The organism is uncultured Phascolarctobacterium sp., assembly GCF_937920985.1.
Lineage (GTDB): Bacteria > Bacillota > Negativicutes > Acidaminococcales > Acidaminococcaceae > Phascolarctobacterium_A.
This window is the reverse complement of sequence record NZ_CALDXR010000027.1, coordinates 1-57671: the sequence shown is the minus strand read 5'-3', so window position 1 is coordinate 57671 and position 57671 is coordinate 1. Positions and strand designations below refer to the sequence as shown.

General features: G+C 48.0%; 56 protein-coding genes and 1 riboswitch (1 of these 57 running past the window's edge). Of the genes, 12 read left to right on the top strand and 44 right to left on the bottom strand.

Annotated features, from left to right (window positions below; all coding sequences use genetic code 11):
• The 14 genes from Q0612_RS04710 to miaB all read right to left on the bottom strand — a co-directional run.
• Window positions 1-1200 carry the 5' portion of a sodium:alanine symporter family protein gene (locus tag Q0612_RS04710; protein WP_298881370.1) on the bottom strand. 195 nt of this gene lie to the left of the window's left edge, so only the first 1200 of its 1395 coding nucleotides appear in the window; it begins with the start codon at window positions 1198-1200; the stop codon falls past the left edge of the window.
• Between the two features lie 245 nt (window positions 1201-1445).
• Window positions 1446-1958, bottom strand: a complete 513-nt coding sequence (locus tag Q0612_RS04705; RefSeq protein WP_298881366.1) for a cob(I)yrinic acid a,c-diamide adenosyltransferase — start codon at window positions 1956-1958, stop codon at window positions 1446-1448.
• 72 nt (window positions 1959-2030) lie between these two features.
• On the bottom strand, window positions 2031-2444 hold the full coding sequence (gene ndk / locus Q0612_RS04700) for a nucleoside-diphosphate kinase (protein ID WP_009145907.1): 414 nt from the start codon (window positions 2442-2444) through the stop codon (window positions 2031-2033).
• A gap of 80 nt (window positions 2445-2524) precedes the next feature.
• The gene (gene htpX / locus Q0612_RS04695; protein ID WP_298881363.1) at window positions 2525-3367 is read right to left on the bottom strand and encodes a zinc metalloprotease HtpX; all 843 of its coding nucleotides are present in this window, start codon (window positions 3365-3367) and stop codon (window positions 2525-2527) included.
• 96 nt (window positions 3368-3463) lie between these two features.
• The gene (locus Q0612_RS04690) at window positions 3464-3898 is read right to left on the bottom strand and encodes a type II toxin-antitoxin system RatA family toxin (RefSeq protein WP_009145909.1); all 435 of its coding nucleotides are present in this window, start codon (window positions 3896-3898) and stop codon (window positions 3464-3466) included.
• A 14-nt stretch (window positions 3899-3912) separates the two neighbouring features.
• Entirely contained in the window at window positions 3913-5160 is a 1248-nt protein-coding gene (locus Q0612_RS04685) for an aminotransferase class III-fold pyridoxal phosphate-dependent enzyme (protein WP_298881359.1), read from the bottom strand.
• Between the two features lie 530 nt (window positions 5161-5690).
• A complete protein-coding gene (locus tag Q0612_RS04680) occupies window positions 5691-6962 on the bottom strand; it encodes a divergent polysaccharide deacetylase family protein (RefSeq protein WP_298881356.1) in 1272 nt (423 codons plus the stop codon).
• A gap of 14 nt (window positions 6963-6976) precedes the next feature.
• A complete protein-coding gene (gene xerD, locus Q0612_RS04675; protein WP_298881353.1) occupies window positions 6977-7870 on the bottom strand; it encodes a site-specific tyrosine recombinase XerD in 894 nt (297 codons plus the stop codon).
• A 112-nt stretch (window positions 7871-7982) separates the two neighbouring features.
• Window positions 7983-8234, bottom strand: a complete 252-nt coding sequence (gene hfq / locus Q0612_RS04670) for an RNA chaperone Hfq (protein ID WP_210684039.1) — start codon at window positions 8232-8234, stop codon at window positions 7983-7985.
• 79 nt (window positions 8235-8313) lie between these two features.
• A complete protein-coding gene (gene miaA / locus Q0612_RS04665; protein ID WP_298881349.1) occupies window positions 8314-9249 on the bottom strand; it encodes a tRNA (adenosine(37)-N6)-dimethylallyltransferase MiaA in 936 nt (311 codons plus the stop codon).
• Between the two features lie 3 nt (window positions 9250-9252).
• Window positions 9253-10041, bottom strand: a complete 789-nt coding sequence (locus Q0612_RS04660) for a class I SAM-dependent methyltransferase (RefSeq protein ID WP_298881346.1) — start codon at window positions 10039-10041, stop codon at window positions 9253-9255.
• Window positions 10041-12140 (bottom strand): DNA mismatch repair endonuclease MutL, encoded by a 2100-nt coding sequence (gene mutL, locus Q0612_RS04655; RefSeq protein WP_298881343.1) that lies wholly within the window; start codon window positions 12138-12140, stop codon window positions 10041-10043. Before mutL ends, Q0612_RS04660 begins: the two co-directional genes overlap by 1 nt.
• A complete protein-coding gene (gene mutS, locus Q0612_RS04650) occupies window positions 12140-14725 on the bottom strand; it encodes a DNA mismatch repair protein MutS (protein WP_298881340.1) in 2586 nt (861 codons plus the stop codon). The genes mutL and mutS overlap by 1 nt, the downstream gene beginning before the upstream one ends.
• Complete coding sequence (gene miaB, locus Q0612_RS04645) at window positions 14725-16053, bottom strand: tRNA (N6-isopentenyl adenosine(37)-C2)-methylthiotransferase MiaB (protein ID WP_021720027.1); 1329 nt, start codon at window positions 16051-16053, stop codon at window positions 14725-14727. The genes mutS and miaB overlap by 1 nt, the downstream gene beginning before the upstream one ends.
• Before the next feature lie 208 nt (window positions 16054-16261).
• Between miaB and Q0612_RS04640 the strand changes: the two genes are divergently transcribed.
• Window positions 16262-17296, top strand: a complete 1035-nt coding sequence (locus Q0612_RS04640) for a DUF2939 domain-containing protein (protein WP_298881335.1) — start codon at window positions 16262-16264, stop codon at window positions 17294-17296.
• 74 nt (window positions 17297-17370) lie between these two features.
• On the opposite strand, the gene Q0612_RS04635 is transcribed toward Q0612_RS04640, so the two are convergent.
• The 3 genes from Q0612_RS04635 to Q0612_RS04625 all read right to left on the bottom strand — a co-directional run bounded on the left by Q0612_RS04635 (window position 17371) and on the right by Q0612_RS04625 (window position 20352).
• Window positions 17371-18276, bottom strand: coding sequence for an exonuclease domain-containing protein (locus tag Q0612_RS04635; RefSeq protein WP_298881332.1), 906 nt, complete (start codon window positions 18274-18276; stop codon window positions 17371-17373).
• 48 nt (window positions 18277-18324) lie between these two features.
• Window positions 18325-18948, bottom strand: a complete 624-nt coding sequence (locus Q0612_RS04630) for a hypothetical protein (RefSeq protein WP_298881330.1) — start codon at window positions 18946-18948, stop codon at window positions 18325-18327.
• A 225-nt stretch (window positions 18949-19173) separates the two neighbouring features.
• Window positions 19174-20352, bottom strand: coding sequence for a phosphoribosylaminoimidazolecarboxamide formyltransferase (locus Q0612_RS04625; protein WP_040564796.1), 1179 nt, complete (start codon window positions 20350-20352; stop codon window positions 19174-19176).
• Window positions 20353-20422: 70 nt separating this feature from the next.
• Window positions 20423-20501, bottom strand: a riboswitch (ZMP/ZTP riboswitch).
• A 279-nt stretch (window positions 20502-20780) separates the two neighbouring features.
• Between Q0612_RS04625 and Q0612_RS04620 the strand changes: the two genes are divergently transcribed.
• Window positions 20781-21677 (top strand): radical SAM protein, encoded by an 897-nt coding sequence (locus Q0612_RS04620; RefSeq protein WP_210684029.1) that lies wholly within the window; start codon window positions 20781-20783, stop codon window positions 21675-21677.
• Between the two features lie 123 nt (window positions 21678-21800).
• Here Q0612_RS04620 and Q0612_RS04615 read toward each other — a convergent pair whose 3' ends face one another.
• A complete protein-coding gene (locus Q0612_RS04615; protein ID WP_298881319.1) occupies window positions 21801-23030 on the bottom strand; it encodes a M20 family metallo-hydrolase in 1230 nt (409 codons plus the stop codon).
• Window positions 23031-23248: 218 nt separating this feature from the next.
• Between Q0612_RS04615 and uraA the strand changes: the two genes are divergently transcribed.
• The gene (uraA, locus tag Q0612_RS04610) at window positions 23249-24496 is read left to right on the top strand and encodes a uracil permease (RefSeq protein WP_298881317.1); all 1248 of its coding nucleotides are present in this window, start codon (window positions 23249-23251) and stop codon (window positions 24494-24496) included.
• A gap of 93 nt (window positions 24497-24589) precedes the next feature.
• Here uraA and hydG read toward each other — a convergent pair whose 3' ends face one another.
• On the bottom strand, window positions 24590-26005 hold the full coding sequence (gene hydG / locus Q0612_RS04605; protein ID WP_298881314.1) for a [FeFe] hydrogenase H-cluster radical SAM maturase HydG: 1416 nt from the start codon (window positions 26003-26005) through the stop codon (window positions 24590-24592).
• 61 nt (window positions 26006-26066) lie between these two features.
• Window positions 26067-26324 carry a TM1266 family iron-only hydrogenase system putative regulator gene (locus Q0612_RS04600; protein WP_293827540.1) on the bottom strand — a complete coding sequence of 86 codons (258 nt, stop codon included), beginning with the start codon at window positions 26322-26324 and terminating at the stop codon, window positions 26067-26069.
• 160 nt (window positions 26325-26484) lie between these two features.
• Between Q0612_RS04600 and Q0612_RS04595 the strand changes: the two genes are divergently transcribed.
• Complete coding sequence (locus Q0612_RS04595; RefSeq protein WP_009144888.1) at window positions 26485-26685, top strand: hypothetical protein; 201 nt, start codon at window positions 26485-26487, stop codon at window positions 26683-26685.
• A 188-nt stretch (window positions 26686-26873) separates the two neighbouring features.
• Here the strand turns inward: Q0612_RS04595 and rbr are convergent, their stop codons facing one another.
• From rbr to Q0612_RS04560, 7 genes are all read right to left on the bottom strand, one after another.
• A complete protein-coding gene (gene rbr / locus Q0612_RS04590) occupies window positions 26874-27413 on the bottom strand; it encodes a rubrerythrin (protein ID WP_293827543.1) in 540 nt (179 codons plus the stop codon).
• A gap of 66 nt (window positions 27414-27479) precedes the next feature.
• Window positions 27480-27914, bottom strand: a complete 435-nt coding sequence (locus Q0612_RS04585) for a Fur family transcriptional regulator (RefSeq protein WP_246869331.1) — start codon at window positions 27912-27914, stop codon at window positions 27480-27482.
• A gap of 281 nt (window positions 27915-28195) precedes the next feature.
• Window positions 28196-29260, bottom strand: coding sequence for a hypothetical protein (locus tag Q0612_RS04580; protein ID WP_298881303.1), 1065 nt, complete (start codon window positions 29258-29260; stop codon window positions 28196-28198).
• A gap of 94 nt (window positions 29261-29354) precedes the next feature.
• Window positions 29355-29999 (bottom strand): fructose-6-phosphate aldolase, encoded by a 645-nt coding sequence (gene fsa / locus Q0612_RS04575; protein ID WP_293827545.1) that lies wholly within the window; start codon window positions 29997-29999, stop codon window positions 29355-29357.
• Between the two features lie 344 nt (window positions 30000-30343).
• Window positions 30344-30961 (bottom strand): hypothetical protein, encoded by a 618-nt coding sequence (locus Q0612_RS04570; protein WP_298881298.1) that lies wholly within the window; start codon window positions 30959-30961, stop codon window positions 30344-30346.
• A gap of 89 nt (window positions 30962-31050) precedes the next feature.
• Window positions 31051-32352, bottom strand: a complete 1302-nt coding sequence (locus tag Q0612_RS04565; RefSeq protein ID WP_298881294.1) for an amidohydrolase — start codon at window positions 32350-32352, stop codon at window positions 31051-31053.
• A gap of 13 nt (window positions 32353-32365) precedes the next feature.
• Window positions 32366-32560, bottom strand: coding sequence for a hypothetical protein (locus Q0612_RS04560; protein ID WP_298881291.1), 195 nt, complete (start codon window positions 32558-32560; stop codon window positions 32366-32368).
• Between the two features lie 226 nt (window positions 32561-32786).
• Between Q0612_RS04560 and Q0612_RS04555 the strand changes: the two genes are divergently transcribed.
• Window positions 32787-33500, top strand: coding sequence for an SIMPL domain-containing protein (locus tag Q0612_RS04555; protein WP_298881290.1), 714 nt, complete (start codon window positions 32787-32789; stop codon window positions 33498-33500).
• A gap of 89 nt (window positions 33501-33589) precedes the next feature.
• Here Q0612_RS04555 and Q0612_RS04550 read toward each other — a convergent pair whose 3' ends face one another.
• Window positions 33590-33892 carry a hypothetical protein gene (locus Q0612_RS04550; protein WP_298881288.1) on the bottom strand — a complete coding sequence of 101 codons (303 nt, stop codon included), beginning with the start codon at window positions 33890-33892 and terminating at the stop codon, window positions 33590-33592.
• Between the two features lie 368 nt (window positions 33893-34260).
• Between Q0612_RS04550 and Q0612_RS04545 the strand changes: the two genes are divergently transcribed.
• From Q0612_RS04545 to trpS, 4 genes are all read left to right on the top strand, one after another.
• Window positions 34261-34623 carry a helix-turn-helix transcriptional regulator gene (locus tag Q0612_RS04545; protein ID WP_298881286.1) on the top strand — a complete coding sequence of 121 codons (363 nt, stop codon included), beginning with the start codon at window positions 34261-34263 and terminating at the stop codon, window positions 34621-34623.
• A gap of 273 nt (window positions 34624-34896) precedes the next feature.
• Window positions 34897-35331 carry a DUF3887 domain-containing protein gene (locus tag Q0612_RS04540; protein ID WP_298881284.1) on the top strand — a complete coding sequence of 145 codons (435 nt, stop codon included), beginning with the start codon at window positions 34897-34899 and terminating at the stop codon, window positions 35329-35331.
• Window positions 35332-35450: 119 nt separating this feature from the next.
• Window positions 35451-36821: a sodium-dependent transporter gene (locus Q0612_RS04535; RefSeq protein ID WP_298881282.1), complete on the top strand. Its 1371-nt coding sequence runs from the start codon at window positions 35451-35453 to the stop codon at window positions 36819-36821.
• 75 nt (window positions 36822-36896) lie between these two features.
• Window positions 36897-37979 carry a tryptophan--tRNA ligase gene (gene trpS, locus Q0612_RS04530; RefSeq protein ID WP_298881280.1) on the top strand — a complete coding sequence of 361 codons (1083 nt, stop codon included), beginning with the start codon at window positions 36897-36899 and terminating at the stop codon, window positions 37977-37979.
• Window positions 37980-38111: 132 nt separating this feature from the next.
• Here trpS and rnc read toward each other — a convergent pair whose 3' ends face one another.
• The 12 genes from rnc to Q0612_RS04470 form a co-directional block, all read right to left on the bottom strand.
• Complete coding sequence (gene rnc, locus Q0612_RS04525; RefSeq protein WP_293821641.1) at window positions 38112-38831, bottom strand: ribonuclease III; 720 nt, start codon at window positions 38829-38831, stop codon at window positions 38112-38114.
• An 18-nt stretch (window positions 38832-38849) separates the two neighbouring features.
• Window positions 38850-40109 carry a beta-ketoacyl-ACP synthase II gene (gene fabF, locus Q0612_RS04520; protein WP_293390382.1) on the bottom strand — a complete coding sequence of 420 codons (1260 nt, stop codon included), beginning with the start codon at window positions 40107-40109 and terminating at the stop codon, window positions 38850-38852.
• 17 nt (window positions 40110-40126) lie between these two features.
• A complete protein-coding gene (locus Q0612_RS04515) occupies window positions 40127-41077 on the bottom strand; it encodes a nitronate monooxygenase family protein (protein ID WP_021720056.1) in 951 nt (316 codons plus the stop codon).
• An 86-nt stretch (window positions 41078-41163) separates the two neighbouring features.
• Window positions 41164-41394 (bottom strand): acyl carrier protein, encoded by a 231-nt coding sequence (locus tag Q0612_RS04510; RefSeq protein WP_021720057.1) that lies wholly within the window; start codon window positions 41392-41394, stop codon window positions 41164-41166.
• Between the two features lie 56 nt (window positions 41395-41450).
• A complete protein-coding gene (gene fabG, locus Q0612_RS04505) occupies window positions 41451-42194 on the bottom strand; it encodes a 3-oxoacyl-[acyl-carrier-protein] reductase (RefSeq protein ID WP_021720058.1) in 744 nt (247 codons plus the stop codon).
• A gap of 108 nt (window positions 42195-42302) precedes the next feature.
• Entirely contained in the window at window positions 42303-43244 is a 942-nt protein-coding gene (fabD, locus tag Q0612_RS04500; RefSeq protein ID WP_293827576.1) for an ACP S-malonyltransferase, read from the bottom strand.
• A gap of 64 nt (window positions 43245-43308) precedes the next feature.
• Window positions 43309-44298: a beta-ketoacyl-ACP synthase III gene (locus Q0612_RS04495; RefSeq protein WP_249747838.1), complete on the bottom strand. Its 990-nt coding sequence runs from the start codon at window positions 44296-44298 to the stop codon at window positions 43309-43311.
• Window positions 44299-44302: 4 nt separating this feature from the next.
• Window positions 44303-45316 (bottom strand): phosphate acyltransferase PlsX, encoded by a 1014-nt coding sequence (plsX, locus tag Q0612_RS04490; protein WP_210684008.1) that lies wholly within the window; start codon window positions 45314-45316, stop codon window positions 44303-44305.
• Window positions 45313-45900 (bottom strand): transcription factor FapR, encoded by a 588-nt coding sequence (gene fapR / locus Q0612_RS04485; protein WP_210684007.1) that lies wholly within the window; start codon window positions 45898-45900, stop codon window positions 45313-45315. The genes plsX and fapR overlap by 4 nt, the downstream gene beginning before the upstream one ends.
• Window positions 45901-46120: 220 nt before the next feature.
• Window positions 46121-46300, bottom strand: coding sequence for a 50S ribosomal protein L32 (rpmF, locus tag Q0612_RS04480; RefSeq protein WP_021720064.1), 180 nt, complete (start codon window positions 46298-46300; stop codon window positions 46121-46123).
• A gap of 35 nt (window positions 46301-46335) precedes the next feature.
• Window positions 46336-46839: a DUF177 domain-containing protein gene (locus Q0612_RS04475; protein WP_293827586.1), complete on the bottom strand. Its 504-nt coding sequence runs from the start codon at window positions 46837-46839 to the stop codon at window positions 46336-46338.
• Window positions 46840-46936: 97 nt separating this feature from the next.
• On the bottom strand, window positions 46937-48145 hold the full coding sequence (locus tag Q0612_RS04470) for an acetate/propionate family kinase (protein ID WP_021720066.1): 1209 nt from the start codon (window positions 48143-48145) through the stop codon (window positions 46937-46939).
• A gap of 159 nt (window positions 48146-48304) precedes the next feature.
• Between Q0612_RS04470 and Q0612_RS04465 the strand changes: the two genes are divergently transcribed.
• On the top strand, window positions 48305-49483 hold the full coding sequence (locus tag Q0612_RS04465; RefSeq protein WP_298881258.1) for a nucleotidyltransferase family protein: 1179 nt from the start codon (window positions 48305-48307) through the stop codon (window positions 49481-49483).
• Window positions 49484-49587: 104 nt separating this feature from the next.
• On the opposite strand, the gene Q0612_RS04460 is transcribed toward Q0612_RS04465, so the two are convergent.
• From Q0612_RS04460 to rsmD, 3 genes are all read right to left on the bottom strand, one after another.
• Window positions 49588-50187, bottom strand: a complete 600-nt coding sequence (locus tag Q0612_RS04460; protein WP_298881255.1) for a hypothetical protein — start codon at window positions 50185-50187, stop codon at window positions 49588-49590.
• Between the two features lie 20 nt (window positions 50188-50207).
• Window positions 50208-50699: a pantetheine-phosphate adenylyltransferase gene (gene coaD, locus Q0612_RS04455; RefSeq protein WP_298881252.1), complete on the bottom strand. Its 492-nt coding sequence runs from the start codon at window positions 50697-50699 to the stop codon at window positions 50208-50210.
• A gap of 119 nt (window positions 50700-50818) precedes the next feature.
• Complete coding sequence (gene rsmD, locus Q0612_RS04450; protein ID WP_298881250.1) at window positions 50819-51376, bottom strand: 16S rRNA (guanine(966)-N(2))-methyltransferase RsmD; 558 nt, start codon at window positions 51374-51376, stop codon at window positions 50819-50821.
• A 168-nt stretch (window positions 51377-51544) separates the two neighbouring features.
• Here rsmD and Q0612_RS04445 point away from each other — a divergent pair, with 168 nt between their 5' ends.
• Window positions 51545-53203 (top strand): DUF4127 family protein, encoded by a 1659-nt coding sequence (locus tag Q0612_RS04445; protein WP_298881246.1) that lies wholly within the window; start codon window positions 51545-51547, stop codon window positions 53201-53203.
• Between the two features lie 92 nt (window positions 53204-53295).
• On the opposite strand, the gene thrS is transcribed toward Q0612_RS04445, so the two are convergent.
• Entirely contained in the window at window positions 53296-55206 is a 1911-nt protein-coding gene (gene thrS / locus Q0612_RS04440) for a threonine--tRNA ligase (RefSeq protein ID WP_293808027.1), read from the bottom strand.
• A 535-nt stretch (window positions 55207-55741) separates the two neighbouring features.
• Between thrS and Q0612_RS04435 the strand changes: the two genes are divergently transcribed.
• Complete coding sequence (locus Q0612_RS04435) at window positions 55742-57316, top strand: DUF4127 family protein (protein ID WP_298881239.1); 1575 nt, start codon at window positions 55742-55744, stop codon at window positions 57314-57316.
• Window positions 57317-57671 lie beyond the last annotated feature (355 nt).

The following is a 57671-nucleotide window of genomic DNA, read 5'->3' as shown; positions in this document are numbered from 1 at the left end:
CAGGAATACGCCCAGGCCTACCAGAATGATGTAACCGATACGGTAAGGCATGATGCATTTTACGCCGAAGAGATATTCTGCGCAACGCTCGCCGTAATAGCTCCAGCCGATAATAGTGGTGAAAGCGAAGAGCACAAGACCGCCGGTCAGGACATACTTGGCAACAGCCGGGAAAGCAGAAGCAAAAGCAGCCTCAGTCAGTGCAGCACCGTTCAGGTCGCCGGTCCAGGCACCGCTGACGATAATGGACAGGCCGGTCATGGTGCAGATGATGATGGTATCGATAAAGGTACCGGTCATAGAAACAAGGCCCTGTTCTGCAGGCCATTTGGTTTTTGCTGCAGCTGCTACGATAGGAGCAGAACCCAGACCGGATTCATTGGAATAAATGCCGCGGGCGATACCGCTGCGCATTGCCAGCATAATTCCGGCACCGGCAAAGCCGCCTGCTGCCGCAGTACCGTTGAAGGCACCGTCGATAACCAGCTTAATTGCAGCCGGCAGAGCATCAGCATAAAAGACCAGCACGGAAACGGTTGCGATAACATAAACAGCAGCCATGAAAGGAACAATCTTACTTGCTACGTTAGCAATGGATTGCAGACCGCCGATAATAACAACAGCTACAAGAACAGTCAGAACTGCTGCTACAACATATTCGGAAACACCGAAGGATACATTAACAATAGAGGTGATTGCATTTACCTGAGTAAAGGTACCGCTGCCCAGGCAGGCAGTCATAACACCGAAGATAGAGAACATTACAGCCAACGGCTTGAATTTTTTGCCTAAGCCCTGTTCAATGTAGTACATCGGACCGCCGGAGGCATTGCCGTTTTCGTCATAGGTACGATACTTAACAGCCAGTACGCCTTCAGAATATTTGGTTGCCATACCGAAGAAAGCAGCCAACCACATCCACAGCAGAGCACCGGGACCACCGAGCTTAATTGCCGTTGCTACGCCAACGATATTACCGGTGCCGACAGTTGCAGCCAAAGCAGTGCACAAAGCCTGAAAGCTGCTTACATCACCTTCGCCCTTGCTGCGGGCGGTAAAAATCAGCTGCAAGGCTTTAGGCAGCTTCATAACCTGAAGCAGGCCAAGACGGACGCTCATTAAAATGCCTGTGCCAATAAGCAGCAGCATCAAAGGCGGGCCCCAAATGAAGCCATCAATAGAATTCAAAATCTCCAACATAAAAAATTCCCCCCAGTAAAAATTTAAAACACGTTTACAATTTAAGGCTTTTTCCCGAAGCCCATGTATAGTATTGTAGCACATCAATATATAGTGTACAATACTTCGCACGATTGTATACACGTATTCTTCTTACCATGAGCGAATTATGTGACAATTCATCATTTGTCATAGCATAAAGCAAAAAGCCTCCGTCTGCGGCCAAAGGCCACAGGCAGAGGCTTCTATTCCTTAATCAGCAATGCTTATTTTACTTCGCATTCTACACGAGCCAGGATAAAGCACAAATCAGACAAACGGTTCAGGCAAACCAGAACATTGGAGTTAACCGGTTCGTTTTCAGCCAAACGCAGCAGGCAACGCTCGGCACGACGGGTAGTAGTGCGTGCGATGTCTAGGGCGGCAGCACCTACAGTATCGCCGGGGATAATGAAATGGCCCAGCGGCTGCAGCAGAGAATCAAACTTGTCGATTGTATCTTCAAACAGCTTAACGTGTTCTTCTTTGATGTAAGGTTCGGGCAGGTTGAGGCTGGCAATATCAGCCATCACAGACATGAGCAGCTTTTGTACATTGAAAATGGTTTCACGCACATCCTCACGCGTAACCTGAGCACGTGCCAAACCTAATGCCGAGGAAATTTCATCCACAGTACCATAGGCTTCTACACGCAGGCTTTGCTTGGGAACACGTTCTCCGGTGTACAAACCGGTAGTTCCTTTGTCACCGGTTCTGGTATAAACAGCAGCTTTCTTCATTTCTGCACCATCCTTTCCGTGAGAGTGTAACCCCTCTCAGTCAGCTCATGGCCGCCGAAAGGCTAAAGTTAATTAGTAAATTTCTTCCGGAGCGAAGAAGTTGTTGATTTCGCGTTCTGCAGCTTCCGGGCTGTCGGAACCGTGAACAATGTTTTCACCGATGCTCAGAGCGAAGTCGCCGCGGATAGAACCGGGAACTGCTTCAATCGGGTTGGTAGCACCGTTCAGTTGACGAACAGCTTTGATAGCGTTTTCGCCGCGGATTACAGCGCAAACCAGCGGAGCGGAGGTGATGAAGTCAACCAGTTCGCCGAAGAAGGGTTTGCCTTCATGCTCAGCATAGTGGAATTTAGCTTGAGCTTCGGTAACTTTAACCAGTTTCAGAGCTGCAACTTGCAGGCCTTTGTGTTCGAAACGAGCGATGATATCGCCAATCAGATTTTTCTTAACTCCATCGGGTTTTACGAGTACGAGTGTTTGTTCCATGTGTGAATCTCTCCTTAAAGTTTAATTAATTTTTTATACTAACCCAGTCACCGATGTGACTTAGAGGTATAGTTGAATTGTTAACGGATACCCATTTTTCTTGCCTGCTCACGCAGCAGCTGAACTCTTTCCTCGGTTGCGGGGTGAGTGCTGAAAAGCTGCTTGGCATCAACACCGGCAAAGGGGTTGATAATAAACATATGCGCAGTTGCTTCTGTAGCACCGGGCATTACGCGACGCTCCGCATAAGCTTCAATCTTCAGCAGGGCATCAGCCAGAGCGTTCGGATTGCCGCAAAGCTCACCGCCGGATTTATCAGCCATATATTCGCGGGAACGGGATACTGCCATCTGAATCAGCATGGCTGCCAGAGGCGCCAAAATTATAACCAGAATAGAAGCGATAGGATTACGGCTTTCGCCATCCTCATCACGAGCGCCGCCAAAGAACATACCCAATTGGGCAATCGTGGAAATAGCACCTGCCATAGAAGCGGCAATAGTGCTTACCAAAATATCACGATGCATAATGTGGCTCAGCTCATGACCTAAAACACCGGCCAGCTCTTCCTTGGTCAGCATATCTGCCAGCGCAGTATTTACCGCAACGGCAGCATGCTCCGGATTTCTGCCGGTAGCAAAAGCATTCGGCACAGGGCTGTCGATAATATAAACCTTCGGCATAGGAATATTGGCTTTTTTAGCCAGTTTTTCTACTATTCCGTACAGCTCCGGCGCACTGTTGCGGTCAACCTGTTGTGCATCGTAATGTGCCAGAAGCATCTTATCGCTGTTCCAATAAGCAAAGAAGTTCATTGCCACGCCTACAAAAAGCATTACGGTCATGCCGCGCAGACCACCGAAGAAGTCGCCCAGGAGCATCAGCAGCGCTGTCATTAACGCCATTAAAAACGCTGTTTTCATCTAAGTAATTTCCTCCTCATAAAAGACCTGCACTGTAAACAGGTACAGGCATTAATAGAATACATTTTCAACATATCTATTATAACAAGTAATTACTTATTTTTCAATTTGGGCCTTGATAGAGTTTAACATATTTTCACTGTTTTCACGAACTTTTTTCTTAAGAATAGGATTCAGGAGGCCGGCAATCATCGGAATACCGAACTCAAAATCAACTGCCAGCGTTACCTCGCAACCGTCAGCCTGCGGTGTAATAAGCCAGGAGCCTTCCATTTTCTTTAAATCACCCTCGGTCTGAGCGTAGGTAATTTTCAGCTCCTCAGGATAGAAGGTATCGCGCTCGGTCCAGACAATTTTGCGTCCGTCAACATTACTTACCCAGTGAGAAACAGTGTAATTCTCACCGCGCTCCAAGATTTCTACGCTTACCAGGTCATGCATAAAATTAGGGTAAGCAGCCATATCCTTGATAATATCATAAATTTTTGCACCATCGCCCTTGATGGTGGTTTTGCTCTCTACATAAGGCATAATCTTATCTCCTCTTATAAATCTTCAATAACATCCGCGGTTTCCTTAACAGCGCCTCTGAAGGCCTCTAGAACATGGTCGATAACCTCTTTAGGCATAATCAGCGGCGGCTCCATGCGGATAACCTTCGGATTGTTCAGTGTATAAGCAACAATAACGTGCTGGTTAATCATCAGGCTCATCAGCATACCGCCAGCGCCCTCTTTAGTCAGCTCAATACCGATCATCATACCACGACCGCGTACTTCCTTGATAACGGAAGGATATTCTGCAGCGATAGACTCCAGACCAGCCTTCAGATATGCACCAGCCTCACGACCGCGACGCAGCATATCCTCTTCCTTGATAGTCTTTATGGCTGCTACACCGGCAGCGCAGGCCAGCTGGTTGCCACCAAAGGTAGAGGTGTGCAGGAACGGTGCTTCAATCAGACCGGCCCAGGCACGAGGAGTACCGATAATCGCACCTATAGGCATTACGCCGCCGCCCAAAGCCTTAGCGCAGGCCATCAGGTCGGGAGTAACGCCGTCATGGTTAACGCCAAACCATTCGCCTGTACGACCAATACCGGTCTGTACCTCATCGGCAATCAGCAGAGCACCCTTCTTCTCGCAGATTTTCTTCACCTCGCGCAGGTAACCTGCCGGCGGAACAATAATGCCCCCCTCGCCCTGAACAGGCTCCAGGATAACAGCAGCAGTATCCTCATCAACAGCTGCCTCAACAGCTGCAGCGTTGCCGTATTCTACATGGGTAAAGCCATCCAGCAGCGGTTTAAACGGCTCGCGATACATATCACGTCCGGTAGCAGTTAAGCTGCCAAAGGTTTTGCCGTGAAAAGCATTCTTGGCAGCAACGAACTTTTTGCGTTTTGTTGCCAGACGTGCTACCTTCAGGCAGCCTTCAACGGATTCGGTACCGCTGTTGACAAAAAAGCTGTACTGCAGCTCACCGGGGGTAATCTCTGCCAGTGCCTCCGCCAAATCAGCCATCGGACGGTTGAACAGCACCTTGCCGCACATCGGCATAGCATGCAGCTCCTTTTCTACGGCCTCAACAACCTTCGGATGACGATGGCCTAAAGCAAACATACCGTAACCGCCCAGGCAGTCAATAAACTCCTGACCTTCGCTGTCGGTAATCGTCCAGCCCTCAGCATGACCTTCAATGCTTGCCAGGCCCATGAAGCGGAACAGCTTTGCCTGAGCAGGATTGATATACTTTTCATATTTACCGATTGTTTCTTCTACATAATTAGACATTTCCTTACCTCGATTCAGTTTATGTAAATTAGAGTTTTGCAAACAGAATATGTACTCATAAGAGCCTCTCCTTGGGGAGAGGTGGCATCGCGTAGCGATGACGGAGAGGGGTGTATCATTTTACCGTATAAAACACTATTCACGAACAATCCCCTCTCAGTCGCCTTTTAGGCGACAGCTCTCCCCAAGGAGAGCCAATTTTTCTTAAGAATTACAACTTTTGAACAACACACCAGAGCAAGCAACTGATATATCGTGTAGTGAATAAAAATTTTAGAAAATGAGTGTCTGGAACCATAGAAGCGGCGCAACTGTTTGAGCGCTATTCCGCACTCAGATTGCAAAAAATCTTAGCTTAGCGCGAGTTTTGCGGCGTTTCGTTCTGGTTCCACACGAAATTTGCGTTGTGCCCTATGGGCACGGGAAAATTTTTCTGAGCGAAACGATATTTTAGTTGCGCAGTTATCAAGCGAATATTTCTTACTATCTTCTTTCAGTTATGAAAGAAGTCGAATCCAAATACTAATATTTTAATACAGCAGCTCCGTCACGGGCACAAAAGTTACCCCCGTCCGTTTAAACTCCGCCGCATACATCTCCCAGCATTTAGCAGTATTCGGTCTGGCGTGGCAGATAGCAATAACACTGCCGTTCTTTTCCGCCATAGCGAAAGCCTTATATATCTGCTGACGAATCGCCTGCACGTCAGAGCTGTTATCCAAAAAGATATCATTGCGCGCAGTTGAAACTCCCAGCTGCTGCGCCATATTGCGTGCTACCGAAGCAGAATTTGTACGGCTGTCCACAAAAAACAGCTTCTGCCGCCGCAGCTCCTGCAAAACAACTCGCATAGTATCCTTATCAGCAGTCGCCTTCGAGCCCTGATGATTATTTACACCCATCACTCCCGGCAGACTGTTAAGCGCACGTCGCGTCAAGGACAACTTCTCCGCCGCAGACAAATCCGTACGAATAGTAGCAGCGCCCTCGCTCATCGCACTGCGGTCAATAGGCTCCATCGGCAGATGCAGCATCGGCACACAGCCCTTAGACTTTACCATCTCCAGAACATCGCTGCTGTACTGCTTATACGGCAATATAGCATAGCTGAACGGCAAACCGGTATTCAACAGCTTGCGCACCGGCGCCATATCATAACCGCAGTCATCAATAATAATGGCTACTTTTCCTCTGAATTGCCTGACGGTCCCCTGCTGCTCCTCTTCTGCCTTTTGCTCAGGTAAATCCTTGACATCCTTATCCTGCTTGGTCAGGTTACTATTATGGAAGAAAACAACAGTATCCGTCACAAAGCTTTTACTGCCTGCACCGGCCTTAACCTTAATACCAATTTCAGCCTTATAAGCATCCCGTTTTTTGTATTTGGCAGGCTTGCCGCTGATATAAACCAGTCCCGCCTGCTCCACCTTAGCCTGCAGCCAATCACCGGCACCGGTCAAGCTGGTGCTGGAGGGTACGCCAACTGCCAGCTCACGCTGGTTAATCTGCACCTTGGCACCGGATTCTTCAACCTCAACATCCTTTTTGCCATGATCATTTTCAATCAGCTGCCAATTATTTTTCTGCAGCAAAATATTATCCAGCAGACGCTGTGCCTCTATAGATTCATCCAGCAGACTTACCGTCTGCGGCTCGTCACCCTTCTTATCCAAAACATCCTTCTTGCTATTGCTTGTAGCATAAAAAAGTCCGCAGCCAATGGCAATAATCGCAATAACCGCTGTTAAAATCAGTACAGCATATTTACTGCCGGAGGATTTTTTCTTGCTTGCTTTTGTCATAGGTGTTCTCCTTTCTAAGCCCGTGGGTGCGTTTTATCATACACCTCACGCAAACGCTCCACATCAAGATGCGTATATATCTGCGTGGTGGAAATATCTGCATGTCCCAACAGCTCCTGCACTATGCGCAGGTCGGTGCCGTTATTTAAAAGATGCGTCGCAAAGGAATGACGCAGCATATGCGGTGTAACACGCTTGCTGATGCCTGCACTCTTGCCGTATGCCACAATAATTTCGTAAAAACGCTCCCGTGTCATCGGTCCGCCCCAGCCGGTTACAAAAAGCTCTGCAGCCGCATCCGGCTTACCATGCAGAAGCTGCGGACGTACCACAGACAAATAATGCTCCAAATAATGCAGCGCAGTACGGCCTAACGGCAGCATACGCTCCTTAGAGCCTTTGCCCATAACAATGACATACTGCATCTTCATATCAACATTCTTCACCGGCACATTTACCAGCTCCGAAACACGCATACCGGTAGCATATAACAGCTCCAGCATCGTCTTGTCGCGATAACCGTCCAAGGTTCCCAAATTAGGCTCATCCAAAAGCCTTTCTACCTCCTGAACGCTCAGCACCTTCGGCAAATGCAGACCCCTGCTCGCCGCCTCCAGCACCTCGGCAGGATTACGGCGGATATAACGCTCTGCCGTCAGAAAACGGTAAAACGCTTTTATCGAAGCCAGCTTGCGTGCTACCGTAGAAGCTGCACGTCCCTCCTGCTTCAAACGTACAAGATAGGCAATCAGCTGCTGTCGCGAAACCTGCAGCAGCTCTTCATCTGCTTTCAGCTGCAGGCTTTTCATCAGCAGGCGCAAATCACGCAGATACGCCAGCTGCGTATTTTTAGACAAGCCCAGCTCTACCATCAGATATTCCTGGAACAATGCCAGATAGTCAAACATAAAACCTGCCTCCACCCTACAAATCTGCCATTAGCAAAAATTCCTGGTGCATTCATCTTCAGAAAAAGAAAAACAACGCTGTTGCGCCGTTTTTCTTCATACCTATACTATATTAAAATTCTTTTTTCTCAGGCTGCATAATAGTAATATTAGTTGCCGGGGAAATAGTGGAAATAGCATGCTTGTACACAAGCTGCTGCTTGCCTTCGTTTTCAATAATAACGGTAAAATTGTCAAAGCCTCTTACCAAGCCACGAATTTGGAAGCCATTCATCAGATAGATAATAACACCCAGGTTTTCCTTACGAACATGGTTTAAAAAGCTGTCTTGCAAATTCATTGCGGGTTTTACTGAAGTAATCATTAAAAGCCCCTCCTACTCATTTCGTTATCTCCGGAAGCACAGATTCCTAAAAACCTACACTCCTCTTTATACTTATATTTTACACCGAAATGCCACTTTCTACAAGTATTTCGGAAATTTCTGCCACTGCCTGTTGATAATCAGGCTCATCATCCAAATGCAGCCAGTGAATATAAGGCATTTTTTTATACCAGGTAATCTGCCTTTTAGCAAAGTTACGCGTTGCCTGCTTCAGCTTGTCTACGGCAGCAGCGTAATCCATGCTGCCGTTAAGATACCACACCATCTGTCTGTAGCCGATGCTCTGCATTGACTGGCACTCGGGCACTACCCCCTGCTCCAGCAGGCTGCGCACCTCCTGCTCCAGACCGGCCTCCAGCATCAAATCCACACGTTTGTTGATGCGCTCGTACAGCGCCTGACGCTCCATCTCCAAGCCGATAACCACAGCATCATAAGGACTTTCCTGCGCACCGTACTGGTTGACAGCCTCGCCCTGCATAGCAGATTCCAGTGCACGGATAACGCGACGCACATTATTGGGATGAATGCGCTGCGCCTCCTGCGGCGCCAACTCCTGCAGGCGCGCATGCAGCGCCAGCGCGCCCTTTTCCTGTGCCTCGGCCTCCAGCCTGCGGCGCAGCTCGCTGTCCTCATCCGCATTATTAAAGGCATAATCCTCAAGCAACGCTTTTATGTACAGACCTGTACCGCCGGCAATTATCGGCAGATGTCCGCGCGCATTAATTTCCGTAATCAGCGCAGCTGCACGCTCCTTAAAATCTACAACGCTGAAGGAAGCATCCGGCGGCAGAATATCCACCAGATGATGCGGTACAGCCGCCAGTTCTTCAGCAGTAGGCTTCGCCGTACCGATATTCATATTTTTATAAACCAGCATTGAATCACCGGAAATTATTTCGCCCTGAAACTGCTTGGCAATCTCAATAGCGCAATGACTTTTTCCGGTTGCTGTCGCTCCTAAAATAACAACTACCTTGGTTTTTTGCAACATAAATCACCTTTTTATTATTCCGTACTTAATCCTGCTATATTTGCCGCCGATAAATTCCTCGCAGCCATACTCGCGCAGAATATATTCGCTGCGCTCCTTGATAACCACACGCGGCGCTACACGCAATGCAAGCTGCAGCGTTTCTGCCGACAGCGCTTCCTCGTAGGAAAGCGGACGCAATGCTTCCATGCCCTTGGCACCATTTACAGGATGACGGAACATCGGATCGAAATAAACAACGTCAAAGCTGTCCAGCGCACACTGCGCCAGATAATTCTCCGCCAACGCCTGCGCCGGCTGAATCCGGCGCAGTGCTGCCGTCAGGTCTGCATCTTCTGCCACATAATGCTGCAAACCATAGCTCACGGCAAAATGCAGCAGCGGTGAAGCCTCCAGCCCCACAACTGTTCCTTCGTCCCCGACAATATACGAGTTGATGGCGGCATCAGCAGCAAGTCCCAGCGTAGCATCCAGCACTCTTTTTCCCGGACGCAGGTCCAACGCCGTCAGCAAATGCTCCGTCGCACCACGCTTCAGCTGCTGCAGACGCAGCACCGCCATACCCGGATGATAGGCAAAGCTGCCTGCGGCGCTATGAATACGCGGACCATCCTTTTCGCCCACGACAAGCGCTGCCAGTTCATATTGCGCCATAAGCTCGTCTACGCCCATATTATGCGGACGATCCACATAAATTGCGCCCAGCTGCTCCGCCCAGGCCCTGGCCTGAGCTGCAGCGGCGCTACCTGTCGCATTTCTGGCCGTTGTTACGCCAATTCTGCCTGTAAGCATCAAAAGCCCGTCCTTTTAAACATTTTATACAGCTGATTGCTGTCAATTTCAATCATGCAAGGTCTGCCGTGCGGGCAGGTAAACGGATGCGTAGTATTGCACAAATCAATAATCAGCTGACGCATCTGCCGCATATTCAGCAGCTGTCCGGCCTTAATTGCCGCCTTGCAGGCAGTCATGTGCAGTACCTCCTGCCGCAAATCGCTGCCATTGACATTACGCATTTCCCGCAGCATTTTGCTGATAGCATTGATAAAATCTTCAGCAGCATCTGCCTTGATATCCGCCGGCAAACTGCTTACGCGCAGCAGGCTTTCACCGGCGCTGGCTGCATCAACACCCAAAGCCAGGAATTCGTCCCTGTGCTCCTCAATCAGCGCAATATCATCGGCAGCCATATCCACATACAACGGCATCAAAAGCTGCTGCGACGGAATCTGCTCATGCGAAGCCACCAGCTTGTCATAAAGAATACGCTCATGAGCAGCATGCTGGTCAATCAGATAAAGCGTATTTTCACTTTGAGCAATAATAAAGGTTTTATCAACCTGACCAATCGGCCAGATAGTATCCATACCGCTGTCGGTATCTGTAAAAGCAATAGTTTCCCTGTTGGGCACAGGTGCAGCCTCCGTCGGCTGCGGTTTGGCAAATTCACTGCGCGCCTCATGCACCTCCAGCACAGGCTCCTGATATCCCTTGGTATAGGAAACGGTTGCAGATGTTTTGTTGAAATCATCAAACGGCTGCCACATTGCTTGCTGCTCTCCCTGCTCCTTTTTCACAATAGGCGCAGGCTGCTGCTCATTTACCAACAGCTCTTCTGCTGCAGGCTGCTCCTCATTACGCTCCGGCGTTTTGAAAATCGGCTCTGCGCTGCTCTTGAACACTGGCTCGGCTGCGCTCTGTGGCTCTTCCTTGCGCTCCGGTGTTTTGAAAATCTGCTCCGCGCCGCCTTTGAACACAGGCTGCTGCGGCTGATACGCAGGCTTAGGCTGCGGTACAGGTGTAACCGGCACAGAAACAGCTTGCGGCTGTGGCTTCACAAACACATTCAGCTCTGAATCAGGCAGCAGCGTTACCTGCGTCTTTTGCGCGCTCATCGGCTTCGTCAGTGCATCGGTCAGCGCCTTATACATAGCCTTGTAAATAAGGCTGTCATCACTGAATTTAATCTCACTCTTCTGCGGATGCACATTAACATCAACGCTGGCTGTATCAACTGTTATATTGATAACAGCAAAGGGAAAGCCGCTTTTGGGAATCTGCGACTGATAAGCATGGTCCATGGCCTTGGAAAGCATTTTGCTGCCGATGCAGCGTCCGTTGACAAAGAACGTCTGCCACTGGCGCGTTCCCTTCAACAGCGTAGGCTTGCCGATAAAGCCGCTAACTCTTACCTTAGGATCGTTCAGCGATACCTCCAAAAGGTTTTCGGCAACATTCTTGCCATACAGTGCTTTAATCGCATGCTCTAAATCTCCATCACCGGGAGTGCTGAGCACCTCTTTATCATTGTTAACCAGCTTAAAGCGCACATCAGGACGCGAAAGCGCCAGCCTTGTCAACAGCTCGCTGATATAACGTCCTTCAGTGCTCACGGTTTTCAGGAATTTACGGCGTGCAGGCACGTTAAAGAACAGATTCTCTACAATTACGGTAGTACCCGTACTGCCGCCGCTTGCTGTAACCTCCGTATTTTCACCGCCGTCAATATGTACGGAGGTAGCGAATTCCTCGCTCTCCGGACGGGTAAGCAGCGTAAAGTTAGAAACAGAGGCGATACTGGGCAAGGCTTCACCGCGAAAGCCCAAGGTATTCAGGCTCAGTAAATCCTCAGCTTTCGTAAGCTTGCTTGTGGCATGGCGCAGCACAGCCATTTTGGCATCAGCTTCACTCATGCCGCAGCCATTATCAGTTACTCTGATATATTCCGTACCGCCGGCAAAAATCGTTACTTCAATTTTATCCGCACCGGCATCCAGTGCGTTCTCAACCAATTCCTTTACTACGGACGCAGGCTTTTCTACAACCTCGCCGGCAGCAATCTGGTTGGCGGTATTCGTATCCAACAAACGGACGGCATGCTCTTCTGCCATTATTTACCCAGCTCCTTTCTTGCTTCATCCTGCAATTTATACAAGGCGCTCATCGCCTCAATCGGTGTCATGCTCATAACATCAAGCTTCAAAAGCTCATTGGCAATAGAGCTGCCAAACAGCGAGCCCATCATATTATCCTGCGGTGCTGCAGCAGCTGCAGGCTGCTGTACACGGCCGTTGTCATTATCATATTCCTTCAGCAGCTCCTCCGAACGCTCCAGCACCTTCTTTGGCAGACCGGCGAGGCGTGCAACATGCACGCCGTAGCTGCGGTCGGTTCCGCCCGGTACAATACGGCGCAGGAAGATAATATCCTTGCCTCTTTCCTTGACGGCAACGGAATAATTCTTCACACCGCTCAGCACATTTTCCAAGGCAATCAGCTGATGATAATGCGTAGCAAACAGCGTTTTTGCCTTGATGCGGTCATGGATATATTCCATAACTGCGTGAGCAATGCTCATACCGTCAAAGGTGCTGGTACCGCGGCCCACCTCATCAAGGATAATCAAGCTGTTTTTCGTAGCGTATTTCAAAATCTGCGCTACCTCGTTCATCTCCACCATAAAGGTGCTCTGGCCTGTCGCCAAATCATCGCTGGCGCCGACACGCGTAAAAATCTTATCCACCGGGCAAACGCTCGCCTGACGCGCAGGAATAAAGCTGCCGATTTGCGTCATCAGCACCAGCAGCGCTACCTGACGCATGTAGGTTGATTTACCTGCCATATTCGGACCGGTAATAATTATCATGCGCTCGTCGGTATTATTCAGATTGGTATTGTTGGGGACAAAAATCTCCTTTTCCAGCAAACGCTCTACTACGGGATGGCGTCCGTCAACAATCTTGATTTCGCCGTTATTATTCAGCTCAGGTCTTACATAATTATATTTATAGGCAGCCTCTGCCAAGCCTGTCAGCACATCAATGTAACTGACGGCGCGGGCAGTTTCCTGAATCTCCTTGATTTTGCCGCGAATCAAGGTACGCAGCTCATCAAACAGATAATACTCCAGCTGCTCGATTTTTTCCTTGGCACCGAGAATTTTATTCTCGAACTCCTTAAGCTCGGGGACAATATAGCGCTCCGCGTTTACCAGCGTCTGCTTACGCACAAAGTACGGAGGCACACTGCTGCTCTGTCCCTTGCTAACCTCGATATAATAGCCGAAAACCTTGTTAAAGCCGACCTTCATGGTTTTAATGCCGGTTTCCTCTTTGATTTTCTGCTCAAAGTTCTGCATCCAGGTTTTATTGTCGGCAGCAATCAGATGCAGCTCATCCAGCTCCTGATTATAACCTGTGCGAATCATACCGCCCTCACGAACAGAAAACGGCGGCTCATCGACAATCGCCTGCTGCAATCTTGCAGCCAGCTCCTCGTGCAGATGCAGGCCCTTCCACAGCTTGCGCAGCAGTCCGCTGCTACAGCCTTCCAGAATGCCCTTCAGGCCCGGAAGCACGCTTAAGGAATTACGCAATGCCACCAAATCTCTGGCATTGGCACTGCCCACCTCAATACGGCTGACAATACGCTCCAGATCCGCTACTGCCTTCAGCTGTGCCACAATCGCTTCGCGCAGCTCTGCGGCTGCAGCAAGCTCAGCTACAGCCTCCTGACGCTCATAAATGCGGCCTACATCAAGCAGCGGGCTTTCAATCCAGCTGCGCAGACGGCGCGCACCCATCGATGTATTGGTAAAATCCAGTACCTGCAGCAGCGTACCGCGCTTCGAGCCGTCCGTCATATTGCGAACCAACTCCAGATTGCGGATAGCAGTCACATCAAGATTCATAAAGCTGTTGCGTTCAATCCGCACCAGGCGGTTAATATGGCTCAAATCCGCCATAACCGTTCCATGCAGATAGCGCAGCAAAAGCTCAACCGTACTGTGTACCTCATCCGGCACCTCACTGCCGGCAAAGTGCTGCGTAAAATAATCAGCCTCCGGCGTACTCTCGTCATAATGCGTAACAACGCATTCCGGCAATCTTGCAGCCAGCCATTCCTGCAGCTTCTCTCTCATTTTCTCCGAAGTAAAATGAACAACAAGCTCTGCAGGCTGCAGTCTGTAAAGCTGCTCGGTGATATTCAAAAAGCTTTCCGAAGTTTGGTCAAGAAACCATTCGCACTCGCCCGTAGTTACATCAGCCGCCGCCAGGCACATTCCCTTTTCCTGATCCTGCTGTAAAAACACCAGATAGCGGTTGTGCTTATCCTCCAGAAGCTGTTCGTTCAGCGCCGTTCCAGGCGTAATAATTTTAATAACCTTACGCTCAACAATGCCTTTGGCGAGCTTGGGATCCTCCACCTGCTCGCAGATGGCGATGCGGTAACCCTTTTTTATCAGCTTGGCGATATATCCGTCCACCGAATGATAAGGCACACCGCACATCGGCATATTTTCCATACCATTAGAGCGCTTGGTCAGTGTTAAATTAAGCTCACGCGATGCTGTGATAGCATCGTCAAAAAACATTTCATAAAAATCGCCCAAGCGAAAGAAGAGCAGCTCATTCTGATGCTCCTGCTTCACCGCCATATATTGTTGTACCATGGGTGTAACATTTGCAGCAGCCATTAATCAACCGCCTTACCTTTCACCAGCCAGGTCTGCGCAGCTTCAATCTGCACATTAACCTTCTGTCCTACCTCGTATTGCTTATCTTCAATCGGCCACAGTACCAGAACTCCTGTGCGTGTGCGGCCGTTCCAAACTGTTTTCTGCTTGCTGGGGCCTTCTGCCAGCACTTCTACAGTCTGACCTACAAGCTTTTCATGGCACTTCAGGCTGTTCTCGTTCTGCAGAGCCATCAAACGGTTCAAGCGTTCCTTCTTCACTGCCAGCGGCACCTGGTTTTCCATTTTGGCTGCAGGTGTACCGCTACGCTTGGAATAAATAAAGGTATAAGCAGAGGTAAAGCCAACCTGACGCACGACATCCAAAGTTTCTTCAAAATCCTCTTCGGTTTCGCCCGGGAAGCCTACAATAATATCTGTGGTAATCGTTGCGTCCGGCACATACTTGCGTACCATCTTCACCAGCTCCAGATATTTTTCCTTCGTGTAACCGCGGTTCATGCGGCGCAGAATTTCGGAGCTGCCTGCCTGGAACGGCAGATGGAAGTTTTCGCAGATGTGCTCACATTCTGCAACAGCCTTGATAACCTCCTCGCTCATATCACGCGGGTGGCTGGTCATATAATGAATACGCTCAACGCCAGGAATAATATCCACACGGCGCAGCAGCTTAGCGAAAGCGTCCTTGTCGCCAAAATCCTTGCCATAGGAATTAACGTTTTGTCCCAGCAGAGTAAATTCCTTGTAGCCATCTTTAACTGCTGCCTCAATCTCGGCAACAATATTATCTATGCTGCGGCTGCGCTCGCGTCCGCGTACATACGGCACGATGCAGTAGGTGCAGAAATTATTGCAGCCATACATAATAGGAATCCAGGCAGCAAAGGAGCTTTGGCGTACCATATGACCTTCAAACTCACTTTGGTGAATAGTCAGATCGGTATAAACCGCAGCCTTGCGCTCTGCCAGAAATTCCAGCAGCAAGCGTTTAAAATCGTTAACGTAAGCAGTACCCAGCAGCAAATCTACCTGCGGATGCTTTTTACGCAGCTTTTCGCCGTCCTTCTGTGCCATACAGCCTGCAACACAGATAACTACATCCGGATTGGCACGCTTTACAGCCTTTAATTCGCCAATTTTGCCGGCAATTTTCTTTTCCGCACTTTCGCGCACGCAGCAGGTGTTGACAATAATTATATCTGCGGTATGAAAATCAGGATTAGGCGCATAGCCCAGCTCCTGCAGCTGTCCTGCATAATGCTCCGTATCGGATTCATTCATCTGGCAGCCATAATTTATCAGACAGTAGGTTTTATTTTTATCACTCATGTAAATACCTCCGTGTAAAATCAGTCTATCATTATATTATACCCAATTACAGTCACTTCCCGCAACATTTCCCACGGAAAGAAGTAGGGAATAATTTATAAAATATTTTAGTAGTAGGTATTGAAATCTGCCCTTAAGATGATTACAATATATGCAGGCAAAGAATTTTTCCGATTGCCTTTTAATATAGTTTAGGAAGGTCAAAATCATGCAAAGCAAAAAGAAATGGTTTGTTGTATTTATTCTGCTCGCTGCCCTTGCAGGCGCAGCCTTTTATTTTCTTTATTTCATCCGTACACCGGCTTATGCTCTGAACGAAGCGCGTGTTGCACTGCAGCAGCATGACAGCGCAAAATTTTCACGCTATGTTGATGTTCCATCTGTTATGGACAACGCTTTCGATGACATCATCAAGGCAGAAAGCAAAATCAATAACGATAATGTTTTCTCCAACCCGTTCGCACTCGGCATTCTGCATATGCTGAAGCCTTCGGTAGTAGACCTGATGACGCAAGAGGCTCTGGACAAAATTGCCGCTAAGCCCGACAATACGCCTAAGCAGTCGGTCGACCCGGTACCTGATGCTATGAAGCGTAACCTGGAACGCCACATCCCCATTCAAAACCTTACTGTCAAAGATCTGAAGCTCAGCAAGCATGATGGCGAAACAGCTACAGCTACGCTGGTACTGCGCGATAAGGATCTTGAAAAGGATTTTATTGCCGAGCTGTTGATGCAGCAAAATGATAAAGGTGATTGGCAGATTAAGAAAGTCAGCAATCTGGCAGACTTTATCGTCCAATTGGACGCAGCTAAACGTGCTAAACAGGCCCTGCTGAATAAGCCTGTTATGGAACGTCTGAACAAAGCACTGCAAGCAACCAGCGAACGCCTGACATTGAACAAGGACAGCAACAAAATCGGCAGCGAAGAAAAAGCTACGCTTACCGCTACCATCATGGCCAAAAACATGAGCAACGTTGCTATCAACCGTATGTATTACGATGTAACCGTGCTCAACGATAAAGGCGAACAGCTTTATTCCTATCCGGAGCATTATCAGGGCAGCATCGCCCCTGGTCAGGCAGTGGAGCTCACCACCAGCAAAAAGCTGAATTCCATGCTGCCGGATGACAAAAAGCTGATGAATCTGGATATTACCAAAGAAACCGTAAAAATTCAGGTCACCTATATTGCTTTTGATAACGGCGAAGTAATTTCTCCTAAGGGTTTGATTGAATAACCGCAAAAAATTAAACGCTTACATCCCACGCGATGCGTGGGGCGTAAGCGTTTTTTGTTATGATAATTTACCGCTTAGCCTAAAATCCTCAGCCAGCCTTTGGCCAGCACCGATTGGCAAAACACATCTTCTTTAAGAATATAGATATTCTTGCCCGCGTTTTTCATGCTGACAGCACGCTGCAAATCAGCACCTTCACACACGGAAGCATCCGCCGTGCCGACAATAACCATATCAGAAGCTGCTGTAACATGATAAGCAACGCTTGCACCAAGCGCAGTCAGTATCTCCTGAAGGTTTTTAAGATAAAGACCGTCAAAAGAGCCAAGCAGAACTATATTTCTATCTACCAACGGTCTTAAGCGCCTGAAAGACGGTACGATTGCAAGCTCTCTTTGCTGCGGCGGCAGATGATAATCCGCCACCGCCAGCTCCTTCAGCTTCTGGTAGCAGCCATTGCAAATGCCGCAGTCAACAAGTGCCCTGTGCGCGCCTGCTGTGGCAATATTAAAATATTCGGCGACCGCAGTCTGCTTATACCTGCCTAAAAACGGTAATTCATTCTGCGCCAGCTTCATAACATCAACATAATCATTGGCTAATCTTTTGGCATAATAGCCTGCCAGATTTTCCGCAATAAAGCTCAAATCAAAGGCTACATTGTAGCCTGCAATAATATCATCAGCCAAAAAATCCATAAAGGACAAAATTACCTCGTCGATTGCCGGAGCATCCGCAACCATGGCGTCATTGATACCGGTGAGCCGTGTAATATAATACGGGATAGATAATTCCGGCTTAACTAAGCTGGAAAATTCATCTACTCTGCGATTATTGCGGTATTTTATGGCCGATATTTCCGTTATATAATCATTTTGCGGACTCAGGCCGGTAGTTTCAATATCTAAAACAGTATAATCGTCAGGATAAGCCAGAAGCAGCTTACCATCTATATACCTGTTTCTTTTTACAGAACTCAAAAAATCACCTTGCCGAGCTTAGCTCAGCATCTATGTCCTTTCTTTTGCTTATTTCTCAAACACCTTCATGCACATAATTCCCTTTTCGTTACGCACCAGGAAAAAGCTTATTTCATCGCCCTTATGCAGACCAGTCGCCGCTTGAGGCTCGGAAAGCAGTGTGCCTATGATATTTACCTCACGTACTTCCTTAAGCAGCACCTGAACCGCTTCAGCTTCATCACCACGCACCAGATAAACCGTGACGATATCCGGGTGCGTTGCAAGTCTTGCCGGATCTAACGAAGTAAGCTGGCGCATTGCTTCTGTCGCTTCATCTGCCTTATAAGCCTTTTGCACCATTTCAACCTTGCCCTTGAACTCGCTTAAGCGAGGCATTTCGCTCGGTAGCACAGCTGCCTGCGCTTCTAGCAGCTCAGCTAAGCGTATCTTCGCTGATTGCTCATCATTACCATGCAACAGCTTCAGCGTCTTTTTATCCGTATCGTGTACAGCACAGCAAAGTATTTCAAAACTAATGCCTGCCTGTGCATCTATATAACCATAGCAAAGTAAACCGGTTACATCATCGGTTACCTCAAAAATGCTGCCAAGCTTTTGCGCCATGTCGGCTGCGTCTATGTTAAGATATTTATCTACGATGTCACGGAAATTCATTTCTTTAAGAAGCATATTATCACCTCATAGGAATGGAGTTAGTTTTAATTATGATATAGGCATTTTACTTTACGCTTTTGTAAAAGATTGCCTGTAATCAATCATACATGCAATTTACGTAATTTGCAATAAAGCAGCAAGCATTTTTGAGTGTGTTAGGTTTGGCAGAATCAAAAGAGAAGAAAATAAAACCGTCCCACCCGTCAAACGAGTGGGACGAAATTTCATTATAAAGCTATCTTAGTGGTGGAACAGGCGCAAACCAGTGAATGCCATTGCAATACCGTACTTGTCGCAGGTCTCAATAACATTATCATCACGGATAGAGCCGCCTGCCTGTGCAATATATTGCACGCCGCTGCGATGCGCACGTTCAATGTTATCGCCAAACGGGAAGAAAGCGTCACTGCCGAGAGCAACATCCTTCAGCTGTGCAACCCAAGCCTTTTTCTCTTCGCGAGTCAGCGGTTCCGGTTTTTCGGTGAAGAAGTTTTCCCATACGCCGTCAGCCAGTACATCTTCATAATCATCGGAGATATAAACGTCGATGGTGTTGTCGCGGTCGGGACGACGGATGCTGTCCTTAAACGGCAGAGCCAAAACCTTCGGATTTTGGCGCAGCCACCAGATATCAGCCTTACCGCCTGCAAGACGAGTGCAGTGTACACGGGATTGCTGGCCGGCGCCGATGCCAATAGCCTGACCGTCTTTTACGTAGCAAACGGAGTTGGACTGAGTATATTTCAAAACGATTAAGGAAATCAGCAGGTCGCGTGCTGCGCCTTCCGGAATTTCTTTATTCACAGTCGGGCGGTTTTGCAGCAGGTCTGCGGTAATTTTAGCTTCGTTGCGCTCCTGCTCGAAGGTAATACCGAATACCTGCTTGTGCTCCAGCAGTTCCGGCTTGTAGTTTTCATCAATTTTAATGATGTTGTAGGTGCCTTTGCGTTTACCTTTCAAAACGGTAAGAGCCTCTTCGGTATAACCGGGTGCGATAACACCGTCGGAAACCTCGCGTGCCAGCATTTTAGCAGTCTGCACGTCACAAACATCAGACAAAGCAACAAAGTCGCCATAAGAGCTCATGCGGTCAGCGCCGCGGGCACGTGCATAAGCATTTGCCAACGGAGACAGCTCCAGATCATCTACATAATAAATTTTCTTCAGAGTATCGCTCAGCGGCAGGCCTACTGCAGCACCTGCAGGGCTTACGTGCTTAAAGGATGCTGCTGCCGGCAGGCCGGTTGCTTCCTTCAGTTCCTTTACCAGCTGCCAGCTGTTGAAGGCATCGAGGAAATTGATATAGCCGGGACGGCCGTTCAGTACCTCAATCGGCAGCTCGCTGCCATTGTTCATGTAAATACGTGCGCTGCCCTGATTAGGATTGCAGCCATATTTTAATGCTAATTCTTTCACTATAACTCCTCCTCTTTTGTATAGTGCCAGTCACTTAGACAAACAAAAAAACCGACACACTGGCACAAGAAAAAATCTTTGCCCAGACGGTCGGCGTGCTACCGGTCATACTCCCCTGTGGTAACCCACTTCCGTCAGTTATATGACCTAATACTAAAATTATAAGATGCCTCGTTGTTTTTGTCAATAGCGGGCGATTGTGGTAGAATAAAGGTATAACGAATTAGAGTGTTGCAGAAGAGAATCTCTCCCAGAAGAGATAAGATGAATTGCCCGTAAGGCAAGAAAGAAAGCCCTCGGACGGATGTCATCGCCAAGAAATGACGGAGAGCGGTTTTGCCTGTCATAACGTTATCATTAAACGTATGATGTACCATCTCAGCCATCATATAATACCAATAACAGCTCTAATTTTCAAAGGAGGAAATAATATGACTCTCTGTTATGTATGTCCGCATCGCTGCGGTGTAGACCGCCCGGCAAACATGTCTGATACTACCGGCTGCTTTGGCAGCTGCGGCGTCGGCCTCGCTCCGATTGTTGCCCGCGCCGGCCTGCATATGTGGGAAGAGCCCGTCATCAGCGGAACTAAAGGCAGCGGTACTGTGTTCTTTTCCGGCTGCAACCTGCACTGTGTTTTCTGCCAGAACTATGACATCAGCTGCAAGGGCTTCGGCAAGGAAATTACTATTGAACGTCTGAAGGAAATCTATCACGAGCTTATCGCCCAGGGTGCGCACAATATCAATCTGGTTACACCCACCCATTTTACCGAAGCAGTGCTGCAAAGTCTGGATGAACCTCTGCCGGTGCCTGTTGTTTACAACACCAGCGGCTTTGAAACGCAGGATACACTGCGCCGCCTTAAAGGCAAGGTGCAGATTTATCTGCCGGATTTAAAATACAGTGATGATATGGCTGCTATCAAATACAGCAACGCGCCCTACTACTTCCGCATTGCAACCGAAGCAATTAAGGAAATGTATAATCAGGTAGGCGACTACCATATTGACGATAACGGTATTATGACGAAAGGTGTCATCATCCGTCATCTGATTATGCCCGGTATGCCGGACAACACCAAGAGAATTATTGATTGGGTTGCTGCCAACTTCAAGCCGGGGCAGGTAATGTTCAGCCTGATGCACCAATATGTTCCCTGCGGCCGCGCCAGCGAATATCCTGAAATCAACCGCAAGGTTACGGATGAAGAATACAAGGAGCTGGAGAACTATCTGCTGCAAAGCACTATCGAAGACGGCTTTGTGCAGGAGGGCGATGCAGCCTGCAAGGACTTTATCCCCTGCTTTGACGGTACAGGAGTATAAAAGGCATGAAAAAAAGCCGCCTGATGGTAAGGCGGCTTCCTTCAAACTCAAACTTTGCAGGGACAGCCGACCTACCACAATCGGCTATCTCTATACTTTATTATAGCAGTTTTTGCGTTATTGTCAATTTGCCTCCCGACGCAAAACCTCTGCCAGAACCTCAATGCCACGGCAAATATCCTCAGTTGAGGCATACTCTGCCGGGTTATGGCTGATGCCTGCTCGACAGGGAACAAAAAGCATTGTCGTGGGGCAGATTTTCGTCATATGCATAGCATCATGGCCGGCGCCGCTGTTCATATGCAAGAAGCTAAAGCCCTTTTCCGCGCAGATTGCTTCGCTCTGCGCGGCCAAAGCCTTATCCAAAGCAACAGGGCTGTCTGCCGTCAGCATTTCTAGCTGCACGCCGACGCCGTCGCAAACAGCAACGCTTTCAGCCTGCTCGCGTATGCTTTGCAGCACGCGCTCAATGCTGGCTTTATCAACACCACGCACATCAACCCACAGCGTAACTGCTCCCGGCACAACGTTAATCGAGCCGGGTTCTACGTCAACCACGCCAACGGTACCAACACTGCCGTTGGCTTTTTCTGTTTCCGCAGCTTCGTTCACCGCTAAAATAAGCTTAGCAGCGCTGACGAGCGCATCACGGCGCATGCCCATCGGCGTTGCACCGCTATGGTCAGCCACACCTTGAATATGAATCTTAAAACGCGTCGGTGCCGCAATATTATGCACGATACCAAGCTGGTGCTGCGTCTGCTCCAGCACCTTGCCCTGCTCGATATGCAGCTCCGCAAAGCATTTATAGCTGCCAGGAGCAATTACGGCATCACGATAAGCGTCAGGATCACAGCCCCATTCACGCAAGGCCTCGATAAAGCTGATATCACCCTTCTTAGCGCCTTTGTTCAGCTGCTCTGGCACTGCGCTGCCTGTCAGCAGCTTGCTGCCCATGGTTGCAAAGCCGAAGCGGCTCGATTCCTCCGCGCGGAAGATGATAACCTCAATGCTGCGCTCAAGCTCCTCGTCCTGCAGCATATACAGCGCCTCCAAGGCACCTACAACACCACACATGCCGTCATAGGCACCGCCGTGAATAACAGTGTCCAAATGCGAACCGCTGGCTACTGGTGGCAGCTGCGGCTGCTTGCCATCGCGACGCAAAAAGACATTGCCCACAGCATCAGTGCGGATTTGCAAATGCAAATCCTGCACCTGCTCCAACAGCCAGCTCTGAGCTTTTTTATCCAGCGGACTGTAGGCAAGGCGCGTAACACCCTCATCACTGTCCGTAAAAGCTACCAACCCCTGTAAAAGCTTGGCTACACGTTCTTGATTTACCTGTAACATTTTTATTCCCCCTTCATTCGGAAATAGCAACAAAAAATATATAATAAAGATGACAGCTTTATTATACTTGCTTCTTAAGCATCACACAAGAGCGGCACTTCATCTGAAAATCCGAGATTATGGAAAGTTTTTTACACTTTTGCTAAAAACTCCTTGCAATTAATGTAAAATCCACGTAAAATTATCATAGCATAATTTAAGAAAAGAGGTTATTTATTTTGGAACGCAAAGTTATTCAAGTTGAAGAACGTCCGCCATTACTACTTAATATTCCGTTAAGTATCCAGCATCTGTTCGCCATGTTCGGCTCCACCGTGTTGGTTCCTTTTTTGTTTAAGGTAAGCCCTACTACCTGCCTGTTCATGAACGGCCTGGGTACCCTGCTCTACATCTTCATCACCAAGGGCAAAATTCCTTCCTATCTCGGCTCCAGCTTTGCCTTTATCTCTCCTGTACTGCTGATTATGTCCACCTCTGCCTATAACCATGCACAGTCCGGCTTTATCGTTTTCGGTCTGCTGTTCATGCTTTTCTCGCTGATTATTCACTGCGTAGGCACCAAATGGATTGATGTCATCTTCCCGCCGGCAGCAATGGGCGCAATCATCGCTGTTATCGGTCTGGAGCTGGCACCTGTTGCAGCCAACATGGCAGGTTTGACCGGTGATAAAATCGACATGGTCAACGTGGCTATTTCTATGTTCACGCTGGCAGTCGGCGTTATCGGCTCTGTTGCCTTCCGCGGCTTCATGAGCATCATCCCGATTCTCTTCGGCGTTGTCTGCGGTTATGTTTTTGCAGCTATCATGGGTATCGTCAACTTCCAGCCGGTAATTGATGCTCCCTGGTTCCAGGTACCGCATTTCTACGCTCCGGTTTTCGATATCAACGCTATTATGATTATAGCTCCGGCCGCACTCGTTGTACTGGCTGAGCATATCGGCCATCTCGTAGTAACGGGCAACATTGTTGACCGCGACCTGATTAAGGATCCTGGCCTGTCCCGTTCCCTGTTCGCCGACGGCCTTTCCAACGTTATCAGCGGCTTTGCCGGCGCAACTCCGAACACTACCTACGGTGAAAACATCGGCGTTATGGCAATCACCAAGGTTTACAGCACCTGGGTTATCGGCGGCGCTGCTGTCATGGCGATTATTCTTTCCTTCTGCGGTAAGCTCAGCGAGCTGATTCACAGCATCCCCGTTCCGGTTATGGGCGGTATCTGCATCCTGCTGTTCGGCGTAATTGCTGCCAGCGGTATCCGCGTACTAGTTGAACGTCAGGTAGATTACAGCAAATCCTCCAACCTCGTAATGACCTCTGTTATTATGATTATCGGCCTTTCCGGTGCGAAGCTCTCCTTCGGTGCATTTTCCGTACAGGGCATGGTTTTAGCAACTGTTGTTGCTATTATTATGAGCCTTGCCTTCAAGCTCTTTGAATCCCTGCACCTGATGAACGAATAAGACTACTAAAGCTCAAAACCGCTGCAGAATCTCTGCAGCGGTTTTTTAGTATTTACAACGCAAGCCTGCACCCGCAGGCTTGTCTTTTTTATTTTAGAAACGGAAATCTCTTTCTCCCTGAGCAATTTTTTGCAGACGCTCTATGCAAACCTCACGCACCTTTTCCTGCGGAATGTTCGGCAGCTCGGCCTGCACCAGTTTTTCGCCCAAAGCCTTTGTTGCCGGAGAAGCATAGTCCTCCAGATATTCCTTCAGCGTCAGCAGCGCATTAGGATGGCAGCAGTTTTGAATCTGCTTAGACTTGCACAGCTCCATAAATCTGTCGCCTGTGCGTCCGGCACGGTAGCAGGCAGTACAGAACGATGGCAGGAAGCCTAATTCCATCAGCCATTCAATTACTTCATCCAAAGAACGTTGGTCAGAAACGTCAAACTGCTCGGTATCGGTCGGGCGCACATCCTCGGTGTAACCGCCTACGGAAGTACGCGAGCCGCCGCTAATTTGCGAAATACCAAGATGCAGTGCCTTTTCACGCACAGCCTGATTTTCGCGTGTAGAAATAATCATGCCTGTATAAGGAACAGCAATGCGGATAATAGCAATAATCTTGCAGAAGGTTGCATCATCAATACCGTTGTCAAAAACGCCCGGGTCGATATCATCGGCGCGTTTGATACGCGGTACGCTGATGGTATGCGGACCTACGCCGTGTGCTGCCTCCAGATGCTCGGCATGCATCAAAAGGCCGGCCAGCTCGTAGCGGTAACGCTCCAAACCGAACAGTACACCCAAGCCTACATCATCAATGCCGCCTTCCATCGCTCTGTCCATAGCCTCCGTATGGTAAGCGTAATTGTGCTTAGGTCCGCGAGGATGCAGGTTCTCATAGCTTTCCTTATGATAGGTTTCCTGGAAGAGGATGTAGGTACCGATGCCTGCTTCCTTCAGCTTGCGGTAATTTTCTACGGTCGTAGCCGCAATGTTTACGTTTACGCGGCGGATGGCGCCGTTTTTATGCTTAATGGAATAAATAGTCTTAATGCAATCCAGAATATATTCAATCGGATTGTTTACCGGATCCTCGCCAGCCTCCAGCGCCAAACGCTTATGGCCCATATCCTGCAGTGCAATAACTTCAGCACGCACCTCGTCCTGCGTCAGCTTTTTACGTCCGATATGCTTATTAGTTGCATGGTAAGGACAATATACGCAGTGATTGATGCAATAATTGGATAAATACAGCGGAGCAAACAGCACTATACGGTTGCCGTAAAAGTCCTTTTTAATCTGCTCAGCCAGAGCAAACATCTCCTGCACCAGCTTTTCGTCCTCACAGGCAAGCAATACGCTGGCCTCACGATGACTCAAGCCCTTGCGCAGCTTGGCTTTGGCAATAATCTGCTCCAGCAGCTCCTTGTTGTTTTTGTTGGCCTCAGCATAAGCAAGTGTGTCGAGGATTTCCTCATGACAGATAAATTCTTCAGCCTTCATTGATTTTGCATTATACATTTTGTCTCCTCCTTACAGGTCAGTAGTATCTTTCCCGTCAGATAGTTTGTATCCAGCAGTTTTATTCCTTGGCAGTTACGTTGGAATAAGCAGTTTTGGCATTCACACCGGCAAGCAGCCCCAGCTTACCGCTCATAGCGCTGATAATATCCTGCGGCGCATCAACGGCAACGCAGATAATATTAACATTCTTCTGGCGATAGGGCAGGCCCATACGGCCGATAATATAACTGCTATAGGTGTGTAAAATTGCGTTAAGCTCTTCCACAGCCTGAGGCTGCGTTACAATCAGAGAGATAACAGCTACTCTTGTTTCCATACTAATCACCCTTCTCTTTTGGAACATGGCAGAATCTGATTCTGCTATATTTTGCTGAATATATCTATAATAGTATACCATATTTCACGAAAAGTGTGGTATACTAATCCTATAAATATTTATCTGCTTGTAAACAGCTTATAAAAAAGGAGCCATTATAATGCTGAATATATTTTTCTCTTTATTTCTCTTGGGCATGCTGATCGTTTTATGCGGCAAGGCTATCAGCCGCGCCATGCACCAGCAACAGCCGTTAAACAGCAAGGAAGCTGCTCTGCTCATAGCGCTTTCGCTTGGCTGCCTCTTTGCTCTGAATGCCGGCGTCAGCGCCGTCTACAAAACCCAGCTGCTTTTCTACTGAAAAGAGCGCAGCCCGGCTGCCGCAAATGCGGCAGCTTTTTTGCTTTACGCAAAAAAGAGGCAGACAGCAGGCTTGCGCCTCGCTGTTTGCCTCTTATGCTGCTATTTTGTTTTACGTTCTGTCGCAGAAATCCCCATTAAAGCCTTTTAAAGCTTCTATAATTAATTCTGCTTCAGCAAATTAATAGATTAATAGTTGGTTACCTTCAGCTCGAAATAACCTTGAGGATGGTCGCATACCGGACATTTTTCCGGAGCCTTTTCAGCAATAACAATCTTGCCGCAGTTAGTGCAGATCCAAACCTTTTTCTCTTCGCGCTGGAAGACACGATCATTTTCAATGTTTGCCAAAAGCGCACGATATCTTTCCTCATGCTCTTTTTCAATCTTGCCTACTTCTTCAAACAGGAATGCAATTTTATCAAAGCCTTCCTCTTTGGCAACCTTGGCAAATTCGGCATACATTTCGGTCCACTCATAGTTTTCGCCTGCAGCTGCATCCTTCAGATTTTCAATAGTCTGGGGAATAGCGCCACCATGCAGTGCCTTGAACCACAATTTAGCATGCTCTTTTTCATTACCTGCAGTTTCGGTAAAAATAGCGCCAATCTGATTGTAGCCTTCTTTTTTGGCTGCACTTGCATAATATTGGTACTTAGTATGAGCCTGAGACTCACCCGCAAAAGCGGTCTGCAAATTTTTTTCAGTCTTGCTGCCTTTTAAATCCATTTTCAATTCCTCCTCTTGAAAACGACGCAACAGCCTTCCCAAACTAAAGCTTATATAGCCTTAGAATCAGTTTTGGTCATCACCCAAAACATCTTCGCTTACAGGGTGTTCTGCCATTTCCTTTTGGCATTCAGGGCAGATACCGCTGAAAACAATATCATGGTGATTCATTTTGTAGCCAGTTACAGCAGCTACCTTTTCATCCATATCCGGAATATAATCAAAGTTTTCTACGTTCATGAACTTACCGCATTCAGTGCATTTGATGTGGTAATGTCTTGCGAGGATATGATCAAAACGATCAGCACCGCTCGGAACGGAAACCTTGCTCAGCAGACCGCTTTCAACCAGAGAATTAAGGTTGCGGTAAACGGTACCTTTGCTGATATCAGGATACTCCATAGTAATGCGATCATATACTTCTTCAGCAGTAGGGTGATCTGCTAAAAAACGTACAGCCGCGATAACAAGTTGTCTTTGAATAGTGTTTCTTTTAGCCATTTTCATCATCCTTTATCAAAAATAATTCTCATTTAGAATTATACACCCTCCGTCAAAAATGTCAAGTATTTTTAGTACCAATCTACAAAATAATCACAAATAACTTCCTACTTTTTTTGCTGTTATCTTGCAGGTAATCAATCTATTCTTAATTCTAAATTTACTCAATAGGCAAAGCATCACTAAGGGTAGATATTGCTTCTCGCTAACCAAATAAACAAAATGATAAAAAAATACTGTCGAAACTGTGTCCGACAGTATTAGTTAACCTATCTCATTATTTATTCAACTTTCTCCCAAATCAGCTGCACCGGCAGATTAGATGCACCAGGAGGCGACCAGATAAAGCTGTAGTCGCCGGCCTTCAGCTGAGCAAGCTCTATTGCTTCCTCTATTTTCGAGCCTAAGCACACCGTGCGTTCAGGCAACGCCAACAGCTGACGCTCACCCTTAGTTTTGTTTTCCAGTACGCCGTAACCGGCAAACGGTCCGCCAATCGGATTCAAAATAAAGCTGATAGGCTTTTTGCCTACAACGGTAAAGTTCACCTTATAGATAACGCCGTAGTTGCCGTAGTTTTCCGCAGGCAGTCCGGTAGTAGCATCAACGCCCTTGGCATAGCCCTCCTGTGACGTTGCCAGCTCCAGCATCAGCGGCTTTTCCGGTGCCTTGACAGGTTTCTTCAGCGTATAGTTCCAGTCTGCAGCCTCAAAGGTTCCACGTAGCGGATGCTCGTCCATCGGCTGAATCGCAGTGCCTTCGTTAAACAGCTCCAGATCACTCTTAGTTTCACACATCAGTACGCTCACCTCAACCGGCTTGTCAAAGTGCAGATCGATTGTTGCTGTATACAGCTTATCCTGCGGCAGAATAATACCGCGGCCGCTGAGCAGCTCATGGCTATTACCAAAACCCAGCTTGCCCTCCTGTAGCTTCTGGCTGCTGTCATCAAAATATTCCTTTTGGGAATTTTTACCGTCGCGCATATAATCATAGGCAAAGCCTGCTACGCCGCTACGCGTTACCTTATAATGCACCGGACGCAGATTATCAGCGTTTTTCAGCATTACCGCCAGCTTTTTCTTATCAGCAACGCCATTGACATGATGCACAAATAAACGCACATCACCCGCAACCTTATCGCGATACAAGATACCGTTCTGGTAAACAGTTTCCGGGCTGTCGCTAAAAAGCAGCTTCGGACCGTTGGCGACAAAATCCGCCTGCGCCTGCTCTGTAACATAATCCTCAGGAATAAACACCGGTCGTTGCTGTGCGCCTGCTACGTTCAGCATACCACAAGACACAGTAACAAGAAAAGCCTGCAAGGCCTTTTTTAAATTCATCAAATCACTCCCTCAAACTCACAAAAAACTTTCCGCAGCCAAAATTATTCCCTATAATTAAGGCTGCGGACTCAGTAACAATATTCTAAGACTTTTACTTCAGGCTGTTTTGGTAATCAGCCATAAACTGCGCTAAGCCTTTATCTGTCAGAGGATGAATAATCATCTGCTCCAGCACTTTAGTAGGAATAGTTGCAATTTGGCAACCGGTCAGCATAACCTTTTCTACGTGCTCCAGATTACGGATGCTGGCAGCAATTACCTCGGTAGTAATGCCATACAGCTTAAAGGCTTTGACAATGTTTTCTACCAGCTGTACGCCGTCTTCACCGATATCATCCAAACGGCCGATAAACGGGCTGACATAGCTGGCACCTGCGCGTGCAGCCAGCAAAGCCTGAGCCATGCTGAATACCAGCGTTACATTGGTTTTAATGCCTTCAGCGCTTAAAATTTTTACTGCCTTCAGGCCTTCCGGAATGCAGGGAATTTTGATAACGATGTTATCTGCAATCTTTACCAGCTTGCGTGCTTCCTCTACCATGCCAGCACATTCGGTGCTGATAACCTCGGCACTGACGGGACCGGCAACCAGCTTGGCAATTTCCGGGATAACCTCAGCCTGGGTACGGCCGCTTTTGGCAATCAGGCTCGGGTTGGTCGTAACGCCATACACAACGCCCCAATCAACAAATTTGGCAATCTCTTCTACATTAGCAGTATCCATAAAAATCTTCATTTTTAACTAACCCTCTTTACAAATCAAATTCATATTTTTTATTTATATGGTGCTTTATCGCGCGTCCTTACAGTACTTTTCCTTCTCCTTCGCCAGACGCGGGAGAAAGTATCAGAGGCGACGCGACGACGACGACTCATCGCAAGCGATATTAGCACGTCCAACAGCTTCTCACTTCGTTACACTCGTGACAAGCTGGGACTTTGCGTCGCGTACGCCCTTGTACTCCTAGGAGCCGTCGCAAAGCTCGCCGCAAGCGGCATTAGCACGCCCAAACAGCTTCTCACTTCGCTTCACTCGTGACAAGCTGGGGCTTTGCGTCTATGATGCTTTATCGCGCGTCCTTACGGAAGTACGACTACCTTCTCAGCGTGAGTCTGAGCAGGCAAGCTCATAGTCATCATGCTGCTCCAAACCAGCAGCTTATCACCTTTTTTAATCTTAGCAAAGTCTTTGCAGGCAGCTGCGTCAATCGTTGCAATAACATCATTATTGGTGTTGAGTACGGTTACATAGCTGCCATCCTTAGCGAGGCTTGCCTGCGCTACCTCGAAGAAGCTTGCAGATTCTTCGCTGTCTTCAAGCACAATCGCCAGAGCATGGCTTTGCGGCGGCAGGCTGCGTGTCATGGTTGCGGAATAATAGGCAGTAACCTTTTGGCCAACCTTCAAAGCATAGGGCAGACGCAGTTTACCGCTGGCACCCTCCACAATGTAGGTATCACGGTCAACAATGGCTGCAACCATATTTCTGCTGCCCTCGCCCTTAATAACGTAAAAGCCATCTTCTACAGCAACGATTTCGCCACGGGTGATGTAGGTTCCCGGTGCACGCATTATCTCAGGATTAGCCTGTACCTCATCTAAGGGAGCGGATTGAGCCGCGTCAGCGGCGAAAGCACTGCCAGCACCCAAAAGTACCATGCAGGAAAATACTAAAGCGATTTTTTTAAGTGATTTCATAATATATACCTCCAGGATATTGCTTTTGTTTATGCTCATAAGTATAACATATGATTATGGCAAAATCATGGCGGATTTGCTTAAATTATTTACTTATTGCTGAAATGCACAGCAATTTCCGTAATTGTTGCTGCAGCCTTCCACAAGCAGTTCTCATTGAAATCGAAATGACTATTGTGATGACCTGCGGCAATCTTGGTGCCATACATCATATACAACGCACGACCGCCATGCTGCTGCACGCGCTCCATGAAATAACCGCAGTCCTCGCTGCCGCCCATGTCTACATATTCCAATACCTCATCATAGTGGCATTTTTCTTCAATCAGCTCTGCTACCTCGTGGCCCAGCGCCTTATCTGCAAAGCAGGCAGGTGCAGCACCGGCCATAGTGATTTTTACCTTAACATCATACATAGCAGCGCAGGCATTAAGAATACGCTTAGCTTCTGTAACCATGTATTCATCGATTTCGGTAGTAGCACCGCGGGTTTCCAGCTTAATAGAAGCGATATCAGGCACAACGTTGCGGCCGGTGCCGGCGTTGAGCACACCTACATTGATACGGCTGGAGCCCTTGCTGTGACGGGGAATGGTATTCAGGGAAATTGCAGCCTGTGCTGCTGCCAGCAAAGCATTCTTGCCCTGCTCCGGAGCAGCGCCTGCGTGGGCAGATACACCGGTGAATTCCGCATCCAGCTTAGTTGTTGCCAAAAAGCCGTCAGTCATCGTTACCAGGCAGTTGTCAGTAGTAGCCTTAAAGCCGATGTGCCCACCGAACAGATAATCTACATCATCAACTACACCGGCGTTCATCATAGCGAAAGCACCGCGTACACCTTCCTCTGCCGGTTGGAAAATCAATTTAATGGTGCCTGCCAAACGTGCTTTATTGGCGGCAAGCAGCTTTGCTGCCGACAGGCCGATGGTTACGTGACCGTCATGACCGCAGGCATGCATAGCCTTTTTGTGCTCGGAAGCAAAACCCTCCTTTGCCGGGCGATGCTCCTCGCTACGCTCCTCCCCTACATCGTTGCAGTCCATATCAAAGCGGAAGGCAACTGTTTTACCGGGTTTATCTGTTTTAAGAGTTGCCACGATACCGGTCTTGCCGCCTGCCATCTGCTTTACCAGCTCCGGATCCGCACCTTCGCTGATAGCTCTTTGCATATAATCAGCCAGCTCTGCCTCACTAGGTACTCCCATCATAGATTTTTCGTCAATAACGTCAGCGCCAAATTTAACGTCATAGCCCAAAGCTTGCAGTTCACCGATAATCATGCTTGCCGTGCGAAATTCCGTCCAGCCTGTTTCCGGATGTCTATGCAAATCTCTGCGGCGCTCGACCATTTCAGCCTTCAAGCCTTCAGCCTGTTGCCAAATAGTTTCCATATTATTACCCCCATTAAAAAAGTACAGTCTGCTCACTGTCCAAGGGCAGATAAACCTCGCTTTTATCTTTTAAGCGATTGTTATTATCTACCCACTGTCCGCATGGACATTGTATTACAGCGGTAGGCAACGCCCAAGCTAAATGTTTGCCGCAAGCCGGGCAGATATATTCTACCTGCAACCTGCCACGCTCTTTTTTCTTTGCCAATTCAGCGCACCTCCTGCTTCTTATTGCGTTTTTTATTATAGCACATTTGTACCATTAAGAAAATGCTTTGACGGCAGTAAGTGTTAAAAGTAAGTAAGTTAACCGCCTTTTCCTATATACCTGCTACAGCCTCACGCCTACAGCTTCGTGTTTTTTCTGTGTCTTTTAGGTTTATATTATATTTATGTGCTATAATAATCTTACAAAAGCACGAGGAGGTTATAATATGTCTAAGCTAAAACAAATGCTTTGTGCTCTGCTTACCGTCTGCCTGCTGGCCATTGGCAGCGCCAGCGCCCTGGCAGCACAGCCTGATGTGCCCAGCATCAGCGTCAGTGCCAATGCCACGATTGAGGTTGCGCCCGATACTGCTGTTATCAGCTTTGATGTCAATGGCAAAGGCCGTACTGCTGCCGAAGCTACGAATGCCGCTGCCAGCAAAATGGAAGGCGTCAGGCATAATCTGCTTGGCTGCAATATTTTAGGCAGTGATATTACGACTGCAAGCTACACGCTTTATCCTGATACCGATATCAAAGGTAAAATCACCGGCTATACCGCCAGCAACAGTGTACGCATCAAGCTTAAGGATATTGCTAAGCTTGGTCCGGTAATCGACAAAATCAGCACTGCCGGCGTTGATACGATTAATAATATTTCCTTCAGCGTCAGCAGCAGAGAGCTTTACCGCAACAAGCTGCTGGCTCAGGCTGTTGAAAACGCACGCCAGCAGGCTGCAGTGGTTGCCAATGCCGGCGGCCGCACGCTCGGCAAACTGCTGAGTGCCAACATCAGCAGTTACAGCGGTGGCATGGAGCGCTCCTATGGCAATATGAAGCTGATGGCTGCTGCCGACAGAGCTGCTGCCCCCGAAACAAGCATAGCTGCGCAGGAAATTACGATTAAGGCCAGTGTTGATACCGTTTTCGCTATGGAATAAACTGCTGCAAGCTAAAAACTGCTGCCACGCGTCACAGACGCAGGGCAGCAGCTTTTGCGTCAGAAGGCAAGCCTTCCACATTAGCAGCTTTATTTTTTTGGCAGCTTGTAAGCCTGCAATGCCTGCAAAAGCTCGGCACTGCCTGGAGCATATTGGGTGCACAGCTCCTTGAGCGCAGCAAAATTTTTCAGCTCCACGCCCCACAGGAAGCAATCTGCCTCATCATAGGCAGCTACAACGATGAATTTTTTAGCATCAAGCGGCGTTTTGCCCAAATCATCCGTCAGCATAATATAATCCGTGCCAAAATCCATACCGTATACCGTAATATTTTCTTCCGGAGTAGTGTCCTCCCAAAAGCCCAACTTGTCAAAATCAGCAGCAGTAAGCATAATACACCTCGTTTTCATATAATCTAGCCTTAATATAACACGTTGCGCCAGCATTTGCAACTTTAGCTGTTGGCGGCATACAACTTAAATTAAAGCTTCACCTTACTGCTATTCCTATAGCAAATTCGGAGTATACCATTTTTTACTATAAGTTAACAAGAAAATGTCAAGCGTAAAATACATTTTGTAAATAAAATTAGCGTTTTTTTCATAAGATTCTGCCCTATCCTACCCGAAATTACCATTTAGGGTAGGGACATTTCCGCATAAAAATGTCATAATATACTTAAAGAACGCAACACAGCTTCCGTTCATGTAGAGAAATATAAAAATGTTCTATTGTTGAATAACATCTGGAGGTGTAATTTATGGCAAGCTTAACTGTAAACCCCGACTATAAGCTTATCGGCAACAATATCAAACAGATGCGTACCAAATCGCAGGTATCTCAACAAAGTCTGGCAAAGGCAATTAATATTTCGCAAACACACATGAGTAATCTGGAAAACGGTAAAACCGGCGTGAGCCTGGCGATTGCTATCCGTATCGCCCAGCATCTGCGTTGCAGTCTTGATGCGCTGATTTTTGGTGAAGATAAAAAAACTTATGCGTTAGAGGCCAAACCGTTAAGCGCCCACACGGCTGATGAATTCAACCAGCTTTTGAAGCGCTCGCTGGCAGAAATGATGTTTCAATGCCTGCAGAGACCGGAAGTCCAAAATGAAAAATAAATCGAGCTGCTTTTCAGCTCCTTCTTTAAAGCCGCTGCGTCCCAAGGGACGCAGCGCTTTTTTTCTAGTAAAGCAACAATAAAATAGCTGTTATCGAATAATGGTGTCATCTGCGTGGCACCAGTATTCTTATGAGAAAATGATAATGCTTGCCAAAATTTAAAATCAAATTTTTCTAAAAATGCTTTTAAAAGACTTTACTAATTGAGAAAAAACAGTTATGATTATATATAGAATAGGCTTTCAAGCTATATGTTACTGGAGGTAATGAAGATGAAAAAATTAGTATTAGTATTAACCATGCTGCTCGCCTTTGCTTGCAGCAGTCTGGCCTTTGCTGCTGACGGCGGCGACCTGAACAAGGAACAAAAGGCTGCTGAAAAAATGATGACCTCTCTGGCTGGCGACGCTGCTACTGAATATGCAGCTCTTGCTCCTTCCATGAGCGCTGAGCTTGGCAAAACCATGGACCAGAAAAACTTTGCTGCTATCCAAAAACAGGTTAAACAACAATTCGGTTCCTTAAAAGAAACAAAATTCTTCAGCTTTGAGCGCTATGACCATGCTGATAAGGTAACATATATCGCAGGCTTCTCCAAAGAAAAAATCGTAGTTATGTCCTTTGTCTTCGGCAAAGATGCTAAGCTGCAAAACTTCAGCTTCTCTCCGTACAAAGCACCGGAACAGGCTCCTGCTGAAAAGAAATAAGATCTTTTGCACTGCATCCTGCTGCCCAGGCAGCGGGATGCAGTTTTTTTATTGCTTATAATTCTCCTTTAGCTTATAATTAGATTATCCAAAATTTTTTAGGGAGTAGGTATTTATTTATGGAAAGAGAAAGCTTTTCCTCACGCCTTGGCTTTATTTTAATATCTGCCGGCTGTGCAATCGGCTTAGGCAATGTCTGGCGTTTCCCGTTTATTACGGGCTTATACGGAGGTGCATCCTTCGTTTTAATCTATCTTTGCTTTTTGCTGCTTTTGGGCTTGCCCATCATGGTAGCAGAATTTGCGGTCGGCCGTGCGAGTGTACGCAGCGCTGCAAAATCCTTCGACGTACTGGAGCCTGCCGGTACAAAATGGCATCTTTATAAATACGGTGCTATTGCCGGCAATGTTCTCCTGATGATGTTCTACACCACTGTTTCCGGCTGGATGCTGTATTATTTCTACAAAATGGCTATAGGTGGCTTCGTCGGTCTGGATGCCAAGGGCGTTGGCAACGTTTTCGGCAGCCTGCTTAGCGACCCCGTAACCATGGCCGGTAATATGATTATCATTGTTCTCTCCTGCTTTGGCGTTTGCTATCTTGGCGTCAAGGCCGGCGTTGAACGCATCACCAAAAATATGATGGCCTGCCTGCTGCTGCTCATGCTGATTTTGGCAGTAAACTCCATTACTCTGCCCAACAGTGCTGCAGGCCTTAAATATTATCTCTATCCTGACTTCAACAGAGTTCTGGAGCACGGTATCCGTGAGGTAGTCTTCGCCGCTATGGGACAGGCCTTCTTTACGCTGAGCCTTGGCATCGGAGCACTGGCTATCTTCGGCAGCTACATCGGCAAGGAACAGCGCCTGACGGGTGAAGCAATGTGGATTATGGCACTGGATACCTTTGTAGCAATTGTTTCCGGCCTGATTATCTTCCCGGCCTGCTTCAGTTTCGGCATCAATCCCGACAGCGGTCCGAACCTGCTGTTCATCACCCTCCCCAACGTGTTCAACGCCATGAGCGGCGGCCGTATCTGGGGTACTCTGTTCTTCCTGTTCATGCTTTTCGCTGCCATGTCTACAGTAATCGCTGTATTCGAAAACATTACCTCCTGCATCTGCGATTTAACCGGCTGGGAGCGCAAAAAAACTATTCGCTTTAACATTATTGCGATTATCCTGCTTTCCCTGCCCTGCGTGCTGGGTTTCAACCTGTGGGGCCACATTCAGCCCCTGGGCAAAGGCACCTGCATTCTTGACCTCGAAGACTTCCTTGTCAGCAACAATTTGCTGCCCTTAGGCAGTCTGATTTACCTCAGCTTCTGCACCAGCCGTTACGGTTGGGGCTGGGATAACTTTATTGCAGAGGCAGATACCGGTAAGGGCATTCCCTTCCCCAAATGGATTCGCTTCTATGCTACCTACATTCTGCCGCTGATAGTGCTGTATATCTTCTTCAACGGATACTATGCTATGTTCGTAAAGTAAGCATGCGTTGACAGTTTACGTCAGTGCACTTATAATTATTATATAAATATAAGAACAAAAAGAGGTAAGACTAATATGAGTAAAATTATCCTGACCGGCGACCGTCCTACCGGACGTCTGCATGTAGGCCACTATGTAGGCTCTCTGCGCCAGCGTGTACAGCTGCAAAATTCTGGTGCATATGACAAGGTATATATCATGATTGCTGATGCCCAGGCGCTTACAGACAACGCTGAGCATCCGGAAAAGGTACGTAAGAACATCATCGAAGTAGCGCTGGATTATCTGGCCTGCGGCCTTGATCCTGCTAAATCTACCCTTTTCATTCAATCCATGGTGCCGCAGCTGACCGAGCTGACCTTCTACTATATGAACCTGGTCACTGTATCCCGTCTGCAGCGTAACCCGACCGTCAAGAACGAAATCAAAATGCGCAACTTTGAAGCAAGCATTCCTACCGGTTTCTTCTGCTATCCTATCAGCCAGGCTGCAGATATCACCGCTTTCCGCGCTACTGTAGTGCCTGTAGGTGAGGACCAGCTGCCGATGCTGGAGCAATGTAAGGAAATCGTGCACAAGTTCAATTCCGTTTACGGCGAAACACTGGTTGACCCGGACATCATGCTGCCGCAAAACGACGCCTGCCTGCGTCTGCCCGGCATTGACGGCAAAGCCAAGATGAGTAAATCTCTGGGCAACTGCATTTATCTTTCCGATGAACCGGAGGATATCAAGAAAAAAGTTATGTCCATGTACACTGATCCTGACCATGTACGCGTAGAGGATCCCGGTAAAATTGAAGGCAACACTGTTTTCACCTATCTGGATGCTTTCAGCACCGAAGAGCACTTTGCCAAATTCCTGCCGGACTACGCTAACCTGGACGAGCTGAAGGCTCACTACCAACGCGGTGGCCTGGGTGACGTAAAGGTTAAGAAGTTCCTCAACAACGTGCTGCAGGACGTTCTGGAGCCCATCCGTGAGCGCCGTCACTATTGGGAGCAACACATCCCTGAGGTTTACGAAATTCTGCGTGCAGGCAGCAAAGAAGCTGAAGCAGCCGCTGCTGCAACTCTGCATGACGTACGCGAGGCAATGCGCATCAACTACTTTGATGACGAAGCTCTGATGAACCAGCCCTACGAAAAACAACACTAAGCAATACACTGCAATCCCCTCTTTCCGAACAGGAAGAGGGGATTTTTTGTGCGCTGCAAAGCGTAAAGCATTACTGCCTGTGGGCAAAATAAAAGACCTACGGCATTTCTACCGTAGGCCGATATTGTAATGTTATTCCTGATTCCTTACATGCATATGTGCCAGCGCCTGCTTAGCAGCATGCTGCTCCGAATCTTTTTTAGTGCGACCGCTGCCCTCGCCGATAACAGTATTACCCAACATTACCTGAGAGGTAAATACCTTATTGTGCTCCGGACCGGTGCTGCCTAAAAGAACATAATGAATATCTGCATCGCCGTCACGCTGCAGATACTCCTGCAAACGTGTCTTGTAATCATTAAAGATACCATGGCGACAGATGAAATCTATTTCCGACTGCATCATACCCAGCAGGTAAGTCTGTACGACCTCAAAGCCCTGATCCAGGTAGATGGCACCCAAAACAGATTCAAAAGCATCAGCCAGAATGGAGGGGCGCTCGCGTCCTCCGCTCAGCTCCTCGCCCTTACCCAGCTGCAGATAGTCACCCAGATGAATCTTTTTAGCATATTCATACAGAGAACCTTCGCAAACCAGATAAGCACGTAGCTTAGTAAGCTGGCCTTCAGCCAAATCAGGAAAGTTCTTATACATGTATGTGCTCACGATAACGCTGAGCACGGAATCACCCAAAAACTCAATCCGCTCATTGTGATGCGGTTTAGGATACTGCTTAGCTTCATGGGCATAAGATGTATGTGTCAGAGCCATATCAAGAAGCTCTAAATCATGCATATGGATACCCAGCCCCTGGCAGAAGCTCTGCAGCTGCTGTGTACGTTTTTCCTGCATTTTAATCAATCCTGCTTATTAATCAACGTATTTTTTGAATACGATAGAAGCGTTATGACCGCCAAAGCCCAGGTTGTCGCTCAGTGCAACATTAACAACTTTCTTACGAGCTTCGTTCGGTACATAATCCAGATCCAGCGGACCTTCCGGATCGTCCAGATCCTTATCCTTGTAGTTGATGGTCGGCGGAATGATATCGTTTTCGATAGTCATAACGGTAGCAATAGCTTCTACGCCGCCAGCAGCGCCCAGCAGATGGCCAATCATGGATTTGTTGGAGCTGATGCACAGTTCGTAAGCATGCTCGCCAAATACCTTCTTGAAGGCAATGGTTTCGCCCAGGTCATTACGATGGGTAGAAGTACCATGAGCATTGATATAGTCAACCTCTTCCGGTTTTACACCAGCGTCAGCAACTGCTGCAGCAATGCAGGCAGCCGGAGTTTCGCCGGTCGGGTCCGGAGCGGTGATGTGGTATGCGTCGCAGTTCATAGCAAAGCCAGCCAGCTCAGCGTAGATGTGTGCGCCACGAGCCTTAGCATGCTCCAGTTCTTCGAGAACCAAAACGCCAGCGCCTTCGCCCATTACAAAGCCATCACGCTTTTTATCGAACGGACAAGATGCTGCTTCAGGGTTTTCGTTGTTGGTAGACAGAGCCTTCATGTTAGCAAAGCCTGCGATAGCAATCGGAGAAACTGCTGCTTCGGTGCCGCCTGCCAGCATTACGTCAGCATCACCGTATTGAATGGTGCGCAGAGCGTCGCCGATGCAGTTGGTGCCGGTAGCACATGCAGTTACGATAGCGGTATTAGGACCTTTCAGACCGGTTGCAATAGCAATCTGGCCTGCAGACATGTTCGGGATTTCCATCGGAATGAAGAACGGGCTGATTTTGGACGGGCCTTTAGAACCCAGCTTCAGGGATTGCTCCAAGAAGGTGTGGATGCCGCCGATACCGCTGCCAACGCAAACGCCGCAACGCAGAGGATTTTCCTTGCTCATATCCAGCTTAGCGTCTTCGATTGCCAGCTTAGCAGCAGCAACTGCAAAGTGGGTTACACGGTCCATACGCTTGCCTTCTTTTTTATCAATGAAAGCAGTGTAATCAAAATCCTTAACCTCACCAGCAATCTTTACTGTGAAATCAGTAGTGTCAAACTGAGTGATAGGGCCGATACCGGATTTACCGGCAACCAGGTTATTCCAGAAGGTATCTTTGCCGATACCGATAGGAGTTACAGGGCCAACGCCAGTTACTACAACTCTTCTTTTACTCAAAATAGTTCACCTCGTAATCAAATTTTTGAAATTTCATCCTTTATGCGCCTGAAGATTTCTTTTACAGGCAGAATTTCCTTGATTTTCCACATATTGGCACCGGTGAAAACAAGACCGGTTTCTACGTCACCCTGCTGTGCACGTGTCAGCGCTCTGATAATGCAGAAGCTGTGGGTGCAATGCTTTAAGCACAAATCGCAGGTGGTGGGTTTAGGAGCTTTATTATCTAAAGATAACTGTGCAAAGGGATTGCGGATAGCGCGTCCCTTATAGCCTACAGGGCTGTCAATCTGCACAACATCTTCTTTAGTCATTTTAAGATAGAATTCTTTTAAAGCAGGTGCGCCGTTGGATTCCTCACTGGCAGCAAATCTGCTGCCCATCTGCACACCGCTCGCGCCCAGCTTCAGAAGCTCGGCAACATCACTGCCGCAGACAGCGCCGCCGGCAGCAATAACAGGTATATTAACGGATTTAACAATCTCCGGAAGTATCTCTTTAATAGATTGCTGGGTTCCCAGGTGACCGCCTGCTTCGGTGCCTTCGACAACGATAGCAGAAGCTCCCAGCTTCTCAGAAATCTTAGCCAGTTTTACAGAAGAAACAATTGGTACTACTTCGACACCATATTTACGTCCGACGGCAAAAATATCTCTTGAAAAACCGGCGCCGGCTACGATTAAATCTATTTTCTCTTGTGCAGCGGTAGTGATCAGACCTAAAAACTCTCTTGCCGCAAACATTGCATTAATACCGATAATGCCCTTGCCGCCGGTAAGTTTTCTTGCCAGACGTATTTCTGTACGCAGTTCGTCAAAGCTCATGCCGGACGCTGCGATAAGTCCTATACCGCCTTCTTTAGCTACAGCAGCTGCCAAACGGGCTGTAGACAGCCTGATAGCCATGCCTCCTTGTACAATCGGTACTTCAGCAACAAGTTTACCGATTTTCAGCACTGGTAGTTTCAACAAATATCCCCCATTTCAGGACTAAAGTAGAGTAGCTTGTGTCCGGGAACCCTCAAGGGGTTCCCTAAACATAAGCAGGTAAAGCATTATTTTTCTTCATCCAGCAGTTTAACAGCGTCAGCTACAGTGCGGATTTTTTCAGCTTTTTCATCAGGGATTTCAACACCGAATTCCTCTTCGAAAGCCATGATCAGCTCAACGATATCGAGGGAGTCAGCGCCGAGATCATCGATGAAAGCGGATTCCATCTTTACTTCGTCAGCGTCAACGCTCAGTTGTTCAACAGTGATGTCTCTTACTTTTTCGAAAGTGCTCATTACGATTCACCTCCTTCCAATAGGTAAAGTTGCAGGTCTCCCAAATGGGCCCCCTATTACATTACCATACCACCGTCAACATGTAAAGTCTGTCCGGTAATATAATTGGCGTCATCGCTCACAAGGAAGACAACAGCCTTGGCAATATCAGTAGTTTCACCCAGTTTGTGTAAGGGTATAGAAGTCAGCATACCTTCAACAACTTTGTCGGAAAGTACACTTGTCATATCCGTTTTAATAAAGCCGGGAGCAACAGCGTTCACGTTAATGCCGCGAGCAGCAACTTCCTTAGCAACGGATTTAGTAAAACCGATTACGCCGGCCTTAGCAGCAGCGTAGTTAGCCTGGCCAGCATTACCCATCAGACCAACGACAGAGCTGATGCTGACAATTTTGCCGGCTTTTTGTTTCATCATGTATTTGACAGCGGCCTTGGTGCAGTTGAACACACCCTTCAGGTTAGTGGTCAGAACTGCGTCCCAATCCTCTTCTTTCATACGCATCAGCAGACCATCACGGGTAATGCCTGCGTTGTTTACGAGGATATCAATGCGGCCGAATTCTTTAACAACTTCATCTACCATAGCAGTAGCAGCTTCGTTGGAGGAAATGTCTGCCTGCACTACGAAAGCCTTGCGGCCCATAGCTTCGATTTCTGCAGCAACCTCTTTAGCAGCAGCTTCACTGCCTGCGTAGTTTACAACCACGTCAGCACCTTCTGCAGCGAGAGCCAGTGCGATTGCACGGCCAATGCCACGTGAAGCACCAGTTACGAGAGCTTTTTTACCTTCTAACTTCATTGTAAGTTCTCCTTATCCTTCAATTCATCATCTGTCATTTAGTCTTCACAAATACATACTGCATGTACGTTTAGGGGAATTGCGAAGCTGACAGTTTAGCCTGGTGAATTATTTATTCAGCTCAGCTAAGGTTTTTTCCAGGCTGGCAGCGTCTTCAACGTTGAGAGCCATCATGCCTTTAGCAATCTTCTTGGTGAAGCCGGTCAGAACCTTGCCCGGGCCAACCTCAACAAAAATGTCTACGCCGCCTGCAACCATGTTGCGTACGCTGGTTTCCCAGAGAACAGGCATAGCAGCTTGCTTAACGAGCAGCTTTTTGATTTCTTCGCCGCTGGTAACCTCCTGAGCGGTTACGTTAGCAACAACAGGAATAGTGATATCTTTGATTTCAATCGGAGCCAGAACCTCAGCCAGGCGGGCTGCAGCGGGCTGCATCAGAGTGCTGTGGAAAGGAGCGCTTACTGGCAGCAGCACTGCGCGTTTTGCACCGGCAGCCTTAAGAGCTTCGATAGCTTTATTTACAGGATTAACTGCACCTGCGATAACAACCTGACCGGGGCAGTTGAAGTTTACTGCTTGCACTGCTTCGCCGGATTCAGCTTCTACGCTGCGGCAGATTTCTACGATTTTGTCGCTGTCCAGACCGAGGATAGCAGCCATGCTGCCTTCGCCTACAGGAACAGCCTCTTGCATGAATTGTCCGCGTTTGTTAACAATGCGTACAGCGTCAGCAAATTTCAGAGCGCCGGTGTTTACCAGTGCGCTGTATTCGCCCAGGCTGTGGCCAGCAGCGATATCGCAGCTTACGCCATGCTCCTTCAGAACTGCTGCACAAGCAGTGCTGGCAGTCAGAATAGCAGGTTGGGTGTTAGCGGTCAGCTTCAGGTCTTCAGCAGGACCTTCGAAGCACATTTTGCTGATGGAATAGCCAAGAGCGTCATCAGCCTCTTCAAAAATCTGTTTTACAACAGGATATTCATCATAAAAAGCTTTGCACATGCCAACGGTCTGAGAACCTTGGCCGGGGAATACGAATGCGATTTTACTCATCGTGTAAATTACCTCACTTTCGACAAAAATCAAATACTATTAAGACAAACGAAAAATGTTTGGATTATTTACTCCACTTGAGGACAATAGCTGCCCAGGTCAAACCTGCGCCAAAGCCATCAAGAATAATGTTGTCGCCTTTTTTCAGGGCGCCAGCCTTTTGAGCCTCGCACAGAGCGATAGGAATAGATGCAGCGGAAGTATTGGCGTATTTGTCTACGTTTACCCAAACCTTATCCATCGGCATCTTCAGACGCTTAGCAGCGGAAGTGATGATACGGTAGTTAGCCTGATGCGGGAACAGCATATCCAACTCTTCCGGCTTCATATTCGCCTTAGCCAGAGCACGCTTTGCAGTCTTGCCCATAATCTGAATAGCGAATTTGAATACTTCCTGACCGTTCATATGAATGGTGTGGTCTTTGGCAGCAACGGTTTCTTCGCTTGCCGGATTACGGCTGCCGCCTGCCGGTTGCAGCAGGAACTTGCCGCCGTTGCCGTCGGCACCCATGTCAATGCCCAGTACACCGTAGCCTTCTTCAACCTCGCCAACTACAGCAGCACCGGCGCCATCACCGAAGAGAACGCAGGTGTTACGATCTGTCCAGTTCATAATACGGCTCAGAGTTTCCGCACCGATAATCAGAATCTTGTTATACAGACCGCTCTTAACCATCTGGCTTGCTACAGCAAGGCTGTAAACAAAGCCGCTGCAGCCTGCAGCCAGGTCAAAGGCAGCTGCATTTTTTGCGCCCAGACGAGCCTGTACCAGGCAGGCAGTAGACGGGAAAATGTAATCGCTGGAAGCAGTACCTACGATAACGAGGTCCAGCTCTTCCGGAGCAACACCAGCGTCCTTCAGTGCTTCTACAGCAGCATTGTACGCCAGATCAGAGGTTGCTTCTTCCGGAGCAGCGATGTGACGCTGCTTGATGCCGGTGCGCTCAGTAATCCACTCGTCACTGGTCTCAACGATTTTCTCCATGTCTGTATTAGTGATAATCTTCTCAGGAACATAATGTCCTAAACCTAAAATACCAACAGCTCTTGTCATTTATCTAATTCCTCATTTCTTTTGATTCCGCAATCTTATCTTTGATGATACTTACAACATCCTGCTCGGCAAAGTCCATAGCTACGTGAATAGCATTAGTGATTGCTTTAGCCTTGGAGCTGCCATGGCAGATAATAAACGGTGCGCGGATACCTAACAGCAGGGCACCGCCGTATTCAGCAGGGTCAAGACGTTTCTTCAGGCCCTTCAGTGCAGGCTTGATTAAAAGTCCGCCCAGCTTTGCCAGAATGCCGCCGTTCATAATTGCTTCCTTGATCAGCGTCATAATAGCCTTCGCCAGACCTTCACCGAACTTCAGCACGACATTGCCGACGAAGCCGTCGCAGACAACTACATCTACCGTGCCTTTGTTGATGTCACGACCTTCAACGTTGCCGATAAAGTTTATCGTCCGAGTATCCTTTAAAAGCGGGTAGGTTGCCAATGCTTGCTCGTTACCCTTAGTTTCTTCTTCACCGATGTTCAAAAGTCCTACCTTCGGCTGAGAAATTTTTAAAATTTTTTCTGCGTACACCGTACCCATGATAGCACTCTGTACCATATGCTCAGGCTTGGCGTCTACCTTGGCGCCGCTGTCAAGCACTACAGTAGTACCCTTCAGGCTGGGAATCGGCGTTGCAATAGCAGGTCGTTCCACGCCCCTGATGCGGCCTACGCAAAAAAGCGCTGAAGCGACAGCAGCACCAGTGCTGCCGGAGGAAACAAGGGCATCACATTCCTTGTTTCTCAGCAATCCTGCCGCAACTACGATAGAAGCGTCCTTTTTGGACTTAACCGCAATCGCAGGATGCTCGTCCATCGCAATTACCTCGCTGGCATGATGAATAGTAATCTTCGGATTTTTATCCGCACCGTATTTTACCAGCAGCTCACGGATTATTTTTTCATCGCCAACCAAAACAGTTTCGCAGCCATACTCTTTAACAGCGTTGACTGCACCTAAAACAAGCTCTTTGGGACCATAATCGGTACCCATAACATCTACGGCGATTTTCATGCTTCCTGCTCCCCCTCATGCTTAGTTCTGTTATCCAAAGAAACAATAATGAACTTAGCGCGAAAAACCTCTTCGTTATTGTTTTTCACGGAAACAAAAATATAATATTTATCCATGCGGCGGTGTGTAACTACTGCACGGGCTACAAGCACAGCACCTGCATTGACAGGCAGCTTATACTTGACATTGCCTACAGCAGTCAGCGCATATTCCGCATCTACAACTGCCAAAGCCAAAGTATTGGCCATAGCAAACATATAATAACCGCGGGCAATCCCGGTACGCTCAAGCACCATATCAGGTGTAATCTTCAGCGTGGAAATACCGATTTTGTTCAGCTCCAGATCCAGCAGCTCGCCCACGATATCCTTTTTATCAATGGCACGCAGCTTGGTCTGAGCTTCTTCGGCCATAGTACGAGTTCTGGCACGCAGCTCAGGAATTCCCAGAGCAACACGGTCCAGACGTATAGTCTGTACGCTGACATCCAGCATCTTTGCCAGTTGCTCATCAGTGCTGAAGGGATTATCCCTAAGCAGCTTCTTCAAGCTTCTGTGACGTATTAATTTTTTAGAAGAAGTCATTCCATCACCTGCTTTTTAGTACCAGCTCATAATATCTGTTTTTATTATAAAAGCATAGCACGTTTTTGGCAAGGGTTTTTTAGCAAAAAAATTGTAACATCTCTTATATTTCAGCGATTTTTTTAATTACACAATTAAGTGCTGCTTAAACGATAAGCTTCAGCATATCATGTAAAAAGCCTCCGGAATTACTTCCGAAGGCCTTATCAACAGCTTAAAATTATTCAGCTTTAGCAATGACTTGTTTGCCATTGTAGTAACCGCATTCAGGGCAAACGCGATGCGGCATTTTCATTTCATGACATTGCGGGCATTCAACCATGCCAGGAACGCTCAGTTTCCAGTTAGCACGACGTCTGTCACGACGGGCTTTGGACATTTTTCTCTTAGGTACTGCCATTTCTCAATACACCTCCTCAGTGCTATGAAGTGAATTTAATTTTTGATGAATTGCTTCAATGCCGCCAGCCTCGGATCTACAGTGAACCTGTCGCATCCGCAGTCACCATCATTAAGATCAGCGCCACAAACGGGACAAAGTCCCCGGCAGTCTGGCTTACACAGAGCCTGCATGGGCTCTGCAAGCAGCAGCCCTTCACGAAGCGGTTCCGTTATATCAATAACGTCCGAATCGTAGACAAAAGCATCATTTTCAATATGTTCAGCACTTGCCGGATAAAACTTCTCGACAACCTCTGCCCTGGTTTTACCTGTAAAACCCTTCAGACAACGGCTGCAGGTACGTCGTACCTTAGCAGTCATTACAGCCTGCAGTAATAATACATCACCAGCGTTGCTCATGGTGCCTTCTAAATTTACTGTGCCGTCAACAGCAAGCTCTTCAGCTGCAATTTCCAGCTCAGCAGGCGAAAGCTCATAAGCAAGAGTTTTTTCACCGACTAGTCTTTTCTTGATTTCTGCGACATTTATTTTAATCATATTTCACCAATCGTTACAATTATAGCGGTATTACCGCTCTTTGTCAAGTAAAAATGCTTTAAAACTATTATCAGTTACTATAGCCTCAGGCAAACGACTACAGCTTGATGATTCTGCGACAGATGTTATAGGTATCGCGGGCAATAACCAGCTCCTCATTTGTCGGGATGACGAAAATCTTGACACGCGCACGACGCACGCTGATTTCGCGCTCCTTGCCGCGCACCTGGTTCAGTTCCGGATCAACGCGCGTGCCCAGATATTCCAGGCCGTTGCAGATTTTGTCGCGCATAAAGGGAGAATTTTCTCCCAGGCCTGCAGTAAAGACAATCGCATCCACGCCGCCCATTGCTGCTACATAACCGCCGATATATTTTTTTACCTTGTAGGCAAAAACGTCTATCGCCAGCTGGCTGCGGTCATCACCACGGTTCGCAGCGCTTTCCAGGTCACGGAAGTCACTGGACAGACCGCTGATGCCCAGAATACCACTGCGGCGGTTCAGATAATCATCTATCTGCTGCGCATTCATATTTTCCTTTTCCATCAGGAAGGGAATAATCGCCGGGTCAATCTCGCCGCTGCGGGTGCCCATAATCAGGCCTTCAAGCGGTGTGTAGCCCATGCTTGTATCAATGGATTTGCCGTATTTAATTGCTGCAATGCTGGCACCATTGCCAAGGTGGCAAGTAATAATACGCAAATCATTCATATGCTCGTGCATCAGCTCTGCAGCACGCAGCGCCACATATTTGTGCGAAGTGCCATGGAAGCCGTAACGGCGCACGCCATATTTGACATACATTTCATAGGGCAGGCCGTAAAGATAGGCAACCTTAGGCATTGTCTGATGAAAGGCTGTATCAAACACAGCAACCTGCGGTGTTCCGCGCATAATCTCCATACAAGCGTTAATGCCGTACAGGTTAGGCGGATTATGCAGAGGTGCAATTTCACAGCAAGCCTCAATACCGTGCAACACATCACTGGTAATCAGCACGCTGTCAGTAAAGCGCTCACCGCCATGCACAACACGATGGCCTACAGCATCAATCTCGGACATATCCTTGATAACGCCATATTCCTTGCTCGTCAGCGCTTTAATCGCCAAGCGGATACCAACCTTATGGTCAGGAATTTCCTCTTTTATATCAATTGTGTATTTGCCTGCTGGCGTATGCTTCAGTGTGGAGCCTTCCATACCGATGCGTTCAATCAGGCCTTTGGCCATGACATGCTCGCCTTCCATGTTTATCAGTTGATACTTGATGGAGGAGCTGCCACAATTTACTACGAAAACAATCACAATAAACCTCCCGGTCAACGCCAAATTTAATTCTAGTCATAAATACCAATATATTATTAGTATACACTATTCGTAGCTAATTGAACAGAAATATTTTCTCAATTCCAAGCCTATGTTATAATAATATTCATAGAGATAAGATATTGCGAGGTAAAAATCATGCAGGCTACAGGCATCATTGCCGAATATAATCCCTTTCATAACGGTCATCTTTATCATATACAGGAAACGAAGCGTTTGACGCAGCAGCCAGTCATCGTCGTAATGAGTGGCAGCTTTATGCAGCGCGGCGAGCCTGCCATTTTAAGCAAATGGCAGCGCGCCGCCTTTGCTGTACAGGGCGGTGCTGATCTGGTGCTGGAGCTTGGCTGCGCCTTTACGCTGCGCAGTGCCGAATTCTTTGCCAGGGGCGCTATAGAGCTTCTGGCAGCCACTGGCTGCGTCAATACGCTTGCCTGCGGTACAGAACACCCGCAAAGTGATTTCGTGGCCGCAGCACGCCTTGCCTGCAGCGCTGAAGCGCAGGCAAGGCTGCGTGAGCTGCTGCAAAGCGGCAGCAGCTATGCACAGGCCTGGGAAAAAATTTTAGGCGCACACACCGCCTTCCGCTCTCCCAACGACATTTTGGCGCTGGAATATACCAAGGCCCTGCTGCAGACTGCTGCAAGCATCAAACCGCTTTACCTGCAGCGTACAGACGAAGGCTATAACTCCACCGCCATCAGCAGCAGTATAGCCAGCGCCAGCGCGATTCGCCAGGCTTTGGCGCTCGGCAATGGCAGCTGGCAGCAGGCCACGCCTGCCTACACGCATATAGCACTTACCAGGGGCGGCTACGACGCACAGCTTTTATGGCAGCTGCTGAAATATCGCCTGCGGCTGCTTACGCCGTCTCAGTTGGCTGAGCGCTGCGAGGCCTGTGAAGGCCTGGAGAACCTGCTCAGCAAGGCTGGCGACTGCGCTTGCCTGCAGGCAGCGCTCGCTGCCTGCAGCAGCAAGCGCTACACAGCCAGCCGCATCCGCCGACTGCTGCTGCAAATATTGCTGGACCAGTCCAAAGCAGTATGGCAGCAGCAGGAGCCTGCCTACCTGCGCGTGCTGGCCTTTAATGACAACGGCCGTCAGCTGCTGCACCAGATGAAGAAAAGCGCCAGCCTGCCACTCATCACTAAGTTAGGTCAAAACGCCTTAAATATTGATAACGCTGCCTACCAAACGCAATTAGCATTGGAAATAGCTGCTACCGACACATGGTCCCTACTGCAGCATAACACCGCACTTAACCGCAGCGGCAACGATTTTTACCAATCACCCATCTACGTCCGCAGCCAAAGCTAAACATCGCTGTCAAACAACTAAAATACTGCTTAAACAACAAAAAGCTGTAACGTCAGCATCACACATGTGATGCCTCGTTACAGCTTTTATAATGCACTTATTTCTTATTCTTCTTCAGCAGCTTCCGGCTCCGGCGCCTCTACCGGTGCCTGCGGATGCTGTATGTTATTCATTTCTTCCTTAACACTTTGGATGTTTTCTTTAAGTCCGCCCAAAGCACTGGTCAGATTACCGCTCAAAAACTCAAGCATATCATCAGCATACTTCAGGGAAGACTGCTTAACCTGTAAAGCATACTCATCAGCAGCAAGCTTGGTTTCCTCCTGATAGCGCAGTGCATTAGCCTTAACATCCTCTGCTACAGCATTAGCCTGCTTAACAATCTCCTCCTGCTGTACCTTGGCATCAGCCTCAGCCTGAGCAACACTTACAATACGCTCTGCCTCTTCCTTAGCCTGTTGCACAATACGGTCGGCATCAGCATAGGCCTTATCGACAATATTCTTCTGCTCCTCCAGCACCTGGTTGGCACTTTTGATTTCGCGCGGAATTGCCTCCTTGAGATCATCAATAATATTCAGCAAATCGTTTTCATCAAGCATAATCTTATCCATCAAAGGAACACGTCTTGCATTAGAAACCAAATCAAGAAATTCGTCAAAAAGTCCATCGAGTGCTACATTAGTTTTGTTGCGTTCAATCATGTTATCATCCCCACTCTAATCTATTCAAACTTTTGGTAAACATGCTTACGGATGCGTTCTTCGATGCATTCAGGCACTAAATCCTTTAATTGACCGCCGAAGGTTGCCAGCTCACGTACACCGGAAGAGCTGACGAAGGAATATTTTGCATTAGTCATGATGAAAACTGTTTCCAAATCATTATCAATTTTTTTCAGCAGCAGCGCTCTTTGAAATTCGTATTCAAAATCAGTAAAAGCGCGCAGACCTCTGACAATAAAAGGAGCCTCTTCCTTTTTACAGAATTCATTCAACAAGCCTGAAAAGCAGGTTACTCTTACGTTAGGAATATGCTTAGTTGCATCCTTAAGCATTTCCACACGCTCTTCCATAGAAAACATTGCCTTATCCTTACCAGGATTATGAAAAACGCTGATAATCAGCTCATCAAACATCGCACTTGCTCTTTCAAAAATATCAATATGACCCTTGGTAACAGGATCAAAGCTTCCTGGACAAACTGCTCTGCGCATAGCCAGACCTCCTAATCTATTCTTAACCGGAACCCGATCAAAGAAAACCCTATTATATATCTTGTCTTTTATTCGACATAAAAGCTGATAATCCTTTTTATTTCCCAAAAATATTATAATTACAAAGGATTATAACAAATAAAATCTACCAACGTTTCGCCATAGCGGCTGCTACGCACCAGCTCACAACCTACAGGCAGCTCCGGCAACGCATTATGTGCGCTGCGCTCTACTACCAGATAGCCACCGGGACGCAAAAAGGAGCGTCTGCCCAAAAGCGCAATAATCTGCTCTATCCAGCCCTTGTTATACGGAGGATCGCAAAAAGCAAAATCAAACCGCTCCCCTGCTGCCGCCAGCCTTTCTGCAACAGCAGGAGCACTGCCCTGCAGCACTCTGCAGTCAGCCTCTGCGCGACACTTGGTAATATTGCTGCGCACCAGGCGCAAAGATTCCTTGCTGGCATCAATAAATGTAACAGCTGCAGCGCCACGGCTCCAGCTTTCCAGCCCCAGGTTGCCTGTACCTGCAAACAGGTCCAGCACTGTGGCACCAATAATTTTACTGCCTATAATATTAAAAACGGATTCCTTAACTCTGTCTGCAGTCGGCCGTACATCATAGGTTTTCGGTACAGTCAGCTGCAGGCCACGGGCCTTGCCGGTAATTATTCTCATATACTGCTCCTCTATGTTATAATTGTGGTGAGATGGCATTTCGCCCCCTTTCGCAATCACTTTCTCGCCTGCCCCATCGGGGAAGGTGTCAGCGAATGTAATGAGCTGACGGAAAGGGGGGAAATTAATCTTAAACATTCTCTACATTTTCTTTCAAAGGACACCCTTATGCGCAATTCAAGCAAAATAATCTTAACAATTTGCTCCATACTGCTGATATCAGGCATCTGCTTACGCCTGTCGCTGCCCTCAAGCACTCCGCTCCAACTGGCGCAACCGACGCCAACGCAAAGCGTCCTGCTGCTGCCGCTCGACAGCCGCCCTGTTTGCAGCACCATGGTACAAAAACTGGGTACGCTTGCAGGCCTAAATGTAATTTTACCGCCAAAAAGCTATCTTGACAACTACCAGACGCCCTCTGACAGACAAAAACTTTTCCAATGGTTGCAGACAAATCAGCTATTATGCGATTACAGCATCATTTCTGCCGATAATCTGCTACATGGCGGCCTGCTGGCCGCCCGCATGAACACCGCCACTCCGTCTGAGGAAGATGAGCTGCTCAAGCATCTGCAAGAGCTGTCGGCGACAAAGCGGCAGGCAATTTTTTCCGTCATTCCGCGCTTGCTCGTCAGCGACCAGCTTTTGCCCGACCGCTGGTACCAATACCAGCTGATGCGTTATTCCCAGCTTGCCGATATGGTGCGCATCACCGGCAGCTTCGCCATGACGCAGGAGCTGCGCCGCACAGAAGCAAAAATCCCGGCCAAGGTTTTGGATAAATACCGCAGCCGTTATCAGCAAAGCGACCGCTTTAACCTGGGCCTGCTTAAGCTTGCCACAGATGACAGACAGATAACCTTCGGTCAGGACGATGCTTCGCCCATCGGACTGCCGCACGCCAGTGCTGTAAAGCTGCAAAGCAGCATCGCTGCCCAGCAAAAACAAAAGCAGGCACAGCTCACCTACGGCGCAGATGAAATCGCCACCCTGCTGCTCACGCGATACTATCTGCAGCAAAGCGGCTGGCAGCCCAGGGTTTACCTGCATTACGCTTCTCCTGAAGCGGAAGGTGCAGATATGCCCTACATGGCAGTCTGCGTCGGTGCAGCGTTGCGCAACCAGCTGCAGCTGCTTGGCGCAACTGAGGTTACTACGCCCGCTACTGCAGACCTCATCTGCTATGTTAACTGCGGTAACGACGATTTCCGTCCGTCTGCCAAGCAGGTACAGGAGCTACGGCAAATGCTGGACCAAGGCTATAAGGTTGCACTAGTCGACAGCAGCGCCAATTTTGAAGCAGAAGAGCTGCTGCTGCCCCAGCTTTTGGCAAACAACGTGCAAGTCAATAAGCTCGCTGCCTACGCCGCCTGGAACACCTTCAGCAATTCTTCAGGCACCGCCTTAGCGCAGGGACTGATCTTCTGCGGCCGCCTGCGCCAGCTGCAGGCAGCAGGCGCAGCTGCGGACCAGCTGGCAGCACTCTACGCTGCCAACCTGAACTTTACCGCCGAGCGTATCCTCGAGGATTACTATTACCAAAAGCTGGTGCATCCCCAACTGCGACAAAAATTGGAAGCCTTTGGTATAAATCCCGTAGAGCTGGACAGCGAAGATAAAACGGCAACAGAGCAATATATCCAGGGAAAGCTCAGCCTGCAGGCATATAAGCTGCTGCACGATAATTTGGGACGCACACCCTTTTATCAGCAAAACGGACAAAGCTATTATCTGCGCGACCTCAGCGTCGGCGCTAAGCTCCCTTGGGCCAGAATATTTGAGGTAGAACTGCAGGTATGGACGCATACAGGCGTAAAAACAGAATAGAATTTTACTTTGTACTTCTTTTAAAGCAAGACAAAAAACTGCCCCGCTTGTAAGTGGGGCAGTTTTCTTCAGCTGTCGGCTACGCCGTCAGCTTATTTTTTCTCTTTAATTTCTTCTTGCAGCATGGAGATAAATTCATCCTGAGGCATAGCACCGATATCGCCTTCACCACGACGGCGTACATTTACAGTGCCTTCTTCCATTTCCTTGTCACCAACGACCAAGGTGTAAGGAACCTTCTGTACCTGTGCTTCACGAATCTTATAACCAAGCTTCTCATTGCGATCATCAAGGTGTACACGCAAGCCAAGATCAAACATCTTGTCAGCCAGCTTTTTAGCATATTCAACATGCTTGTCGGTAATCGGCAGAATGCGAACTTGGCAAGGAGCCAGCCAAGCCGGGAAAGCACCGGCATAGTTTTCAATCAGAATACCAATAAAGCGTTCAATAGAACCATACACAACGCGGTGAATCATAACAGGACGATGCTTCAGGCCGTCCTCACCGGTATAGGTCAGTTCAAAACGTTCCGGCAGCTGCATATCCAATTGGATAGTACCACACTGCCAGGTACGGCCGATGGAGTCGGTCAGATGGAAGTCAATCTTAGGACCATAGAAAGCACCGTCACCTTCGTTGACTACGTAATCAAGACCGCAATCCTCCAACGCATCTCTCAGACCTTGGGTTGCCAGCTCCCAGGTAGCGTCATCGCCCATGGAATTTTCCGGACGAGTAGACAGTTCTGCATGATATTTCAGACCGAAGGTTGCATAAACCTCGTCAAACAAACTGATTACATTCTTAATCTCGCTACGAATCTGGCTGGGCATCATAAAGATATGCGCATCATCCTGAGTAAAGCAACGTACACGAAACAGTCCGTGCAGAGCACCGCTGAGCTCATGACGGTGTACAAGACCAAGTTCACCGGCACGGATAGGCAGTTCCTTATAGGAATGCGGATGCAGCTTGTAAACCAGCATACCACCAGGACAGTTCATCGGTTTAATAGCATAATCCTGCTCATCAATCTGAGTAAAGTACATGTTTTCTTTGTAATGATCCCAGTGACCGGAGGTTTCCCAAAGCTTACGGGACAGAATCATCGGGGTTTTGATTTCTTCATAACCATAACGGCGATGAACCTGACGCCAGTAGTTAATCAACTCGTTACGGATAACCATGCCGTTCGGCAGGAAGAACGGGAAGCCGGGGCCTTCATCCATAATAGCAAACAAATCCAGCTCCTTGCCCAGCTTACGATGGTCACGTTTAGCAGCTTCTTCCAGCATATGCAGATAAGCATCAAGCTCTTCCTTGCTGGGGAATGCAGTACCATAAATGCGCTGCAGCATTTTGTTCTTTTCGTTACCGCGCCAGTAAGCACCTGCAATACTCTGCAGTTTAAATGCTTTTACTCTGCCGGTAGACGGGCAGTGAGGACCGGCACAGAGGTCAGTGAAATCACCTTGGGTATAGGTGCTGATGATCGCATCCTCAGGCAGGTCATTAATCAGCTCAACCTTATATTTTTCATCTTTAGCAGCAAACATTGCCAGAGCTTCACTGCGCGGCAGTTCTGCACGCTGCAGAGGAATATTCTGTTTAACAATTTTTGCCATTTCCTTTTCGATAGCCTGCAAGTCCTCCGGAGTAAAGGTATGCTCGCTGTCCAAATCATAGTAGAAGCCGTTGGCAATAGCAGGACCGATAGCAAATTTAACATCCGGGAACAAATGCTGAATAGCCTGAGCCATAACGTGTGCAGCAGTATGACGGATTGCATGCAGACCCTCCGGAGTATCCGGTGTAACAAATTCTACTGCTGCATCATGCTCCAGCTTATCGCTCAAATCCTTGTTGACACCGTCAACAACAGCCAGCAGAGCCTGTTTACCCAGCTTTTGGGAAATACTCTTGGCAATGTCCAGCAAAGTTGTGCCGGCAGCAAATTCCTTGACGCTGCCATCTTTCAAAGTAATCTTGATATCAGCCATAATTATCCTCCTCTAAATTACGCAGTAACACGCAATATTTTTCTTAAGCCTTCCGAAACCTCAGCTTACCCGCCTATTATTTTTATTAAAAATAAAAATAACCCCAATCCCTCTGCAAAAAGGGACGGAGTTTTCCGCGGTTCCACCCTGATTGACTTATATATTAAGCCCTCTCGGTACCGTTAACGCCGGTAATACGGACTGGCATACTTGCTTGCGCGTTCCGCAGTCAGTTTGAAGGCGGTGCGCCCTTCGTTTCCTTCCTGCTGCTCTCAGCCACGGCAGCATTTTCTGTAGAACCATCCACGACGGCAATTCCTTCGCATTACTGTTACTATTTTCATTTACCAGTTTATTATAGCACACCGGCAATGCTTGTCAAGCTTCCACTGGAAAAAATTTTTATTTCATAGTATAATAATAAAATAAATTCTTTTACTTGTAAACATGCCAAACAACGAGTCCTTTGTGCATGTATATTAACCTTTATAAAACGTATATATTCAGAACTGTTAATAATCAAGGAGGCGTACGCATGGCAAAATTCACATTTCGGCACCATAAGCTGGCAGCAGCCATCTGCACAGCTGCTTTACTGATGCCGGGTTCCGTCCAGGCCAAACGCCTGACTATTCTTTATGTACCATTAGACAACAGACCGGTCTGCTCCACTTATGTACAACAAACGATGGAGGCAGCAAACTGCAAAATTATTCTGCCGCCCGAAAAATATATTGCCACTAACGAAAGAAACGGTAATCCCGACGCTATCTGGGACTGGTTGGAACACAAGGCGCCCAAGGCCGATGCCGCAGTTATCAGCACCGACAGTCTTGTTTACGGCGGCCTTGTCGGCTCGCGCACACACAACGTAAGCCAGGAGGAGCTGCAAAAGCGCGTTAATCATCTTTACAAGCTGAAAACTACCCTGCCGATAAAGCTATATGCTTTTTCAACGATTATGCGCACCCCACGCGCCAGCAGAGGACGTGTAGAGCCGCCTTACTACAGCACCATAGGCCCAAGTATCTTTGCCTACAGCCAGCTTTTAGACAAGCAGGACCAGGGCAAGCTGTCGCCTGCGGAAAAGCTGACGATGCAGGCACTGGAGCGCAACATGAAAAAAGCTGAGCTGGGTGACTGGCTGGAGCGACGCGAAAAAAATCTGCTTGTCAACCAGGAGCTTACACGCATGGCCCGCAACGGCAAATTTCATTATTTTGCCATCGGCAAGGATGATAACGCTCCTCTTTCCGCTACGCACATGGAAGGACGCAAAATCAGCCTCAGTACCTTTGATATGAGCAGAGACTGCTTTCAGATTTTGGACGGAGTTGATCAGCTCGGCCTGCTTTTAATCGCCCGTGCCTACAACGAGGCCAACGGCACTAAACCTTCCGTTTATCCCCTGTACAGCGTAGGAGCCGGTGCCTCCACCCTGCCCCAGTACAGCGACGCACGGCTGCAGGACAGCGTACCGCAGCAGATTATCGCTGCCGGTGCAGTGCAGGCAGCATCCGCAGATAACGCCGATCTGATTTTAGCACTCAATACGCCGCAGGACGGCATCGTCAAGGATTCTACCGCTGATGATAACCAGCCCTTTGCATCTGCCGGCAATAAAAACTTTGTCGGTATCCTGGGACAGCTGCTCCGTTCCGGACGCAACGTTTCCCTGGCCGATATCAGCTATTCCAACGGTGCGGACAACGGCTTTATGAGCCTGCTGGCCAACAGCATCAACCTGCAGCCGTTAGCAGCCTACAATGGTTGGAATACAGCTGACAACGCCGTAGGCTATGCCATCGCCCAAGGGCTTATCGCCCGCGATATGAGCAGCGAAGCACGCAGCAGACTGCTGCGCCAACGCCTTATCGACGATTGGTTTTATCAGAGCAATGCCCGCCGCAGCATTTCAAACGAGCTGGAAAAGCATAACCGCGAGGATTTGAAATATGATCTTGCTACAGAGGAAAAAGTAATCCTGCAACAGGTTACTGCAGACTGTCAAAGAATGGTTAATGATTGTCCGCTGACCAAAGGTACTAAGTTCTCACTTTCCTTCCCCTGGAAGCGTTTATTTGAGGTAGATGTAAAAATAAAGAAATAGAAAAACAAAGCGCAGAGAATTGCAGCCAAAAACTGACAAGCTCTGCGCTTTTATTATGTCAACGTTTTTATATAACAGTCGCTAAGAAAAATTTAGGCAACAAAAATCCCCGTCACTTTCGCGACGGGGATTGATTTGCATTTATGACGAAGCATATGGTGCTTTATTCGTCTTTTGTTCCAGTCACCAGGCTGGCGAGAAAGTGCCAGAGGCGAGGAACGGATGCCGCCGGCGTACTTCCAGTACGTCAAGGCATTTGTGACAAAGCATATGGTGCTTTATTCGTCTTCAGTTCCAATAACCAGGCTGGCGAGAAAGTGCCAGAGGCGAGGAACGGATGCCGCCGGCGTACTTC

Excerpts from the sequence above, each read along its gene's own strand:
- ndk (WP_009145907.1), bottom strand. The coding sequence starts at position 2,444 with ATGGAACAAACACTCGTACTCGTAAAACCCGATGGAGTTAAGAAAAAT.
- fsa (WP_293827545.1), bottom strand. The coding sequence starts at position 29,999 with ATGAAGATTTTTATGGATACTGCTAATGTAGAAGAGATTGCCAAATTT.
- trpS (WP_298881280.1), top strand. The coding sequence starts at position 36,897 with ATGAGTAAAATTATCCTGACCGGCGACCGTCCTACCGGACGTCTGCAT.
- Q0612_RS04580 (WP_298881303.1), bottom strand. The coding sequence starts at position 29,260 with ATGAATTTAAAAAAGGCCTTGCAGGCTTTTCTTGTTACTGTGTCTTGT.
- Q0612_RS04555 (WP_298881290.1), top strand. The coding sequence starts at position 32,787 with ATGTCTAAGCTAAAACAAATGCTTTGTGCTCTGCTTACCGTCTGCCTG.
- Q0612_RS04465 (WP_298881258.1), top strand. The coding sequence starts at position 48,305 with ATGCAGGCTACAGGCATCATTGCCGAATATAATCCCTTTCATAACGGT.
- rbr (WP_293827543.1), bottom strand. The coding sequence starts at position 27,413 with ATGGATTTAAAAGGCAGCAAGACTGAAAAAAATTTGCAGACCGCTTTT.
- Q0612_RS04495 (WP_249747838.1), bottom strand. The coding sequence starts at position 44,298 with ATGACAAGAGCTGTTGGTATTTTAGGTTTAGGACATTATGTTCCTGAG.
- Q0612_RS04565 (WP_298881294.1), bottom strand. The coding sequence starts at position 32,352 with ATGGAAACTATTTGGCAACAGGCTGAAGGCTTGAAGGCTGAAATGGTC.
- Q0612_RS04535 (WP_298881282.1), top strand. The coding sequence starts at position 35,451 with ATGGAAAGAGAAAGCTTTTCCTCACGCCTTGGCTTTATTTTAATATCT.
- htpX (WP_298881363.1), bottom strand. The coding sequence starts at position 3,367 with ATGAAAACAGCGTTTTTAATGGCGTTAATGACAGCGCTGCTGATGCTC.
- hydG (WP_298881314.1), bottom strand. The coding sequence starts at position 26,005 with ATGTATAATGCAAAATCAATGAAGGCTGAAGAATTTATCTGTCATGAG.
- Q0612_RS04600 (WP_293827540.1), bottom strand. The coding sequence starts at position 26,324 with ATGGAAACAAGAGTAGCTGTTATCTCTCTGATTGTAACGCAGCCTCAG.
- fabG (WP_021720058.1), bottom strand. The coding sequence starts at position 42,194 with ATGAAGTTAGAAGGTAAAAAAGCTCTCGTAACTGGTGCTTCACGTGGC.
- Q0612_RS04630 (WP_298881330.1), bottom strand. The coding sequence starts at position 18,948 with ATGCTTCTTAAAGAAATGAATTTCCGTGACATCGTAGATAAATATCTT.
- hfq (WP_210684039.1), bottom strand. The coding sequence starts at position 8,234 with ATGATTACTTCAGTAAAACCCGCAATGAATTTGCAAGACAGCTTTTTA.
- Q0612_RS04550 (WP_298881288.1), bottom strand. The coding sequence starts at position 33,892 with ATGCTTACTGCTGCTGATTTTGACAAGTTGGGCTTTTGGGAGGACACT.
- rpmF (WP_021720064.1), bottom strand. The coding sequence starts at position 46,300 with ATGGCAGTACCTAAGAGAAAAATGTCCAAAGCCCGTCGTGACAGACGT.
- Q0612_RS04435 (WP_298881239.1), top strand. The coding sequence starts at position 55,742 with ATGGCAAAATTCACATTTCGGCACCATAAGCTGGCAGCAGCCATCTGC.
- rnc (WP_293821641.1), bottom strand. The coding sequence starts at position 38,831 with ATGCAGGAAAAACGTACACAGCAGCTGCAGAGCTTCTGCCAGGGGCTG.
- Q0612_RS04705 (WP_298881366.1), bottom strand. The coding sequence starts at position 1,958 with ATGAAGAAAGCTGCTGTTTATACCAGAACCGGTGACAAAGGAACTACC.
- rsmD (WP_298881250.1), bottom strand. The coding sequence starts at position 51,376 with ATGAGAATAATTACCGGCAAGGCCCGTGGCCTGCAGCTGACTGTACCG.
- Q0612_RS04585 (WP_246869331.1), bottom strand. The coding sequence starts at position 27,914 with ATGGCTAAAAGAAACACTATTCAAAGACAACTTGTTATCGCGGCTGTA.
- Q0612_RS04510 (WP_021720057.1), bottom strand. The coding sequence starts at position 41,394 with ATGAGCACTTTCGAAAAAGTAAGAGACATCACTGTTGAACAACTGAGC.
- xerD (WP_298881353.1), bottom strand. The coding sequence starts at position 7,870 with ATGTTTGACTATCTGGCATTGTTCCAGGAATATCTGATGGTAGAGCTG.
- Q0612_RS04445 (WP_298881246.1), top strand. The coding sequence starts at position 51,545 with ATGCGCAATTCAAGCAAAATAATCTTAACAATTTGCTCCATACTGCTG.
- miaA (WP_298881349.1), bottom strand. The coding sequence starts at position 9,249 with ATGTTGCAAAAAACCAAGGTAGTTGTTATTTTAGGAGCGACAGCAACC.
- fabD (WP_293827576.1), bottom strand. The coding sequence starts at position 43,244 with ATGAGTAAAATCGCATTCGTATTCCCCGGCCAAGGTTCTCAGACCGTT.
- coaD (WP_298881252.1), bottom strand. The coding sequence starts at position 50,699 with ATGCGCAGAGCAGTTTGTCCAGGAAGCTTTGATCCTGTTACCAAGGGT.
- Q0612_RS04690 (WP_009145909.1), bottom strand. The coding sequence starts at position 3,898 with ATGCCTTATGTAGAGAGCAAAACCACCATCAAGGGCGATGGTGCAAAA.
- Q0612_RS04660 (WP_298881346.1), bottom strand. The coding sequence starts at position 10,041 with ATGCTTACAGGCAGAATTGGCGTAACAACGGCCAGAAATGCGACAGGT.
- Q0612_RS04475 (WP_293827586.1), bottom strand. The coding sequence starts at position 46,839 with ATGATTAAAATAAATGTCGCAGAAATCAAGAAAAGACTAGTCGGTGAA.
- Q0612_RS04540 (WP_298881284.1), top strand. The coding sequence starts at position 34,897 with ATGAAAAAATTAGTATTAGTATTAACCATGCTGCTCGCCTTTGCTTGC.
- mutS (WP_298881340.1), bottom strand. The coding sequence starts at position 14,725 with ATGGCTGCTGCAAATGTTACACCCATGGTACAACAATATATGGCGGTG.
- Q0612_RS04680 (WP_298881356.1), bottom strand. The coding sequence starts at position 6,962 with ATGACAAAAGCAAGCAAGAAAAAATCCTCCGGCAGTAAATATGCTGTA.
- Q0612_RS04685 (WP_298881359.1), bottom strand. The coding sequence starts at position 5,160 with ATGTCTAATTATGTAGAAGAAACAATCGGTAAATATGAAAAGTATATC.
- Q0612_RS04615 (WP_298881319.1), bottom strand. The coding sequence starts at position 23,030 with ATGTTACAGGTAAATCAAGAACGTGTAGCCAAGCTTTTACAGGGGTTG.
- thrS (WP_293808027.1), bottom strand. The coding sequence starts at position 55,206 with ATGGCTGATATCAAGATTACTTTGAAAGATGGCAGCGTCAAGGAATTT.
- Q0612_RS04595 (WP_009144888.1), top strand. The coding sequence starts at position 26,485 with ATGCTGAATATATTTTTCTCTTTATTTCTCTTGGGCATGCTGATCGTT.
- Q0612_RS04545 (WP_298881286.1), top strand. The coding sequence starts at position 34,261 with ATGGCAAGCTTAACTGTAAACCCCGACTATAAGCTTATCGGCAACAAT.
- plsX (WP_210684008.1), bottom strand. The coding sequence starts at position 45,316 with ATGAAAATCGCCGTAGATGTTATGGGTACCGATTATGGTCCCAAAGAG.
- Q0612_RS04460 (WP_298881255.1), bottom strand. The coding sequence starts at position 50,187 with ATGATTGAACGCAACAAAACTAATGTAGCACTCGATGGACTTTTTGAC.
- miaB (WP_021720027.1), bottom strand. The coding sequence starts at position 16,053 with ATGAGTGATAAAAATAAAACCTACTGTCTGATAAATTATGGCTGCCAG.
- Q0612_RS04570 (WP_298881298.1), bottom strand. The coding sequence starts at position 30,961 with ATGAAATCACTTAAAAAAATCGCTTTAGTATTTTCCTGCATGGTACTT.
- Q0612_RS04640 (WP_298881335.1), top strand. The coding sequence starts at position 16,262 with ATGCAAAGCAAAAAGAAATGGTTTGTTGTATTTATTCTGCTCGCTGCC.
- mutL (WP_298881343.1), bottom strand. The coding sequence starts at position 12,140 with ATGGCAGAAGAGCATGCCGTCCGTTTGTTGGATACGAATACCGCCAAC.
- Q0612_RS04620 (WP_210684029.1), top strand. The coding sequence starts at position 20,781 with ATGACTCTCTGTTATGTATGTCCGCATCGCTGCGGTGTAGACCGCCCG.
- fapR (WP_210684007.1), bottom strand. The coding sequence starts at position 45,900 with ATGACTTCTTCTAAAAAATTAATACGTCACAGAAGCTTGAAGAAGCTG.